This is a genomic window from Ewingella sp. C233, assembly GCF_055407225.1.
On sequence record NZ_JBUZRI010000002.1, the window covers coordinates 516,620 to 574,290 of the forward strand.

At 53.5% G+C, this 57,671-nt stretch carries 51 protein-coding genes and 1 pseudogene (2 of these 52 running past the window's edge); 29 read left to right on the forward strand and 23 right to left on the reverse strand.

All coding sequences use genetic code 11. The annotated features are described in order from the left end of the window. The 7 genes from yhdP to csrD all read right to left on the reverse strand — a co-directional run. Nucleotides 1–3,525, reverse strand: the 5' portion of a protein-coding gene (gene yhdP / locus ACZRKO_RS14810; RefSeq protein ID WP_463738002.1) for an AsmA2 domain-containing protein YhdP. It extends 324 nt beyond the left edge of the window; 3,525 of the gene's 3,849 nt are visible here — the first part of the coding sequence; the start codon lies at nucleotides 3,523–3,525; the stop codon falls past the left edge of the window. 107 nt (nucleotides 3,526–3,632) lie between these two features. Beyond that, nucleotides 3,633–5,102 (reverse strand): ribonuclease G, encoded by a 1,470-nt coding sequence (gene rng, locus ACZRKO_RS14815; RefSeq protein ID WP_463738003.1) that lies wholly within the window; start codon nucleotides 5,100–5,102, stop codon nucleotides 3,633–3,635. Next, entirely contained in the window at nucleotides 5,092–5,685 is a 594-nt protein-coding gene (locus ACZRKO_RS14820) for a Maf family protein (protein ID WP_463738112.1), read from the reverse strand. Before ACZRKO_RS14820 ends, rng begins: the two co-directional genes overlap by 11 nt. A 7-nt stretch (nucleotides 5,686–5,692) precedes the next feature. Next, nucleotides 5,693–6,181, reverse strand: coding sequence for a rod shape-determining protein MreD (gene mreD, locus ACZRKO_RS14825; RefSeq protein WP_463738004.1), 489 nt, complete (start codon nucleotides 6,179–6,181; stop codon nucleotides 5,693–5,695). Further along, nucleotides 6,178–7,185, reverse strand: a complete 1,008-nt coding sequence (gene mreC, locus ACZRKO_RS14830; protein WP_463738005.1) for a rod shape-determining protein MreC — start codon at nucleotides 7,183–7,185, stop codon at nucleotides 6,178–6,180. Before mreC ends, mreD begins: the two co-directional genes overlap by 4 nt. Before the next feature lie 274 nt (nucleotides 7,186–7,459). After that, the gene (gene mreB, locus ACZRKO_RS14835) at nucleotides 7,460–8,503 is read right to left on the reverse strand and encodes a rod shape-determining protein MreB (protein WP_463738006.1); all 1,044 of its coding nucleotides are present in this window, start codon (nucleotides 8,501–8,503) and stop codon (nucleotides 7,460–7,462) included. A gap of 369 nt (nucleotides 8,504–8,872) precedes the next feature. Then, complete coding sequence (gene csrD / locus ACZRKO_RS14840) at nucleotides 8,873–10,810, reverse strand: RNase E specificity factor CsrD (protein WP_463738007.1); 1,938 nt, start codon at nucleotides 10,808–10,810, stop codon at nucleotides 8,873–8,875. A 260-nt stretch (nucleotides 10,811–11,070) separates the two neighbouring features. Between csrD and acuI the strand changes: the two genes are divergently transcribed. The 19 genes from acuI to ACZRKO_RS14935 all read left to right on the forward strand — a co-directional run bounded on the left by acuI (nucleotide 11,071) and on the right by ACZRKO_RS14935 (nucleotide 29,137). Further along, nucleotides 11,071–12,051 (forward strand): acrylyl-CoA reductase (NADPH), encoded by a 981-nt coding sequence (gene acuI, locus ACZRKO_RS14845; protein ID WP_463738008.1) that lies wholly within the window; start codon nucleotides 11,071–11,073, stop codon nucleotides 12,049–12,051. Between the two features lie 170 nt (nucleotides 12,052–12,221). After that, complete coding sequence (gene msrP / locus ACZRKO_RS14850; protein WP_463738009.1) at nucleotides 12,222–13,223, forward strand: protein-methionine-sulfoxide reductase catalytic subunit MsrP; 1,002 nt, start codon at nucleotides 12,222–12,224, stop codon at nucleotides 13,221–13,223. 47 nt (nucleotides 13,224–13,270) lie between these two features. Continuing rightward, nucleotides 13,271–13,873, forward strand: a complete 603-nt coding sequence (gene msrQ, locus ACZRKO_RS14855; protein ID WP_463738010.1) for a protein-methionine-sulfoxide reductase heme-binding subunit MsrQ — start codon at nucleotides 13,271–13,273, stop codon at nucleotides 13,871–13,873. 241 nt (nucleotides 13,874–14,114) lie between these two features. After that, complete coding sequence (gene aroQ, locus ACZRKO_RS14860) at nucleotides 14,115–14,567, forward strand: type II 3-dehydroquinate dehydratase (RefSeq protein ID WP_463738011.1); 453 nt, start codon at nucleotides 14,115–14,117, stop codon at nucleotides 14,565–14,567. A gap of 32 nt (nucleotides 14,568–14,599) precedes the next feature. Next, complete coding sequence (gene accB, locus ACZRKO_RS14865) at nucleotides 14,600–15,064, forward strand: acetyl-CoA carboxylase biotin carboxyl carrier protein (RefSeq protein WP_463738012.1); 465 nt, start codon at nucleotides 14,600–14,602, stop codon at nucleotides 15,062–15,064. 11 nt (nucleotides 15,065–15,075) lie between these two features. Further along, complete coding sequence (gene accC / locus ACZRKO_RS14870) at nucleotides 15,076–16,425, forward strand: acetyl-CoA carboxylase biotin carboxylase subunit (protein WP_463738013.1); 1,350 nt, start codon at nucleotides 15,076–15,078, stop codon at nucleotides 16,423–16,425. An 86-nt stretch (nucleotides 16,426–16,511) separates the two neighbouring features. Then, nucleotides 16,512–16,754 (forward strand): YhdT family protein, encoded by a 243-nt coding sequence (locus ACZRKO_RS14875; protein ID WP_463738113.1) that lies wholly within the window; start codon nucleotides 16,512–16,514, stop codon nucleotides 16,752–16,754. Then, the gene (gene panF / locus ACZRKO_RS14880; RefSeq protein WP_463738014.1) at nucleotides 16,744–18,189 is read left to right on the forward strand and encodes a sodium/pantothenate symporter; all 1,446 of its coding nucleotides are present in this window, start codon (nucleotides 16,744–16,746) and stop codon (nucleotides 18,187–18,189) included. The genes ACZRKO_RS14875 and panF overlap by 11 nt, the downstream gene beginning before the upstream one ends. A 42-nt stretch (nucleotides 18,190–18,231) precedes the next feature. After that, nucleotides 18,232–19,116 (forward strand): 50S ribosomal protein L11 methyltransferase, encoded by an 885-nt coding sequence (gene prmA / locus ACZRKO_RS14885; protein WP_463738015.1) that lies wholly within the window; start codon nucleotides 18,232–18,234, stop codon nucleotides 19,114–19,116. A gap of 154 nt (nucleotides 19,117–19,270) precedes the next feature. Next, on the forward strand, nucleotides 19,271–20,008 hold the full coding sequence (locus ACZRKO_RS14890; protein WP_463738016.1) for a carbonic anhydrase: 738 nt from the start codon (nucleotides 19,271–19,273) through the stop codon (nucleotides 20,006–20,008). Nucleotides 20,009–20,422: 414 nt separating this feature from the next. Continuing rightward, a complete protein-coding gene (gene dusB / locus ACZRKO_RS14895) occupies nucleotides 20,423–21,388 on the forward strand; it encodes a tRNA dihydrouridine synthase DusB (protein ID WP_463738017.1) in 966 nt (321 codons plus the stop codon). Nucleotides 21,389–21,409: 21 nt separating this feature from the next. Beyond that, complete coding sequence (gene fis, locus ACZRKO_RS14900; protein ID WP_004097144.1) at nucleotides 21,410–21,706, forward strand: DNA-binding transcriptional regulator Fis; 297 nt, start codon at nucleotides 21,410–21,412, stop codon at nucleotides 21,704–21,706. A 216-nt stretch (nucleotides 21,707–21,922) separates the two neighbouring features. Then, nucleotides 21,923–22,354: a DoxX family protein gene (locus ACZRKO_RS14905; protein WP_463738018.1), complete on the forward strand. Its 432-nt coding sequence runs from the start codon at nucleotides 21,923–21,925 to the stop codon at nucleotides 22,352–22,354. A gap of 422 nt (nucleotides 22,355–22,776) precedes the next feature. After that, nucleotides 22,777–23,700 (forward strand): kdo(2)-lipid IV(A) palmitoleoyltransferase, encoded by a 924-nt coding sequence (gene lpxP, locus ACZRKO_RS14910; RefSeq protein WP_463738019.1) that lies wholly within the window; start codon nucleotides 22,777–22,779, stop codon nucleotides 23,698–23,700. Nucleotides 23,701–23,869: 169 nt separating this feature from the next. Continuing rightward, entirely contained in the window at nucleotides 23,870–24,568 is a 699-nt protein-coding gene (locus ACZRKO_RS14915) for a CTP synthase C-terminal region-related (seleno)protein (protein WP_463738020.1), read from the forward strand. Nucleotides 24,569–24,932: 364 nt separating this feature from the next. Beyond that, a complete protein-coding gene (locus tag ACZRKO_RS14920; protein ID WP_463738021.1) occupies nucleotides 24,933–25,958 on the forward strand; it encodes an amino acid ABC transporter substrate-binding protein in 1,026 nt (341 codons plus the stop codon). Nucleotides 25,959–26,069: 111 nt separating this feature from the next. Further along, the gene (locus tag ACZRKO_RS14925) at nucleotides 26,070–27,248 is read left to right on the forward strand and encodes an amino acid ABC transporter permease (RefSeq protein ID WP_463738022.1); all 1,179 of its coding nucleotides are present in this window, start codon (nucleotides 26,070–26,072) and stop codon (nucleotides 27,246–27,248) included. 9 nt (nucleotides 27,249–27,257) lie between these two features. Beyond that, entirely contained in the window at nucleotides 27,258–28,367 is a 1,110-nt protein-coding gene (locus ACZRKO_RS14930) for an amino acid ABC transporter permease (protein ID WP_463738023.1), read from the forward strand. 8 nt (nucleotides 28,368–28,375) lie between these two features. Further along, complete coding sequence (locus tag ACZRKO_RS14935; protein WP_463738024.1) at nucleotides 28,376–29,137, forward strand: amino acid ABC transporter ATP-binding protein; 762 nt, start codon at nucleotides 28,376–28,378, stop codon at nucleotides 29,135–29,137. 426 nt (nucleotides 29,138–29,563) lie between these two features. On the opposite strand, the gene ACZRKO_RS14940 is transcribed toward ACZRKO_RS14935, so the two are convergent. Then, complete coding sequence (locus ACZRKO_RS14940; protein ID WP_463738025.1) at nucleotides 29,564–30,253, reverse strand: LrgB family protein; 690 nt, start codon at nucleotides 30,251–30,253, stop codon at nucleotides 29,564–29,566. Beyond that, a complete protein-coding gene (locus ACZRKO_RS14945) occupies nucleotides 30,246–30,668 on the reverse strand; it encodes a CidA/LrgA family protein (protein ID WP_463738026.1) in 423 nt (140 codons plus the stop codon). The genes ACZRKO_RS14940 and ACZRKO_RS14945 overlap by 8 nt, the downstream gene beginning before the upstream one ends. 112 nt (nucleotides 30,669–30,780) lie before the next feature. Between ACZRKO_RS14945 and ACZRKO_RS14950 the strand changes: the two genes are divergently transcribed. Beyond that, on the forward strand, nucleotides 30,781–31,686 hold the full coding sequence (locus ACZRKO_RS14950) for a LysR substrate-binding domain-containing protein (protein ID WP_463738114.1): 906 nt from the start codon (nucleotides 30,781–30,783) through the stop codon (nucleotides 31,684–31,686). 42 nt (nucleotides 31,687–31,728) lie between these two features. Here the strand turns inward: ACZRKO_RS14950 and ACZRKO_RS14955 are convergent, their stop codons facing one another. The 3 genes from ACZRKO_RS14955 to ACZRKO_RS14965 all read right to left on the reverse strand — a co-directional run bounded on the left by ACZRKO_RS14955 (nucleotide 31,729) and on the right by ACZRKO_RS14965 (nucleotide 36,516). Continuing rightward, a complete protein-coding gene (locus tag ACZRKO_RS14955) occupies nucleotides 31,729–33,378 on the reverse strand; it encodes a Na+/H+ antiporter (protein ID WP_463738027.1) in 1,650 nt (549 codons plus the stop codon). 512 nt (nucleotides 33,379–33,890) lie between these two features. Beyond that, nucleotides 33,891–35,258: an NCS2 family permease gene (locus ACZRKO_RS14960; protein ID WP_463738028.1), complete on the reverse strand. Its 1,368-nt coding sequence runs from the start codon at nucleotides 35,256–35,258 to the stop codon at nucleotides 33,891–33,893. Between the two features lie 589 nt (nucleotides 35,259–35,847). Beyond that, complete coding sequence (locus ACZRKO_RS14965; RefSeq protein ID WP_463738029.1) at nucleotides 35,848–36,516, reverse strand: glutathione S-transferase family protein; 669 nt, start codon at nucleotides 36,514–36,516, stop codon at nucleotides 35,848–35,850. Nucleotides 36,517–36,768: 252 nt separating this feature from the next. Between ACZRKO_RS14965 and ACZRKO_RS14970 the strand changes: the two genes are divergently transcribed. Then, nucleotides 36,769–38,847 (forward strand): putative bifunctional diguanylate cyclase/phosphodiesterase, encoded by a 2,079-nt coding sequence (locus tag ACZRKO_RS14970; RefSeq protein WP_463738030.1) that lies wholly within the window; start codon nucleotides 36,769–36,771, stop codon nucleotides 38,845–38,847. A 63-nt stretch (nucleotides 38,848–38,910) separates the two neighbouring features. Here the strand turns inward: ACZRKO_RS14970 and ACZRKO_RS14975 are convergent, their stop codons facing one another. Both ACZRKO_RS14975 and ACZRKO_RS14980 read right to left on the reverse strand, forming a co-directional pair. Then, complete coding sequence (locus ACZRKO_RS14975) at nucleotides 38,911–39,249, reverse strand: nuclear transport factor 2 family protein (protein ID WP_463738031.1); 339 nt, start codon at nucleotides 39,247–39,249, stop codon at nucleotides 38,911–38,913. A 73-nt stretch (nucleotides 39,250–39,322) separates the two neighbouring features. Further along, nucleotides 39,323–40,111, reverse strand: coding sequence for an inositol monophosphatase family protein (locus ACZRKO_RS14980; protein ID WP_463738032.1), 789 nt, complete (start codon nucleotides 40,109–40,111; stop codon nucleotides 39,323–39,325). A 160-nt stretch (nucleotides 40,112–40,271) separates the two neighbouring features. Here ACZRKO_RS14980 and ACZRKO_RS14985 point away from each other — a divergent pair, with 160 nt between their 5' ends. The 3 genes from ACZRKO_RS14985 (at nucleotide 40,272) to modA (ending at nucleotide 42,863) form a co-directional block, all read left to right on the forward strand. Then, nucleotides 40,272–40,904, forward strand: coding sequence for a LysE family translocator (locus ACZRKO_RS14985; RefSeq protein ID WP_463738033.1), 633 nt, complete (start codon nucleotides 40,272–40,274; stop codon nucleotides 40,902–40,904). Between the two features lie 93 nt (nucleotides 40,905–40,997). After that, nucleotides 40,998–42,047, forward strand: a complete 1,050-nt coding sequence (locus ACZRKO_RS14990; RefSeq protein ID WP_463738034.1) for an ABC transporter substrate-binding protein — start codon at nucleotides 40,998–41,000, stop codon at nucleotides 42,045–42,047. Nucleotides 42,048–42,122: 75 nt separating this feature from the next. Then, on the forward strand, nucleotides 42,123–42,863 hold the full coding sequence (gene modA / locus ACZRKO_RS14995; RefSeq protein ID WP_463738035.1) for a molybdate ABC transporter substrate-binding protein: 741 nt from the start codon (nucleotides 42,123–42,125) through the stop codon (nucleotides 42,861–42,863). Nucleotides 42,864–42,882: 19 nt separating this feature from the next. On the opposite strand, the gene ACZRKO_RS15000 is transcribed toward modA, so the two are convergent. After that, nucleotides 42,883–43,740 carry a PA4780 family RIO1-like protein kinase gene (locus ACZRKO_RS15000; protein WP_463738036.1) on the reverse strand — a complete coding sequence of 286 codons (858 nt, stop codon included), beginning with the start codon at nucleotides 43,738–43,740 and terminating at the stop codon, nucleotides 42,883–42,885. Between the two features lie 583 nt (nucleotides 43,741–44,323). Between ACZRKO_RS15000 and ACZRKO_RS15005 the strand changes: the two genes are divergently transcribed. Next, nucleotides 44,324–45,439: an SDR family oxidoreductase gene (locus ACZRKO_RS15005; protein ID WP_463738037.1), complete on the forward strand. Its 1,116-nt coding sequence runs from the start codon at nucleotides 44,324–44,326 to the stop codon at nucleotides 45,437–45,439. A gap of 73 nt (nucleotides 45,440–45,512) precedes the next feature. On the opposite strand, the gene ACZRKO_RS15010 is transcribed toward ACZRKO_RS15005, so the two are convergent. The 3 genes from ACZRKO_RS15010 to ACZRKO_RS15020 form a co-directional block, all read right to left on the reverse strand. After that, nucleotides 45,513–46,136, reverse strand: coding sequence for a glutathione S-transferase family protein (locus ACZRKO_RS15010; protein WP_463738038.1), 624 nt, complete (start codon nucleotides 46,134–46,136; stop codon nucleotides 45,513–45,515). Nucleotides 46,137–46,181: 45 nt separating this feature from the next. Continuing rightward, nucleotides 46,182–46,712: a GNAT family N-acetyltransferase gene (locus ACZRKO_RS15015; RefSeq protein ID WP_463738039.1), complete on the reverse strand. Its 531-nt coding sequence runs from the start codon at nucleotides 46,710–46,712 to the stop codon at nucleotides 46,182–46,184. A gap of 78 nt (nucleotides 46,713–46,790) precedes the next feature. Next, complete coding sequence (locus ACZRKO_RS15020) at nucleotides 46,791–47,660, reverse strand: helix-turn-helix domain-containing protein (protein ID WP_463738040.1); 870 nt, start codon at nucleotides 47,658–47,660, stop codon at nucleotides 46,791–46,793. Nucleotides 47,661–47,852: 192 nt separating this feature from the next. Between ACZRKO_RS15020 and ACZRKO_RS15025 the strand changes: the two genes are divergently transcribed. Further along, nucleotides 47,853–48,761, forward strand: a complete 909-nt coding sequence (locus ACZRKO_RS15025; RefSeq protein WP_463738041.1) for a DMT family transporter — start codon at nucleotides 47,853–47,855, stop codon at nucleotides 48,759–48,761. A 130-nt stretch (nucleotides 48,762–48,891) separates the two neighbouring features. Further along, nucleotides 48,892–49,272, forward strand: a complete 381-nt coding sequence (locus tag ACZRKO_RS15030) for a tautomerase family protein (RefSeq protein WP_463738042.1) — start codon at nucleotides 48,892–48,894, stop codon at nucleotides 49,270–49,272. A 71-nt stretch (nucleotides 49,273–49,343) separates the two neighbouring features. On the opposite strand, the gene ACZRKO_RS15035 is transcribed toward ACZRKO_RS15030, so the two are convergent. Both ACZRKO_RS15035 and ACZRKO_RS15040 read right to left on the reverse strand, forming a co-directional pair. Beyond that, the gene (locus tag ACZRKO_RS15035; protein WP_463738043.1) at nucleotides 49,344–50,285 is read right to left on the reverse strand and encodes an AraC family transcriptional regulator; all 942 of its coding nucleotides are present in this window, start codon (nucleotides 50,283–50,285) and stop codon (nucleotides 49,344–49,346) included. Nucleotides 50,286–50,291: 6 nt separating this feature from the next. Further along, nucleotides 50,292–51,728, reverse strand: coding sequence for an aldehyde dehydrogenase family protein (locus tag ACZRKO_RS15040; protein WP_463738044.1), 1,437 nt, complete (start codon nucleotides 51,726–51,728; stop codon nucleotides 50,292–50,294). Nucleotides 51,729–51,893: 165 nt separating this feature from the next. Between ACZRKO_RS15040 and ACZRKO_RS15045 the strand changes: the two genes are divergently transcribed. Further along, nucleotides 51,894–52,379 carry a hypothetical protein gene (locus ACZRKO_RS15045; protein ID WP_463738045.1) on the forward strand — a complete coding sequence of 162 codons (486 nt, stop codon included), beginning with the start codon at nucleotides 51,894–51,896 and terminating at the stop codon, nucleotides 52,377–52,379. A gap of 83 nt (nucleotides 52,380–52,462) precedes the next feature. On the opposite strand, the gene ACZRKO_RS15050 is transcribed toward ACZRKO_RS15045, so the two are convergent. Then, entirely contained in the window at nucleotides 52,463–53,023 is a 561-nt protein-coding gene (locus ACZRKO_RS15050) for a single-stranded DNA-binding protein (protein WP_463738046.1), read from the reverse strand. A 325-nt stretch (nucleotides 53,024–53,348) separates the two neighbouring features. On the opposite strand from ACZRKO_RS15050, the gene uvrA reads away from it, so the two are divergent. Continuing rightward, complete coding sequence (uvrA, locus tag ACZRKO_RS15055) at nucleotides 53,349–56,204, forward strand: excinuclease ABC subunit UvrA (protein WP_463738047.1); 2,856 nt, start codon at nucleotides 53,349–53,351, stop codon at nucleotides 56,202–56,204. Between the two features lie 56 nt (nucleotides 56,205–56,260). On the opposite strand, the pseudogene ACZRKO_RS15060 reads toward uvrA, so the two are convergent. Next, nucleotides 56,261–57,316, reverse strand: a pseudogene (locus ACZRKO_RS15060) (alpha/beta hydrolase-fold protein); the annotation flags it as partial. Nucleotides 57,317–57,505: 189 nt separating this feature from the next. Further along, nucleotides 57,506–57,671, reverse strand: the 3' end of a protein-coding gene (locus ACZRKO_RS15065; RefSeq protein WP_463738048.1) for a LysR family transcriptional regulator. The gene runs 734 nt beyond the window's last position; only the last 166 of its 900 coding nucleotides appear in the window; the start codon falls outside the window, past its right edge; the stop codon is at nucleotides 57,506–57,508.

Consider the following 57,671-nt stretch of genomic DNA (forward strand, 5'->3'; position numbering starts at 1 on the left):
GACGCCATCTTTAATCCACGCCGTGGATTTGATCGAGTCAAAATAGAAGCCTTTGCCGAAGGTGTCGCTGAAGTCCAGTTGCAGTTTGCGCATCAGAGCGTCGAAGCTCACCAGACGCAACAGCTGCCCGGCACGTCCACCGCCGAGGTTAACAATTTCACCTTTGCCGAGATCGGTTTTCATCGTGCCATTAAATGTTTTCAGATCTGGCTTCCACGGCACGGATTTCCAGTGCAGATCAAAATCGATATTAAATGGCGCACCGCGCAGCGGCGTAGTCACACCGAAGAACGACGTAGCAGCTTCAATATCCTTGCCGGAGAGTTTGCCTTTCAGACCGGTACTTTCTCCGGGGCCGTTCTGCTTCCAGTCGCCCTGCACATCTAGACGCACAACACCGGTGTCGATAAGTCCGTTGCGCAGCGACAGCTGATCGCCGTCTGGCGTGATGTCCGCATTGACGCGGCGGAAGCTCTGCCCGAGGAACCAGCAGGCCTCGCAACGCAGCTGTAATGCAGGCCATCCGGAGAAGGAGATCTTGTTTTCAGTAAAAGGATTCTGCGAGGATTTACCGCCGCTGGCCGCGTCAGCGACGCTCCACTGCGGGTTGAAATAAAGGTAATGAATATCAGCTTTCCACGGGCCACGATCATTCATCATGAGTGTCCCGTCGATCTCTTTTCCCTTCGCCATCACGCTCATCCCGTTGTCGGTCTGAGTCGAGCGAATCAGGAGGTCGTTCCAGACCTGGCCGCCCAGCGTCAATTGCGGCGTAGTCAGAGAGATCTCATGCGGGAAGCTGAACGCTGGTGCGCTCTCTTTGCCTGACCCTTTACTGTTGCCGCTGGTTGCGCCATCGGGTGATATCAGGGCCAGCCAGCTTTCGCCATCGAGTGCAGGTAGATTTAGCGTCAGGCTGCTGGTCTGCGGCAGTGGCGGCGTCTTCGAGGTATTCATCTGCCACGCTGCGCGATCGAGTTTCAATTGCTTGCCCAACAGCCAGCGGCTGTTAAAGCGGTCCTTTCCGTCCAGAACGCCGGTAAGATCGAAACTTTTCAGCCCGCCCTTCACGTTGACATTCAGCGGCAAATTGCGACCAGCTTTTTTATCCAGCGGGCTAGGTAAGTGACTGCTCACATTCTTCAGATCGGTACTAACGGTTACGCTGTAATTCGGTTCGCCTTTGTGCGGCAGGGAGATATTTACCGTGCCTTTCCATGGTGCACTGCCGCTGATTTTGCTGGCGGCGACGGCAGGTATACCGGTGATTTTGGCCAGTTGCCAGTCGCCTGCTAAGCCGACGTTAATGGTGTAATCGTCGGGCAGTTCATGGGTGTTGAACTGCGTCGTCAGCGGCTGACCGAACCAGCTGCCAGTGAGCTGATTGCTTTGCAAATTGCCGTTGTCATAGCTGAACTGGCCGCTGAGGTGTTCGATAGTACTGTTCAGTGGTTTGATAAACAGGCTGTTATTGTTGAGGCTGACGCCGCCCGTGGCACGCACCATCTGGCCGTCAAGAGGAATGTCCAGATGTAAGCGACCACTCACATCGCCGCCAATCTGTAGCTCTTCAAGGGCCGCGCCCAGAGAGCCTTTTAACGGAGTATCCATAAAGTAGGCGCCAATGTCTTTGCCCGCCCCTTTGATCTCCGAATCAATGATCAGTTTTTCATTCAGATAGTCCGGAATATTAGCGACGACGTTATTGCCATCGACTTTACCCAATTTGGTATGGGCCGCTTTCATAAACAGGCCATCATTGAGAAAGTCGAGGTCAATATCCAGATTGGTCAGTGCCGGCCACTCCGGCTCGAACTGGAATGTCGAATGACGCAGCGGCACCCAGACTTGGAATTGCCCTTCGTTCTTTTTGAACGGGAAATCGTGCGGATTACCGTTAAACGTCAGCGTGGCGTTGTCCACCTGCCCGCCCTGAATCGCTCCGGAGAGGTAATCCACCAAATGTTTGCCCATCAGGGTTTCCGGGAAGTAGCGCCACGCCTGACCGGCGTCATACAGACGGATACCCGTCAGGATGTTCAGCCATGGCTGACCCTTAGCAGGCTGGTCATAGTGGAAATCGCCGTGCGCCCACAGCGCGTTGGCTTTGACATCTACGTCTTTGGCCCAAAGTCCCCACCCATCCTGGTTGTAGCTCCAGTTGAATGTCCCCTGCGCAGAACTCACTTCAAGCGGCGCACGGAACATTTCACCGTACGGCAGCTCGCTGTCTTGCAAATTCACCGTCAACTGCCCGCGCTGCACGCTGCCTTTTAATGCGCCGCTGAAATGGTTGATGCCCGGCAGCAATTTCCAGCGCTGCCAGGTGACATCGTGCCATGTGGCATCAAATCGGGTGTGATCGGGCTGTTTGAGCGGAATATCGAGCGCCAGCGTATCAACCATTCCTTTCGGTTGCAGATCCTGCCAGCGTTCAAGCAGTTCCGGCGTCAGAAAGGAGAAGGTCGGAATAATCGGCCCGAGGCGTTCAAGCTGCAGCTGTGTGCCGCGCAGACGGAGTTCATCTCCCTGCGATGCCCCGAGGAACCCGGTATTTTCGGGTAAATAAAGCGCACTCAGGGTGCCTTTAGGCCACGCCTGTCCGTCTGTTTTCAGGTTGATTTGTTGGGTGCTGACCTGCCAGCCGTTGCCCTGACGGTTACCGTGAAGCGTCATGTTATCAACATCCAGCCGGTGCTCCTGGCCTTCACTTCTCCAGGTCGCCGCCCCTTTTTTCACCCAGGCATCACCGGCATAAATATCGCCATCGCGTACCGTCAGCCAGGCCGCCAGGCTGAAGTCCGCACTTTCCAGACCGGTGTTGCTGCGTAACCAGCGGCTGAACCACGGCTTCATGTCGATATCGTCAGCCTGCAGGTATATTTTGCCGTTATTGAGCAGGCCGTTGTTGTCGTTAAGATCCATACGCAACTGCACGACGCCGTGCTGGCCGTTAAAACTCGACAGGCTGACGAAGCCCTCAGCGCGATGGCGGTTGTGAGTGTTCAGCCAGGTCAATTGGGGAATAGAGATGTCGGCTCGCGAACCGGAAGGCGTCAGGAAAGAAATATGGCTGTCACGCAGATCGAAATGGTCAACCTGCTTGAGGAAAATATCGCTAATGCGGTTGGCTTCGAAGCCTTTGCTGTCCTGAGAATTTCCGCCAAACGTGGCGTTGGTATCCAGATCAAGGTTGTAGAAGGTCAGGTCGCGGAACTGCCAACGGAAATGCAGCAGGGACTGCCAGACGTCGAGCGCCAGCGTCACGCGCTCCACTTTAACGGAGGAGTCAGACAGGCTCACGCTGAGTTTTTTCAGCTCCAGCGTCGGCCCGTAGGTTTGCCAGCTGCCGCTGATTTGATCCAAGGTGATAGGCACGCCGGTAACCGACTGCACCTTATCAACCAACTGCTCCTGAAAGCGATGGAGTTGAGGTAAAGCCAGACGCAAACCACTGATCGCCAGCGCAACGATCACGACAATCGTTGCGCACGTGGTTAACACTATTCCGGGCAGTCGCCTCACACACCTCTCCTTGTCTTCCATTCTGCGCGGTTTTTTACCTGCTCAGACTGCAATGGAAATCACTCCCGCTACTGTTTCACACCCTACCCGCGAAGCAGTAACCGGCATTACATCATCACCACGTCGAACTGTTCCTGGTTGTACAACGGCTCAACCTGAACTTTAACCTGTTTACCGACGAAGATTTCCACTTCGGCCAGCGCGTGTGACTCTTCACTTTTCAACGCTTCACCCACAGCGGCAGAGGCATATACCAGGAAACGGTCAGCGTCATAGGCGTGATGAACCCGCACGATTTCGCGGAGTATTTCGTAGCAGACGGTTTCGACCGTTTTCACCGTGCCACGACCGTGACAGGTCGGGCAATCACTGCACAGCACATGCTCAACGCTTTCGCGGGTGCGTTTACGCGTCATTTCCACCAAGCCCAGCGCAGAGAAACCGTGAATACCGGTTTTCACGCGGTCTTTGGACAGCGCCTGCTCGAGCGAGTGCAACACGCGGCGGCGGTGCTCTTCATTGGACATATCAATAAAGTCGATGATGATGATGCCGCCAAGGTTACGCAAACGCAGCTGGCGCGCGATGGCCTGAGTGGCTTCGGTATTGGTATTGAAGATAGTCTCTTCAAGATTACGATGACCGACGAACGCACCGGTGTTGATATCCACGGTGGTCATGGCTTCAGTCTGATCGATAATCAGATAACCGCCTGACTTGAGTTCGACTTTACGTTCCAGCGCACGCTGGATTTCGTTCTCAACATCAAACAGGTCAAAAATAGGCTGCTTGCCGCTGTAGTGTTCAAGCTTGGCGGTCATTTCCGGAATGTACTCACTGGTGAACTCCACCAGCAATTCATAGGTCAGACGCGAGTCAACACGAATACGGTCCAGTGCTTCGCCTGCAAAATCGCGCAGCACGCGGTGCGCCAGTGCCAGTTCGCCATACAGCTTGCACTTAGTTTTATTGCGACGTTTGCGTTCCATAACTTTGGTCCACAAACGTTTGAGGAATGCTGCGTCTTGTTTCAGCTCTTCTTCGCCAACGCCCTCAGCGGCGGTACGGATAATGTAGCCGCCGTGCTCATCACAATATTCCGAGACGATTTTTTTCAGGCGTTCGCGTTCCGCTTCGCTTTCGATACGTTGGGAAACGCCCACGTGCGACGCACCCGGCATGAAAACCAGATAACGCGAAGGCAGCGTGATGTCAGTGGTCAGGCGCGCGCCTTTGGTGCCGAGCGGATCTTTCACCACCTGCACCATCAGATCCTGGCCCTGATGCACCAGCTCGACGATGTCTCGCACGTTGAAGTTTTTCTGCTCATCACGGGCCACGCATTCGGTGTGTGGCATGATGTCTGAGGCGTGTAAAAAGGCCGCTTTCTCTAAGCCAATATCTACAAAGGCCGCCTGCATACCGGGAAGTACCCGGCTAACGCGCCCTTTGTAAATATTGCCTGCAATACCGCGCTTGGCTTCACGCTCGATGTGGATCTCTTGCAAAATGCCACCGTCAATGTAAGCCACCCGGGTTTCCGACGGGGTAACATTGACCAGTAATTCAGCTGTCATGCTTTCTCCTAAGCTCGCGTAATGCAACAAAGTCACCGTACAACTCCTGAGTTTCCACCAGAGGAAGCCCCATGACTGCATAGTAACTGCCGCGAATTTCACGGACGAAACAACCGCCCTTTCCCTGAATTCCGTATGCGCCCGCTTTATCCATGGGCTCTCCGCTCAGAATATAGTGCTGAATATCCTCCGCGGATAGTGAGCGGAAGGTGACATCAGTCACAACCAGCGTACTGCGATAAGTATTTCGGTCTGCCAGGGCTACCGCGGTCATCACTTGATGCTGACGACCGGAGAGCGAAGCAAGCATTTGAGCTGCTTCGGTTTCATCACGCGGCTTCTCAAGCACTTTGCCATCAAGGACCACAATGGTATCTGCACCCAGCACAGGGAGATCCTGCGGTGCCACTTTCACACCGGCCTGCGCTTTATCACAGGCGAGCCGCACGACGTAATCGGCAGGCGCTTCGCCTGGCTGCTGTTCTTCTGCAACATCCGTCACCAGACGCTCAAACGCATATTCAAGAACAGCCAATAACTCACGACGACGTGGAGAACCGGAAGCCAGATAAAGTGCGGTCATCATTTCCTCATTGAACAGCAAACTGACGGCGGATTTTACGCATCAGCAGGAAAAGCCATGGCCACAGAATCCCGTCTACCACGCTGCTCCAGAAAACTTCAGGGCGGAACGAAACGTTAACCACCAAAAACTCGGCCCAGAAAACCATCACATCCACAGCAAGCGAGATCAGCATGACAATTAATGCCTGCTGCCAGAGCGCCATATTGCGGAAAAGCTGGAATTTAAACGCCACCAGATACGCGGTCATCGCCAGCGCCAACGCGCGTACACCCAGTGTAGAACCCAGGATAAGATCCATCACGAATCCAACGATAAAACCTGACCCCACGTTAACCCGGTGCGGCAGCGCCATCACCCAGTAAATCAGGATCAGCATCAGCCACGAGGGGCGAAACATGTAGATCTCTTGGGGCCATGGCATCACCTGCAATAACATGGCTATCAGAAAGGATAGCCAAATTATCCAACGCCCGTGGCTCCGGTAGCGATTCATTGCGTGCTCCCGGCAGCAGGCCGTGGCGACACAGGCGTAGTGACGGTTCCCGTAGCAGGTTGCGGCACCGGTGCAGGTGGGCCCATGTCACCCGGAGGTGGCAGAACCTGCGGCATCATTTGCATCAGGCGTTCGTTGGCAACGCGATGAACTTCATCAGGTGGCAGCGGCTTATCCCCGTTGCGGTCCGAACCCCACAGCAGCAACAGATAACGTAAACGTTGCAGACCGGCCGTCGGACGCGCCTGAATCACCGTGTAGGCACGCTGGTTATCGACTTTCACCGAGGAGACCACCGCAACCGGATACCCTTCAGGGAAGCGACCACCCAGACCGGAGGTGACCAACACATCACCTACGCGAATATCAGTGTTGCTTGGCAAATGTTCTAGCTGGAGATCGTCGGTGCAGCCGCTACCGGCGGCAATGACGCGGATGTCGTTACGCAAGACCTGAATCGGCAAGGCATGTGAGGCATCGCAAATCAGCAAGACGCGGCTGGTCAGGGCACCCACGGCGACCACCTGACCCACAACGCCTTTATCACTGATCACCGGCTGGCCAACATAGACACCGTTCTGGTTCCCCTTGTCGATAACCACCTGATCACTGTAAGGGTCATTGCTGGTCGAGAGCACTTGCGCCACCATCTTGTGCTCATCCTGACGCAGCGGTGAACCAAGGAGTTCACGTAAACGGGCGTTTTCCTGCTTGAATTGACCCAGCAGCATCAGATCGCTGTTTTTAAGTAGCAGTTCCTGACGCAATGCACGGTTTTCGAGTTCAAGGGACTGGCGGGTCGCAAACGTCGTGGAGACCTGATCCAAGAATTCACGCGGGGCATTCGACAAAAAATAGAAAGGGCTGACGGCAGTGTCCATATAGGTACGGATCTTAACGAACGCACCTATTTTACTGTCGGCAAAAATCAGGACGATGGCCGTGAGAATAGCCAAAAAAAGTCGCAGCTGCAGGGAAGGCCCCCTGCTAAAAATCGGCTTCATAAAATATGCGAGTTCCTCGGCAACAAAAGGTATCAGCCAATCGAAGTGAAAGATAACCCTGACAGGAAAGCAGCAAGCGAATGAGGTCGTGCACACCCTGACTGAATAATTACTTATCCAGTCAGTTCAGTGCTCGACCCCAATTTGACACTGCATACTTTCACGCAGCAGGTTTCACCAGACTGACAGCTACCTTTGCGGGCAAGACCAATCTTCGCTAAATAGAGTCTTTGCTATAACGAGCTTCGCTGAAACTCTAACGTTTTCGCTCAGACTACTCTTCGCTGAATAAGTCGCCGCCGTGCATGTCGATCATTTCCAACGCTTTACCACCGCCGCGGGCAACGCAGGTCAGCGGATCTTCTGCAACGATCACCGGAATACCGGTCTCTTCCATCAACAGGCGATCGAGGTTACGCAGCAATGCGCCACCGCCGGTCAGAACCATACCGCGCTCAGAGATATCAGAAGCGAGTTCTGGTGGACACTGTTCCAGAGCAACCATCACCGCGCTAACGATGCCGGTAAGAGGCTCTTGCAGCGCTTCCAGAATTTCGTTGGAATTCAGGGTAAAGCCACGTGGGACGCCTTCAGCCAGGTTACGGCCACGCACTTCGATCTCGTGGACTTCATCACCTGGATAAGCAGAACCGATACCGTGCTTGATACGTTCAGCCGTAGCCTCACCAATCAGTGAACCATAGTTACGGCGCACATAATTAATGATGGCTTCGTCGAAGCGGTCACCACCAATACGTACAGAAGAAGAGTAGACCACGCCGTTGAGCGAGATAACCGCCACTTCTGTAGTACCACCGCCGATATCTACAACCATGGAACCTGTTGCTTCGGAAACAGGTAAACCTGCACCGATCGCCGCAGCCATTGGTTCTTCAATCAGGAACACTTCACGGGCACCCGCACCTTGTGCAGATTCACGGATGGCGCGACGTTCTACTTGCGTAGCGCCGACCGGCACGCAGACTAGCACGCGCGGACTTGGGCGCATGAAGCTGTTGCTGTGAACCTGTTTGATGAAGTGCTGCAGCATTTTTTCGGTCACGAAGAAGTCAGCGATAACGCCGTCTTTCATCGGGCGAATAGCCGCGATATTGCCGGGAGTACGACCCAACATCTGTTTAGCATCATGGCCGACAGCCGCAACGCTTTTAGGTGAACCAGCACGATCCTGACGAATAGCCACAACTGATGGCTCATTCAGCACGATGCCTTGTCCTTTTACATAGATGAGGGTATTGGCGGTACCCAGGTCGATGGACAAGTCGTTGGAAAACATGCCACGAAATTTCTTAAACATAACGAAAGGATAATCCTGCTAGCTGGGGGCGGAAAATAAAATCCGCCTACTTTACCAACCACGCGAAGCAGCGACAAGGCGTAAAAACGTCCTGCTTCGGTGAAATTGTCCACGATGTCGGCGACTTAACCTGCAGTTACTCTGACTGCAAAACATGCTGCATTCAATTTCCGAATCCCAGACTCAGATATTTTGATTGCAGATCTTTTGCAGGAATAAACAAAAGCACCAACACCGCACATGAATTCTTGCACTTACACCGGGATCCCCTGCAACAGCAAGCTGTTTGAGACATAACACAAGCTTTCCATAACAAGAACCGGTTAAAGGCTGGGCCATTCTACGTTAAATATTCCCATTACGGTCAGTTTAAACACCACCGTTGTGTGAATATTTTTTGCTAACGGGATCGACAGCCTGCGGGCCGGCAAAAAAATCCCCCTGACCGCCGTGAATGCCTTTTTCAACCAGCATCGCCCACTCTTCTTTAGTGCGAACACCGGAAGCGTATACCTTGGCCTGCGTTCCTTCGCACGCACCGATCAGGCTTTGCACAAACAGTTGATTTTCCACCCTCTTATCAATATCGCGTACCAGGCCGGGGTGAAGCTTAACCCGTTCGACCTGGAAGATTTTCAGATAAGAGGTACTGACAACTGTTAATCCGGCCTGTGAAACAGCCAGACGGCACCCCATTCCCTGCAGCAAACGAATAGCAGGGCGCAGGCGGTCAATATGTTGACAGAGATGTGCCTCCGCAAGTTCAATCAGAATCCGACTGCGCTCTCTTTTTGCACACTGCAGTAGCGTATCACGCAACCAGCGGATAAAAGAGCGCTGCAATAATGAATCAACCGTCAGGTGAAATGCCAACGTTTCGTCCGGCCAGCGGCTCAGTAACGGAATAATCTGAGAAAGCATCCGCCGGTCGTAGCTTTGCGACATTCCAAATTGCATCACCAGCGGAATAAACTCTGCCGCCAGCAACTCCTGTTCCCCATCAAAAATACGCCGCTGTACTTCACGGTGGTCCAGTTGCCCTTCCGTGGTAAAGGCCGGTTTCTGATAGAGGCGCGGACCGCCGCGCGCTAAGGTGTTTTCCAGCAGCGTGCGCCATTTAACACTCCCGCGCCCTTTCTCCGGCACTTTTCTGTCGTAAATCAGCCAGCTGTTGCTGCCCTGGAACGCCGCATTGCGGGTGGCCTGTTCGGCATAGTCCATCACCTCTTCAGGTAGCTGGCCGAAACGGTAGGTGCTGATACCTATATATAGCAGCGCGTCGCGGTCGATATTATTGGTCGTCGGCAACGCGCCGAGCGCATTGACTAACTGGGCCGCCATCACTTCCGCCTCTTTCAGTGTCCGGTGTGGCAGCAACACGGCGAAATCTGTATGGAAGTAGCGGGCCAGCAGCGCGTCGGAATAGCGCATCACAAAAGTAGAGAGAAGATTGACCATCGCCGAGCGCATTTCATCGACGGGGCGCTGTCCGTGCGTATCACGCAGGGTATCGAAATCAGGCAAACGCAGCAGCATAACTATACCGTGTGTGCCCTCCTCTTCTAACTGGGTTGCCAGTTGGTTGTCGAAAAACAGCCGGTTGCTCAGTCCGGTTTGTGAGTCCTGCTGAGCGAATGCGCGGATAAGAGTATCAACGCGGCTGCGCTGCTCACGGGCTTCACTGAGATCAGCCAGCAGTATATCAATTGCCCCGCTGGCGAAAGGAGGCCACTCGGTGATATCCCCACGGGTCAACTCATCGCGTTCGCCACGTAAAATACGTGATGCCCGCTCTTCCAGCTTCTCCAGCCCGGCGGTTTCTGCACGCAGCCAGCGGAAGCTGAGCAATACCGCGATGATCATCAACACGATTGCCACGCTGATAGTAAAGGTGGAACGCAACGACCGGGTATAAGTGCCGATAGGATCAACATAGACAATTTGCATCGACATTGACGGGTGCTGCAGCAGAGGCAAGGTCATCGTGACGTAATCGGGGTAACTGTCTCTCCACGCGCTGTGCAGATCCGGCGTTTCGCGGTAGGAATAAAGTGGGGTTTTGTGTTCAAAGATCGTCACTTCAGAGACGTCGAGCATCCGCATTGCCATCGGCATCCAGCGTTCCGCAGGCTGCGGGGAGTTCGAAAGAAGTGATTGATCGTAGATGGTCGCCAGCGCGCGTAAATGTTGTTCGGTATTTTGCTTATTCAAATAGACAAAGCTGAAGGTCACACCCAGCAACATCAACAACATTGCCAGTGCAACCAACATGGAAATGAGTGCCGCCAGTCTGTTAGTAAATCGCATCCCTGTGCCTTACCCGTTACTGTGGAAATGAATGTGGCCATCCCCGGCAAGAGCCTTTCACCGCAGGACGCCATTGAAAGGCCGCTACTATAAAACATAAGCGGCACAAGGCCGGTAACGTTTTATGCGGATCTGTGAATAAGATTCGGTTCATCAGCGGCATCGTTGTCTCATGTCAGCCCGGAAGGCGTAAGTTGCGTTATATTCATAGCATAGCAACTGAATAATCAATCAATTCAGAATTCTTATGGAGATGAGTAATGCGAGCAATTTTGTTAGAACAGAATGACGGTAAAACAGTCGCGGCCGTCGGCCAGATCAGCACAGAACAACTGCCGGCAGGCGATGTGGTAGTCGATGTTGACTGGTCCAGCCTGAATTATAAAGACGCTATGGCGATCACCGGCACGGGTAAAATTATCCGTCAGTTCCCGATGGTGCCGGGAATTGACTTCGCCGGGCGCGTCAGTAGCAGCCAGGATAAACGCTACGGCATCGGGCAACAGGTGGTCCTTACTGGCTGGGGTGTAGGCGAAACGCATTGGGGCGGTCTGGCGGAGCAGGCACGCGTTAAAGGTGACTGGTTGGTGGCCTTACCGGAAGGGCTTGATGCACGCCATGCCATGATCATTGGTACTGCCGGTTTTACGGCCATGCTCTGCGTGATGGCACTGGAAGAAGGCGGCGTACTGCCTGACAGCGGCGAGGTCATCGTCAGCGGCGCCAGCGGCGGTGTCGGCAGCACAGCGGTCACCCTGCTGGCGACGCTGGGTTACAACGTCGTCGCCATCAGCGGTCGCGCCAGCAATACCGATTATCTGACGCAGCTCGGCGCCAAACGGGTGCTGAGCCGTGAGGAGTTTAGTAAAGAAGGCCGTGCGCTGGATAAACAACTGTGGGCAGGGGCTATCGACACCGTCGGTGATCAGACCCTGGCGACGCTGCTGTCGCAAACGGTGTATGGCGGTACCGTCGCGGCCTGCGGCCTGGCGGGCGGCTATCAACTGCCTACCACCGTGATGCCTTTTATCTTGCGAAATGTGCGTCTGCAAGGCGTTGATTCGGTGATGTGTCCGCTGCACCGCCGCATGGACGCGTGGGAACGTTTGGCACAAACTTTACCGGCGTCATTCTATGAACAGGCCGCCACGGAAATCAGCCTCGAAAACGTACCTGAAACGGCGGCGGGCATCATGGCAAACACCGTCACTGGCCGAACACTGGTGAAAGTCCGCGAATAACACTGTCATAAAGTATCAGGGCATCCCTCGTGGTGCCCTTTATAAGACGCTTTTTACCTTCTCTGAAATTTCGTATTTTCCACGCCTCCCTCGCTAAATCGACGTTTACCCGCCATTCTTTAGTCATATCCATCAATAACGATAATGATTCAACACTACCGGAGCAGGTCATGAACAAACTTCGCAAACTGACCGAGGCGGATGTCACGCCGGAAAGCATTTTCCATGACCGCCGCAAAGTGTTGCAGGCTCTGGGGATCAGCGCCGCGGCGCTGGCGCTGCCACAGAACGCGAAAGCCGATGTGCTTTCTTGGTTCAAAGGTAATGATCGACCAAAAGCCCCGTCGGGTAAACCGCTCGACTTCACCAAACCGGCGGCTTATCAAAATGATTTACCGCTGACACCGGAAGACAAAGTTACCGGCTACAACAACTTTTATGAATTTGGGCTGGATAAAGCCGATCCGGCCGCCAATGCCGGTCAATTAGTTACCTCACCGTGGAAAATCGTCATTGATGGTGAGGTCGGTAAACCGATCACACTGGATATGGATGACATCATAAAACGCTTCCCGCTCGAACAACGCATCTACCGTATGCGCTGCGTCGAAGCCTGGTCGATGGTAGTGCCGTGGATTGGCTTCCAGTTAAGCAACATTATTAAGCTGGCTGAACCGAACAGTAATGCGCGGTTTGTAGCCTTTAAAACGCTGTATGACCCGGAACATATGCCGGGCCAAAAAGACCGTTTCATCGGCGGCGGACTGGATTATCCCTACGTCGAAGGTTTACGCCTTGATGAAGCGATGAACCCGCTGACCATGCTGACCGTCGGCGTCTATGGCAAAGCGCTGCCGCCGCAAAACGGCGCGCCAATCCGGCTGACCGTTCCCTGGAAATACGGTTTTAAAGGGATTAAATCCATCGTCAACATCAGCCTGACCCGCAACCAGCCGCCAACGACTTGGAATCAGATTGCCACCAATGAATACGGTTTTTATGCCAACGTGAACCCGCACGTAGACCACCCGCGCTGGTCACAGGCGACCGAACGCTTTATCGGATCTGGCGGTATTCTGGACGTAAAACGCCAGCCAACGTTGCTGTTTAATGGTTATGGCGAAGAGGTGGCATCGATGTACCGCGGGCTGGATCTGCGCACAAACTATTAATGAACACAGTAAGTTGATTCTCCGGGCAAACGGATAAGGGAACCCCTATGCGGCGTTTAAGCCTGACACAAATTAAGTGGTTGAAGGTGGCCATCCATCTGGCCGCTTTTTTGCCTTTCCTGTGGCTATTATTATCGATTAATCAGGGCTGGTTCAGTGCCGATCCCGCCAAAGACATTCAGCATTTTACCGGCAGGATGACGCTGAAATTACTGCTGGCCACCCTGCTTATCACACCGGTGGCGCGTTACGGCAAGCAGCCGCTGCTGATTCGTGTGCGCCGTCTGGTGGGTTTATGGTGTTTTGCCTGGGGAACCTTGCATCTGCTGAGTTACTCCTTCCTTGAACTCGGCATAAGCAATCTTACGCTGCTTGGCAGCGAGCTGATTTCGCGGCCTTATCTTACGCTCGGCATTATCAGTTGGATCATTCTGCTCGCGCTGGCCTGTACGTCAACAATGTGGTCTCAGCGTAAATTAGGTGGAAAGTGGCAAACGCTGCATAATTTCATTTATGTTGTCGCCATTCTGGCGCCGATTCACTATCTTTGGTCGGTGAAGATTCTGTCGCCACAACCCATCATCTATGCCGTAATTGCTGCGATATTGTTGACATTACGCTACAAAAAATTCCGTCAGTGGTTGCGATAAGCCGCGGAACTTTTCTGTGTTCTACCCCTCAAAAAACCATAGTAAAAACCCTCAGTTGAAGTCTGAGGGTTGATTATCTTCGCTGATAAGACCAGTATTTAGCTGCGAATTGCCACGATATCATTATAATGCCCGACCTCATGCTGAACAGCCGGGTTGATTTGCCGCGAAAAAGGTGACAAATCGGTGACATCAGGGTATTTTCTACAATCTTTGTCTAATTGCCGGAGATAGGCTCACAATGGCGGATAAGTTTGACATTTTGCTACTCAACGGTCCTAACCTGAATTTGTTAGGAACGCGTGAGCCTGAAACCTACGGAAGCACCACGCTCAACGATATTGTTAAAGGTTTAGAACAGCAGGCCGCAGCAGCAAATGTTGCGCTCAGCCATCTGCAATCCAACGCAGAGCATCTCCTGATCGATAGAATCCATCAGGCACGCGGAAACACCGATTTTATTTTGATCAATCCCGCAGCCTTTACCCATACCAGCGTGGCGCTGCGCGATGCGTTACTCGCAGTGCAGATCCCATTTATTGAGATCCACCTGTCAAATGTACACGCCCGCGAATCCTTCCGGCACCACTCCTATCTTTCCGATATCGCAGTGGGCGTTATCTGCGGACTTGGCGCAGATGGCTACCATTTTGCTTTACAGGCAGCGGTTAATCGCTTGTCTAAAACCCATTAATTTCTACGCAACAAGAGTACGGAATCACACCCATGGATATTCGTAAAATCAAAAAACTGATCGAACTGGTTGAAGAATCAGGCATTTCTGAACTGGAAATTTCTGAAGGCGAAGAATCAGTGCGCATCAGCCGTGCAGCTCCTGCACCGGCTTATCCTATGATGCAGCAGGCTTACGCCATGCCAATGCAACAGCAACCAGGTTTGGCTGCTGCAGTAGCACCGGCAGCGGCACCTGTTGAAGCGGCTCCGGCTGCGATCAGCGGGCATATCGTCCGTTCACCGATGGTGGGTACTTTCTACCGCACGCCAAGCCCGGACGCGAAAGCCTTCGTGGAAGTCGGCCAGAAAGTTAACGCAGGTGACACCCTGTGCATCGTTGAAGCAATGAAAATGATGAACCAAATTGAAGCAGACAAATCTGGCGTGGTTAAAGCCATTCTGGTGGAAAGCGGCCAGCCGGTTGAATTCGACGAGCCGCTGGTCGTCATCGAATAACGAGGCGTACCATGTTAGATAAAATTGTTATCGCGAACCGCGGTGAGATTGCGTTACGTATTTTGCGTGCCTGTAAAGAATTGGGCATCAAAACCGTCGCGGTCCACTCCACCGCTGACCGCGACCTGAAGCACGTACTGCTGGCAGACGAAACCGTCTGTATCGGCCCTGCCCCTTCAGTAAAAAGCTATCTGAACATCCCGGCTATCATCTCTGCGGCTGAAATCACTGGCGCGGTGGCTATCCACCCTGGCTACGGTTTCTTGTCCGAGAATGCCGATTTCGCAGAACAGGTTGAACGCTCAGGCTTCATCTTTATCGGTCCGAAAGCAGAAACGATTCGCCTGATGGGCGACAAAGTTTCTGCCATCAGTGCGATGAAAAAAGCAGGCGTCCCTTGCGTACCTGGTTCTGACGGCCCACTGGGCGACGACATGGACCTAAACCGTGCTCATGCGAAACGCATTGGCTATCCGGTGATCATCAAAGCCTCTGGTGGCGGCGGTGGTCGTGGTATGCGTGTTGTGCGTCAAGATAAAGATCTGGAACAGTCCATCACCATGACCCGTGCGGAAGCCAAAGCGGCTTTCAACAACGACATGGTTTACATGGAAAAGTACCTGGAAAACCCACGCCATATCGAAATTCAGATTTTGGCCGACGGTCAGGGCAACGCGATCTATCTGGCTGAACGTGACTGCTCAATGCAGCGTCGTCACCAGAAAGTCGTCGAAGAAGCACCAGCACCGGGCATCACGCCTGAACTGCGTCGCTACATCGGCGAGCGTTGTGCCAAAGCCTGCGTAGACATTAACTACCGCGGCGCGGGTACTTTCGAGTTCCTGTATGAAAACGGCGAGTTCTATTTCATCGAAATGAACACCCGTATTCAGGTTGAGCATCCGGTTACCGAGATGATCACCGGCGTTGACTTGATCAAAGAGCAGCTGCGTATTGCTGCCGGTCAGCCGCTGTCGATCAAACAGGATGAAGTACGCATTCAGGGCCATGCGGTCGAATGTCGTATCAATGCTGAAGACCCGAATACCTTCCTGCCAAGCCCAGGCAAGATCACCCGTTTCCATGCTCCTGGTGGTTTCGGTGTGCGCTGGGAATCGCATATTTACGCAGGCTATACCGTGCCTCCGTACTACGATTCCATGATTGGTAAACTCATCACTTACGGTGAAAGCCGTGATGTGGCGATTGCCCGCATGAAAAACGCACTGGCAGAATTGATCATCGATGGCATCAAAACCAACATTGATCTGCAAATGCGTATCATGACCGACGAAAACTTCCAGCACGGTGGCACCAACATCCACTATCTGGAAAAGAAACTCGGATTGCAGGAAACCTAAGAACGTACCCTTGCGTACTCTCTTACCAAGGCCGGATATTCCGGCCTTTTTTTCGTTTGGGACTTTAAACAATGAAGACTCAGAAAATGGATAAGCGCTTTTTACAGGCGAACAGGGAAGCCCGCTGGGCGTTTGGTTTGACGCTGGCATACTTGCTGGCGTGGTGTCTGGCGGCTTATATACCAGATGATAAACAAGGCATTACGGGTCTTCCGCACTGGTTTGAAATGGCCTGTTTGCTGGTTCCGCTGATTTTTGTATTCCTGAGCTGGTTGATGGTCCGGGTGATTTACCGCGATATTCCGCTGGAGGACAACCATGCAGACTGAAGTCTTATTGCCGCTGATCGCCTATCTGCTGCTGGTGTTCGGGCTGTCGGTCTATGCCTACACCCGCCGTCAGTCCGGGAGCTTCCTCACCGAGTACTTCCTCGGTAACCGCTCGATGGGCGGCTTCGTTTTAGCCATGACCCTGACTGCCACCTATATCAGCGCCAGTTCATTTATCGGCGGGCCGGGTGCAGCGTATAAATTTGGCCTTGGCTGGGTGCTGCTGGCGATGATCCAGTTGCCTGCCGTGTGGCTGTCACTGGGTATTCTCGGCAAGAAGTTCGCCATTCTGGCCAGACGCTACAACGCCGTGACGCTCAACGACATGCTCTATGCGCGCTATAAAAGCCGTCTGCTGGTGTGGCTGGCGAGTTTCAGCCTGCTGGTGGCGTTTCTTGGTGCCATGACCGTACAGTTCATCGGCGGTGCGCGCCTGTTGGAAACGGCGGCGGGGATTCCTTATGACACCGGCCTGTTGATTTTCGGGGTGAGTATCGCACTATACACCTCGTTTGGTGGCTTCCGTGCCAGCGTGCTCAACGACGCCATGCAGGGTCTGGTCATGTTACTCGGCACGATTTTGCTGCTGGTGGCCGTGATCCATGCGGCGGGCGGCCTGCACAGTGCGGTGGATAAACTGCAACAGATCGACCCCAAACTGCTCTCCGTGACCGGTGCCGGTGACGTGCTGTCACTGCCGTTTATGGCGTCGTTCTGGGTGCTGGTGTGCTTTGGCGTGATTGGTCTGCCGCATACCGCCGTGCGCTGTATCTCCTATAAAGACAGCAAAGCGGTTCACCGCGGCATCGTGCTTGGTACGCTGGTGGTGGCGATTTTGATGTTTGGTATGCATCTGTCAGGGGCTCTGGGCCGGGCTATTTTGCCGGATCTGAAAATCCCTGATCAGGTTATCCCGACACTGATGATCACTGTTTTGCCACCCTACGCCGCAGGGATCTTCCTGGCCGCACCGATGGCGGCAATTATGTCCACCATCAACGCCCAACTGTTGCAGTCATCGGCAACTATCGTTAAAGATCTCTACCTCGGCGTTCGCCCGGAAGAGATAACTAATGAGAAGCGCCTGAAGCGTTTCTCCAGCTGGGCGACTTTCGTGCTCGGTCTGCTGGTGTTGCTGGCCGCGTGGCGTCCACCTGAGATGATTATCTGGCTCAATTTGCTGGCCTTCGGCGGGCTGGAAGCGGTGTTCCTGTGGCCGCTGGTACTCGGGCTTTATTGGGAACGCGCCAACGCAGCAGGCGCGCTCAGCTCAATGATTGTTGGTGCGGTTTGTTATACCCTGCTTGCCAGTTTCGACCTGCATCTCGCGGGTCTGCACCCGATTGTACCGTCGCTGTTGCTCAGCCTGATGGCCTTTTACATCGGCAATAAGTTTGGCGACAGATGGGCTGAACCCGCGCTGAAGCCGTCCTGAGGGACGGCTCCATTTTTACCGCATGCTAAGAAGAGAATTGCTATGCCCTGGATCCAACTGAAAATTAACACCACCGGTAACGACGCGGAAACGCTCAGCGACGCACTTATCGAAAGTGGTGCCGTGTCTGTGACATTCCTGGACACCCATGACAACCCGGTATTTGAACCGCTACCGGGCGAAACTCTGTTATGGGGCGATACCGATGCCATAGGCCTGTATGACGCCGAAACCGATATGGTCGCTGTCGTCGCCATGCTGGAAAACGAACCGCTGCTGGGTAAAGGTTTCGCGCATAAAATTGAACAGTTAGAAGATAAAGACTGGGAGCGCGAGTGGATGGATAACTTCCACCCGATGCGTTTCGGTCAGCGCCTGTGGATTTGCCCGAGCTGGCGCGACGTGCCGGACCCGACGGCCGTCAACGTGATGCTCGACCCCGGTCTGGCATTTGGTACGGGAACGCACCCGACCACGGCGATGTGTCTGGAATGGCTCGACGGTTTAGATCTCGAAGGAAAAACCGTGATCGACTTCGGTTGCGGCTCCGGCATTCTGGCGATTGCCGCGCTGAAGCTGGGTGCGGCGCAGGCTATCGGGATCGATATCGATCCGCAGGCCATTCTGGCCAGCCGCGACAATGCGCAACGTAACGGCGTATCAGAGCGCCTGTCGCTTTATCTGCCAAAAGACCAGCCTGACAATCTTTTGGCCGACGTGGTGGTTGCCAACATCCTTGCTGGCCCGCTGCGTGAGCTGGCACCGCTTATCAGCGTATTACCGTTCACCGGTGGCCATCTTGGCCTGTCGGGTATCTTGGCCAGCCAGGCACAGGGCGTAGCAGATGCTTATGAAGCGCTGTTTGAGCTCGACCCGATTGCCGAAAAAGAAGAGTGGTGCCGTATTACCGGCATTAAAAAAGGCTAAGACTTTCCGCCCGTTTTGCCAGCTTGTAGCAGAACGGGCGGTTTCATTAATTCCTAATATCCCCCGCAATACCTTCCCGCTATACTTCTTCGCGGCTAAAAAGCCACATAAATACAATGGTTACTTTAACTACTGGCGTTGAAAGGGAAATTTCATGAAAGCTAAATTACTGGCGGTCATTCTGGCTGCATTCTGTTCTCAGGCGATGGCGCAAGAAGTGACCCATTGGTCCTATGAAGGGGAAGGAGCGCCGCAAAACTGGTCGAAACTTAACCCGGATTTTATGCTGTGTGAAAAAGGCAAAAACCAGTCACCCGTAGATATTCATGGCGCGCTTAAAACACACGCCCAGCCGCTGAATATCAGCTATAAACTGGCGCCAGACAGCATCATCAATAACGGCCACAGCATTCAGGTGAATGTGAAAGAAGGCGATGTATTGACGCTCGATGGTGAGAAATTCGTTCTGCAACAATTCCACTTCCACTCGCCAAGCGAAAATACTCTCAATGGGAAGTCCTACCCGCTGGAAGCCCATTTCGTGCATATGGATGCCGATGGCGAAATCGCCGTGGTGGCCGTGATGTTCGAAACCGGCAAGTCAAACCCGGAGCTGGAGAAGATCTGGCAACATATCCCTGCGCAGGCCGGCCAGACAGCCGCGTTAACCGAAAAGGTTGACCTGAATGGCCTGTTGCCTAAAGACCTCACCCACTACCGTTTCAGTGGCTCTCTGACCACGCCGCCCTGCACTGAAGGTGTACGCTGGTTAGTGGTAAAACAACCGATGACGGTGACTGTGCAACAACTGAACGCGTTTACGTCCGTTATGCACCATGCAAATAACCGTCCGGTGCAAAAACTCGATGGCCGGGTGATTGTCAGCGAATAATTCCTGCTTTAAACGGCGCTTTCGCTTTATTGAGAAGCGCCGCTTCCCTTCCCCCGTTTATCCCGCACACACTTTGTTATTGATTATTACTCCGGATGACTCACTTTTTAACCAAACCAAGACCTGTATCACAGAAAATTTGCGGTTATTGCTACTTAAAACAACAATTCTAACCTTAGATTCTACTGGCTTAGCGGGCATATACAGCGAGTTTTAAGGAATTTTCGCCAGCGCGCAATTTAATCAATTAACTCTAATTCACTGTTAAATATAAATAAAAGCAACTAATGGCGTTTAAATGCTTTTCTAAGAATGGATTTAGTCGGTTATTGGTTAAAGTTTGGCCTTTCATCTCACACCAAAAATGCGTAATATACGCGCCCTTGCGGACATCAGTATGGTCATTCTAAGTCTATGCGCATCGGACACCACCAGCTTACAAATTGCCTGATTGCGGCCCCAATGGCCGGTATAACAGACCGACCGTTTCGTGCCTTATGTCATGCGATGGGTGCTGGGATGGCTGTATCCGAAATGCTCTCTTCCAATCCGGAAGTGTGGCGGACGGACAAGTCAAGATTGCGCATGGTGCATAACGATGAACCGGGTATCCGAGCCGTGCAAATTGCCGGTTGTGATCCCGAAGATATGGCGGCTGCCGCCCGAATTAATGTGGCGAGCGGTGCGCAGATCATTGACATCAATATGGGTTGCCCGGCCAAGAAAGTGAACCGCAAACTGGCAGGATCTGCCTTGTTGCAGTATCCGGATTTGGTCAAACAGATCCTCTCTGCCGTTGTGAATGCGGTAGATGTGCCAGTCACGTTGAAAATTCGTACTGGTTGGGCACCGGAACACCGTAACTGTGTACAAATTGCCCAATTGGCTGAAGACTGTGGAATTCAGGCCCTGACAATTCATGGCCGAACCCGTGCCTGTCTCTTCAATGGAGAGGCGGAGTACGACAGTATTCGGACAGTTAAGCAGAGTGTTTCCATTCCGATTATCGCGAATGGCGACATAACTGACCCGCATAAAGCCAGGGCAGTACTCGACTACACCGGAGCTGATGCTCTGATGATTGGACGTGCTGCTCAGGGGAGACCCTGGATCTTCCGGGAAATCCAGCATTATCTGGACACAGGGGAACTGTTACCACCGCCACCAATTGGGGAGGTTCAGCACTTGTTGTTAGGGCATATACGGGAATTGCACGACTTTTATGGTCAAGGCAAAGGATTCCGTATCGCCCGTAAGCACGTTTCTTGGTATCTCCATGAACATGCCCCGAATGACCAGTTTCGGCGCTCCTTCAACGCCATAGAGGATGCCAGCGAACAGCTGGAGGCGTTGGAAGCATATTTCGAAAATCTTGCGTAACAAAAAAGAGCTGACAGAACTATGTTCGAACAACGCGTGAATTCTGATGTACTGACCGTTTCTACCGTTAATTCTCAGGATCAGGTTACCCAAAAGCCCCTGCGTGACTCGGTAAAACAAGCACTTAAGGGCTATTTTGCTCAATTAAACGGTCAGGACGTCAATGACCTGTATGAGTTGGTATTGGCTGAAGTTGAACAGCCACTGTTAGACATGGTGATGCAGTACACCCGTGGCAACCAGACTCGTGCGGCCCTGATGATGGGTATCAACCGCGGTACGCTGCGTAAGAAATTGAAAAAATACGGCATGAACTGATACTAGTCATTACTGTGTTGATAAAAGGCGCTTTTCCGCAAGGGGAGCGCCTTTTTTGTTGGTCAATTTCTAAGGCAAAAGCCCGAATCAAAAAGCAGGTGAGAATAAATTGCTCAAAACCTAACCCAGATCAACCGGAATGAGAATAATTCCACCTTCTATTCCGTGAATACGTCATAACCTAAGAGGACAAAAAAACACCTCTGGGGTACTCCTATGTTGCACAAAACTATCACCCGTTTTAACGCGGCTCTGCATAAACCGGATCTGGCTAGCCTGCTGTTACGCCTGACCTTCGGTCTGCTGATATTTCATGGCTGGCATAAACTGCATGGCGGCATCGGCGGCATTCAGGCCATGCTGGCGGCTCATGGCATTCCGGGATTTGTTGGGTACGGCGTACTGGTGGGTGAATGCATCGCGCCCATCATGATCATTCTCGGTATTTTCACCCGCCCCGCCGCGCTGGTTGCCGCCGTCACTATGTTGGTGGCCTGGTTGCTGGTTGGCATCGGGCATACGTTTGAACTGACGTCGACAGGCGCATGGGCCATTGAGGATATCGTCTATTACTTCATGGTGGCGGTTGTTATTGCGCTACTGGGTTGCGGACGTTATTCCGTCATGAAGAATCCGTTATACCGCTAATTCTGCCGGAAATACGCCTTCTTCGGCAGGCGTATTTCCTTTTGCAAAAAAGCATTTCGCATGCGAAAAGTTGTGTAAATTTCACTCAACAGCGTTAGCTAAGCCCCTCTTTATCAATGCTTTTAAAAGATGTTCAAAAATAGACATTAAATAGTGAGGTTATCGGACGATCCCCCACTCCGGATTGTCATTGGAGCGTGATATACTTCACATCAAGAGTCGTTCTCGCCCCGCTCATCGCCTACGGAAAGTCATTAGCAATGCGATCCCGCCTTTTAGAGTAAAGATTGCGTCAAGTCCGGTGTCGTTCAAAACATTTACCCGCAGACGTTGTCCAAATCTTTGACATACAATCCGTATCGCTGTTGAGCTTTCTCTTTATGCGGTACCTCAGAATCTTAAATACCGATGATTGAGCTTATATGACATCACCGTCCCGCTTTCGCGCATCATTCTTGCATCCCCGTTACTGGCTGACATGGTTCGGTCTGGGCGTTCTTTTCCTGCTTGTGCAACTGCCTTATCCCGTGCTTTATCGCCTCGGTAACTGGCTGGGCCGCACCTCAATGCGTTTTCTGAAACGTCGTGTGTCTATCACCCGCCGTAATCTTGAGCTGTGTTTCCCTAACCTCAATGAAGCGCAGATTGAACACCGCATCGTCAGCAATTTTGAATCTCTGGGTATGGGTTTACTGGAAACCGGTATGGCCTGGTTCTGGTCGGATACGCGGGTGAAACGCTGGTTTGATGTCAGCGGGCTGAATAACCTCAAAAGAGCTCAGCAGGACAACAAAGGCGTACTCGTCATTGGTATTCACTTTATGTCACTGGAACTGGGTGGCCGTGCAATGGGCCTGTGCCAGCCAATGATGGCGATGTACCGCCCTCACAACAATAAAGCGATGGAATTTGTCCAGACCTGGGGCCGGATGCGTTCCAACAAAGCCATGCTCGATCGCAAAGATCTGCGCGGTATGGTTCATGCGCTGAAAAAAGGGGAAGCCGTCTGGTTTGCCCCCGATCAGGACTACGGCCCGCGCGGCAGCGTGTTCGCACCGCTGTTTGCGGTTGATCAGGCCGCGACCACCAGCGGGACTTACATGCTGGCGCGTCTGGCAAAACCTGCGCTGGTCACCGTCGTGTTGATCCGTAAAGAGAAAGCCAAAGGCTATGATCTGGTGATCCAGCCCGCCCTGAAAGATTACCCAATCGACGATGAAATGGCGGCTGCGGCTTACATGAACCGCGTCGTCGAAAAAGAGATCATGCGTGCGCCCGACCAGTATCTCTGGCTGCATCGCCGCTTCAAAACACGCCCGGACGGTGCCCCGTCGCTCTATCTGTAATCAATTGATGATCAAATGAAAAAGCCTGACCAAAACGTCGGGCTTTTTTATGTCCGCGATGCAGCAGCACCGCATCATCGAAATCCTTCATGGTCCGATGAAAATTATTCTCACGACGCTGACTTAACTTTTCTATAACATCTGCTTTTACCTGCCCAGGAGAGAAGTGATGAGTAAGCAAATCCGTCTGGCGTTGGTCGGGGATCACAACCCCGCTATCCTTGCCCACCAGGCTATTCCGCTCGCAATAAACCTTGCTGCACAAGAGTTTGACCTTGATATCCATACCCTCTGGCTTGCCACCGAAACCCTTGATGACGCTCTGCCATTAAACGATTTCGATGCCTTCTGGTGTGTACCGGGTAGCCCTTATATCTCGACCGAAGGGGCGCTGAGCGCCATCCGTTTTGCCCGCGAAAATCACAAACCTTTCCTCGGTACCTGTGGCGGATTCCAGCACACAATCATCGAGTATGCCCGCAACGTTATGGACTGGCAGGACGCGGGCCACGGCGAAACGGATACCGAAGGGCGTCTGGTCATTGCGCCACTGGCCTGTGAAATGGTGGAGAAAAAAGCGGGGATCCGGCTGGTTGCCGACAGCATTCCCGCACGCTCCTACGGCACTTTAGAGGTAGAAGAGGGTTATCACTGCCGCTATGGCATCAACCCTGAGTTTCAGGCGGCACTGGAAGCGCAACCGCTGCGCATGGTCGGCCACGATCACGCCGGTGAGATCCGTGCCGTAGAACTCCCCGGTCATCCGTTCTTTGTTGCCACACTGTTCCAGCCAGAACGCGCGGCGCTGAAAGGTCAGCTTCCCCCGCTGGTAGCTGCATTGATTCAGGCCGCAATAAAAACACAATAAAACGATGTCCACTCTCAGACCGCCCGGCCTGAGAGTTTTTAGATCTCCCCACAGTTAACCATCACCTAACGATGCAATAACATTCACATTACATAACCCACATTGAGATCCAGTTCCAAATAGTGAAATAAGCCGCACCGCTTTATTGCAGCCATATTGACCACGCACCGGATTGGGGCAATAAATCCTGTAGCGCCTATCAATGTTACTGTGCAATACCCTTCCGGTACTTGATTGATGAGCGTTTTACATGTTGGCACTCCCCTTGCAATAACCCGTGCAGAGGGCAATGCCCCATAAACAGACAGGGTGCTCCATGCACTCATACAATAATAATTTTCGGTTTTGTCTCACAGGACGATTTATGAAAAAAATACTGCTCTCAACACTGATTGCCGCAGCGAGTTTTGCCACTTTGGCTGGTCAGGCACATGCAGGCACAACGCTGGATGCTGTGAAGAAGAAAGGATTTGTCCAATGTGGGATCAGCGATGGTTTACCTGGTTTCTCTTACGCTGACTCAAAAGGGAAATTTACCGGCATCGACGTTGATGTTTGCCGTGCTATCGCCGCGGCCGTTTTTGGTGATGCAGAAAAAGTAAAATACACCCCGCTTACCGCGAAAGAGCGCTTCACCGCGCTGCAATCGGGCGAAGTGGATATCCTGTCACGTAACACCACCTGGACCTCCTCTCGCGACGCAGGCATGGGCATGATCTTCGCTGGCGTGAACTACTACGACGGCATCGGCTTCCTGACGCACAAGAAAGCCGATCTCAAAAGCGCGAAAGAGCTCGATGGCGCCACCGTATGTATTCAGGCAGGGACGGATACCGAACTGAACGTCGCCGACTACTTCAAAGCCAACAAAATGACCTATACACCGGTCACCTTCGACCGCTCCGATGAAAGTGCCAAGGCGCTGGACTCCGGGCGTTGCGACACCCTCGCCTCTGACCAGTCTCAGCTCTATGCACTGCGCATTAAACTCGGTAAGCCGGATGACTTCATCGTGTTGCCGGAAGTGATCTCCAAAGAGCCTCTGGGACCGGTGGTTCGCCGTGGGGATGAAGACTGGCTGGAAGTCGTGCGCTGGTCGTTGTACGCCATGCTGAATGCCGAAGAGATGGGCGTGACCTCGCAAAACGTTGAGCAGTTGGCTGCTAACCCTACCACGCCGGACATGAGCAACCTGCTGGGTAAAACCGGTAAATATGGTGAAGATCTGAAGCTTCCTAACGACTGGGTAGTGAAAATCGTTAAACAAGTCGGTAACTACGGCGAAAGCTTCGACCGCAACGTGGGCGCGGGCAGCGAATTGAAAATTAAACGTGGTCAGAATGCTCTCTGGAATCAGGGCGGGATTCAATACGCACCACCTGTCCGCTAAATACCCCTTTTTACTGACGTAGATGAAATAAGTAAATGTTTAAGGTTTTGATGCACCGGCCGTTCCCCGGTGCATCACTTCCAGATGAAAGATTGCAAAAGGCCATTTCCTATGTCGCAACGCCCAACCGCAAAAAGGTCGTTCTCGCTTACCAATCCGGCGGTCCGTGCCTGGCTTTACCAAATTTTGGCGGTGGTGTTGCTGGTTGCCTGTCTGGGCTACCTCCTGCACAACACCATTACCAACCTGACCACACGGGGCATCACCTCGGGCTTTGATTTCCTCAGCAGAGGTGCCGGTTTCGGCATCATCCAGCATCTTATCGACTATCAGGAGGGTGACACCTACGCACGCGTTTTCGTTATCGGCCTGCTCAACACATTATTGGTTTCAGCGCTGTGTATCGTGTTTGCCTCGATACTCGGCTTTATCATCGGCCTCGGACGGTTGTCGGATAACTGGCTGATCCGTAAAGTCTCCACCGTTTACATCGAGATTTTCCGCAACATCCCACCGCTGTTGCAGATCTTCTTCTGGTATTTCGCCGTCCTGCGCAACCTGCCGGGCCCGCGTCAAAGCCTTGAAGCTTTCGGCGTGGCATTCGTCAGCAACCGCGGGCTCTATCTGCCGTCACCTGAACTGGCGTCCGGCAGCCTGGCCAGCGGTATTGCCCTGCTGCTGGCAGTACTTGGCATTTGGGCCCTGCGCCGTTACAACCACTTCAGGCAGATCCATACCGGCCGAGTCTGGCGTCTCTGGCCCTGGGCGATTGCTATGCTGGTGGTTTTTCCGGCTCTGGCACATCTGTTCTTCGGTCCTGCGCTACACTGGGATATCCCAGCGCTACACGGCTTTAACTTCCGTGGCGGCATGGTGCTGATTCCTGAACTGGCCTCGCTGACGCTGGCGCTGTCGGTCTACACCTCTACGTTTATTGCTGAAGTGATTCGCTCCGGTATTCAGTCCGTTTCCCACGGTCAGCATGAGGCGGCCCGCTCGCTCGGCCTGCCCAATCCGGTCACGCTGCGACAGGTGATTTTGCCGCAGGCGATGCGGGTGATCATTCCACCGCTGACCAGCCAATATCTCAACATCGTTAAAAACTCCTCGCTGGCGGCTGCTATCGGTTACCCGGACATGGTGTCGCTGTTTGCCGGTACGGTGCTCAACCAGACCGGGCAGGCGATTGAAACCATTGCGATCACCATGTCGGTCTATCTGATCATCAGTCTGGCGATTTCGTTCTTAATGAACATCTACAATCGGCGTATCGCGCTGGTCGAACGTTAAGGGAAACGAATGACGATGAGCACACTTCCCCATCCTTTACGGGTTGCGAAGCCCGGTACGCCAGCCGGCACCGCCGTGCTGTGGGCGCGTAAAAATCTCTTCTCCAGCTGGTTTAACAGCCTGCTGACGATCTTCTGTTTATGGCTGCTGTGGGTGGTCATTCCTCCCCTGCTCAACTGGGTATTCTTGCAGGCGAACTGGGTGGGCACGACCCGCGCTGACTGCACCAAACAGGGTGCGTGTTGGGTATTTGTCCATGCCCGTTTCGGCCAGTTTATGTATGGTTTATACCCGTTTGAAGAACGCTGGCGCATCAACCTGACGCTCATCGTCGGGCTGCTGACGCTGATACCGATGTTTGTGCGCTCCATGCCGCGCCGCGGGCGGTACATCACTGCTTGGATCATTCTGTTCCCCGTCTTCACCTGGTTCATGTTGTATGGAGGATTCTTTGGCCTGCCGGTAGTGGAAACCCGCCAGTGGGGCGGCCTGACGCTGACGCTGATTATCGCCGCCGTTGGGATAGCCGGTGCGTTGCCGCTGGGTATTTTACTGGCCCTGGCGCGGCGCTCTCGCTTACCCATCGTGCGTGTGCTGTCGGTGATTTTCATTGAGTTCTGGCGCGGCGTACCGCTCATCACCGTGCTGTTTATGTCCTCAGTGATGTTGCCGCTGTTTATGCACGAAGGGACCAATATCGACAAACTGGTGCGTGCGCTGGTTGGGGTGATTCTCTTCCAGTCAGCCTACGTGGCGGAAGTGGTACGTGGTGGCTTACAGGCGTTGCCGAAAGGCCAGACGGAGGCCGCAGAATCACTGGCGCTCGGCTACTGGAGAACCCAGGGGCTGGTCATTTTGCCGCAGGCATTGAAGATGGTGATACCCGGTCTGGTGAACACCATTATCGCGCTGTTTAAGGACACCAGTCTGGTGATCATCATCGGTCTGTTTGACCTTTTCAGCAGCGTACAGCAAGCCACCGTCGATCCCGCATGGCTCGGTATGTCGACCGAAGGCTACGTCTTCGCCGCTGCCGTTTATTGGATTTTCTGTTTCAGCATGTCGCGTTATAGCCAACATTTGGAAAGACGCTTTCACACCGGACGTTCCGCACACTGAGGTAAATCATGAGCGACCATCAAGTCACCGCATCTAAAAAAATGATGATCACGCTGGAAGACGTGAATAAGTGGTACGGACAATTCCACGTATTGAAAAACATTAACCTGAGCGTGAAATCCGGCGAACGCATTGTGCTGTGCGGCCCGTCCGGCTCAGGGAAATCCACCACCATCCGCTGCATCAACCATCTGGAAGAGCACCAGCAGGGGCGCATCGTGGTGGACGGCACCGAACTCAATGATGACCTGCGCAACATCGAACGCGTGCGCACCGAAGTCGGCATGGTATTTCAGCATTTCAATCTGTTCCCACATCTGACGGTATTGCAGAACTGCACACTGGCGCCAAGCTGGGTACGAAAAATGCCGAAAAAAGAGGCCGAAGAGTTGGCTATGCATTATCTGAAGCGGGTTCGTATTGCTGAACATGCACACAAGTTCCCTGGCCAGCTTTCCGGCGGCCAGCAGCAGCGCGTCGCCATCGCCCGCTCGTTATGTATGAAGCCGAAAATCATGCTGTTCGATGAACCAACCTCAGCGCTGGATCCGGAGATGGTTAAAGAGGTGCTTGATACCATGATCGGTTTGGCCGAAGAAGGCATGACCATGTTGTGCGTAACGCATGAGATGGGATTTGCGCGCACGGTAGCCGACCGGGTGATCTTTATGGATCGCGGGGAGATCGTTGAGGAGGCGCCTCCGCTGGAGTTCTTTGCCGCGCCGAAGTCAGCGAGGACAAGGGAGTTTCTTTCGCAGGTTATCCATTAAACATGGCGATGTGCGGGCGCTTTTAAATTCCAAACCTTGGGATGGGCGTGTTTCAGGTACCGCTGTGATAGCCGCAAAATGCCGCCTCGACATTTTAGAAGATAAACACAGTCTGGATTTTGAATTTAGCAAAGCTTCGGCCACGTTGAAAACGACGTCGAGGGAGAGGCGCAAAAACGCGCGGGGGTTTGTGCGGGTTGGAGCCCGAACTGAGAGTACCGCGCAGCGGCGGAGTTTGCGGCTATCACAGCGGTACCTGAAACACGGCCATTGTGACCAGCGTAGCTACGGAAGCCTCATAAAAAGGCGCGGGATGTCCAGAAGGGCCGCGCCTACGGTCCTTCTGGGCGGGTGTGGGCAGCAGGCCCACGACCTTGACTTTAAGGCCGGTTTGGGTGGCAACCCAAGGTTTTGCGCTGTGGTCGCCTACCACATCAACGCCCCGATGGCCGGAGCCATAACCACCGTCACGACGCCTGCCAGCATCATCACTAAACTCGACACGACGCCCTCTTCGGCGCCCAATTCATAGGCCTTAGCCGTGCCTGCACCGTGAGAGGCCGCACCTAAACCTGCGCCTTTCGCCAGCCCGCTTTTCACTGCCAGCCTCAGAAATAAAATATCGCCGACCGCCATGCCGAAAACCCCCGTGATCACCACAAATAGCGCGACCAAATCCGGTTGTCCACCCAGCTGTTTGGCCGCTGCCAGGGCGAAAGGCGTAGTGATGGAGCGCACCGCGAGACTGCGCTGGATCTCTTCCGGCAACGTCAGCATTCTGGCCAGCCAGACCGAACTGCTGACCGCCACAATAATGGCCGTCAGCACGCCAGCACTCAGCGACAACCAGTGGCGGCGGATGATCACCATGTTCTCGTAAACAGGGACGGCGAATGCGATGGTTGACGGACCCAGCAGCCACAGCAGCCAGTGGGTTTCACCGATGTAATCCTGATAGGAAACATGGGTCACTACCAGCAACCCCACCAGCACCACCGGCGTCAGAACCAGTGGCATAAACAGCAGTGTGCGCCGCTGGCGGTAGAGTTTTTTGTTGGCGAAATAGAGACCGAGCGTCACCAGAAAACAGACCATGCTGATAATAATATCAGTCACGGGATGCCTTCCTGGCGGCCAGCCTCTGTTCAAGCCGGTAGACACGATCAACCACCAGCGACGTCGCCCCAAGCGTCAGCAAAGTACTGATACCAATCACCAGAAAAATCTTCCAGCCTTCGACCATCAGTAACTGCGCATAATTCACCACAGCCACTACCGCGGGCACGAAGAACAACAGCATTTCGGCCAGCAGCCAGCGTGAACCGGCCTTCACCCATTTCAGTGGCAAGACGCGAAAAACAATCAGCAATAACAGCATCAGCATACCGACAATATTGGCCGGCAAAGGTAAATGCAGCAATGTAACCAGACGGTCAGCAATCAGGAACAGGAACGCATACAGCACCACCTGAACAGGCACCTGACAACGGTTCAACAGGGACGGCGCACGGGTGCGCAACGCCAACAACATGGGGATGACCTCGGAGGGTAAATAAAAAACAGGCTGAATTATACGTTGGCAGGAAACCTGTAAAGAAATGAATTAAAATCATCCAAATGATTCCAAAATGGAATACTCAATAATGGATGTCCGTACGTTACGTTATTTCGTCGAAGTGGTCCGGCAGCAGAGCTTTACACGGGCGGCGGAAAAACTGTTCGTCACCCAGCCGACCATCAGCAAAATGCTACGTCATCTGGAAGATGAGCTGGAGTGCACGCTGATTGTCCGTGAGGGACGACGCCTGCGCCTGACCGACAGCGGACAAGCGGTTTATCAGCGAGGCCTGAATATTCTCGAGGAGTTCCGCCAGCTCGAAGCCGAACTGGAAGACATTAATACAGTGAAACGCGGGCGGCTGCGTCTGGGCATCCCGCCGATGGTCGGTACGCAAATGGCGCCGCTGATCGGCGAATTCCGTCAGCAGTTTCCGGGCATTGAGTTAATCATCTCGGAGTTTGGCGGCCTGACGGTGCAGCAGGCCGTGATCTCCGGCGAGCTGGATCTGGCACTGACTGCCCTGCCTGCCGACGCCGTGCCCTCGATTGCATCGTTGCCGCTCTTCAGCCATCCGCTTTGCGTCGTGGTACCGCGTAATGAGAAGTGGCTCAACCGCACCCGGGTGTCGATAACCGAACTGGCTGAAGAAAGTATCCTGATTTATAACGAAGATTTTGCGCTTTACCGCATGCTGATGGAGGCGTTCATCACCCACGGATTTACGCCAAAAATCGCCGCCCGCAGCGGCCAGTGGGACTTCCTCGCTGCCATGGTCCAGACCGGTATGGGCATCGCGATTCTGCCCGAACCTATCTGCCAGCGGCTGGATAAAAACAGCCTGATGTGGATACCGCTCGATCCCGCCATGCCGTGGCAGTTAGGGCTTATCTGGCATCAGGGAAGTTATCTGTCGCACAGTGCGCAGGCGTGGATTTCACTTTGCCGGGCATACTGGCAGCAGGAAGGAGAGGAAGGCGCGCACACCTGATAGCATGCGCGCTGTCGTAGCAAAGAAATCAATGACAGAGGATCACACCTCTTTTTCGACCAGCAGGGCTTCGAGCAGGTCGAGGTCGTGCAGCAGTTTTTGCAGGGTTTCATTACTGATTTTCTGCGTCGCACGCAGATGATAAAGCTCACCACGCTCGGCCCGCAGAGCCGTCAGGCGGAAGCGGCGCTCAAGATTTTCCAACTTCAGTGCAGTTTCTATATCATCTTTATTGGCCGTTCGCCGCCGCAGCGTGCCGATCACCCTTGAGCTGATCTCCTTCAGCGTCTGCTCGTCGATATTCTCTTCGGCATCTGCCGCCAGACGCTCCTCCATTTTATGCAGGCTTTCGATCGCCACTTCGGCGGCAATCGACTTCGCCATTCGCTCCTCTTCACGATAGGTTGAACCGTCAGCGACGATGACCCCTTTGAGCAGGAACGGCAGGGCAATCACACCGGCGATCAATGAGAACAAGATCACGCCGGTTGCCAGAAATACCAGTTGGTAGCGCGACGGGAAGGCGGTGCCATCGGCCAGAAACAGCGGAATAGACAGTACACCGGCCAGCGTTATCGCCCCGCGCACACCGGCGAAAGAAGCTATCCATAATTCACGCGTACTGTAACTGCCAAACAGCAACGGTTTCTTTTTCAGGAAACGGTTACTGATATTTTTCATCACCCACAGCCAGACAAAGCGTAACAACAACAACGCAAAGTAGATGATGCCGACGTCAGCAAACAGGTGCCAGGTGACGATAGATGAGTCGTGAGTGGCCTGATCGAGCGAGTTCTTCAGGATCCCTGGCAGTTGCAGGCCAAGCATAATGAACACCATGCCGTTGAACACGAACTCAAGCATCGCCCAGACACTGTTGGCCCGCAGGCGCATCGCCAGCGGAGCGTTACGGATAATGCCGGACTGGCTGATGGTCATACCGGCCGCCACGGCGGCCAGAATGCCCGACACACCAATATGTTCGGCAATCAGATATGAAGCAAACGGCAGCAGCAGCAGAAAGACAATTTGCGTCGCCGGATCATCCCCGCTCCAGCGGCTCATAATGCGCAGCGATTTACTGTACAACCAGGTCACCGCCACACCGGCCATCAGGCCACCGATGGCGACTTTGAGGAATTCAACCGACGCACCGCCGACGGTAAAGATCATGGTGCCCATCGCCACGGCGATGGCAAATTTCAGCGACACCAGACCCGACGCATCATTCATCAGCGCCTCACCTTCCAGCACGCCCATGATCGATTTAGGAATACGCCCTTTACCGACAATCCCGCCGAGCGCCACGGCATCGGTCGGCGACAGCACCGCCGCCAGCGCGAAGGCCGCCACCAACGGAATACCCGGCACCATCATATAAATCAGGTAGCCGATACCCACAACGGTGAGAAGAACCAGCACCAGCGCCAGCCCAAGAATTTCGCGTCCGTGGTGTAAAAACTCACGGGTCGGGGTTTTCCAGCCATCGGCAAACAGCAACGGTGGAATAAACAGCACTAAAAACAGCTCAGGGTCGAAATCGACGTGCAGACCAAAACTCGGCCAGGCCAACAATGCCCCGACCGCGATCTGCATCAGAGGGAGTGGAATTTGAAACGGCAACATTCTGGTCACGACACCGGAGAGCGACACCACCAGAATCAGAATCAGAATGGTAAAGAAGATTTCCATGCTTTCCTTAGACTCTTATTTTTATGATTTCAATCAGACGGGGTCTGACACATACAGGGGAATAGTAGATCAAAAAAGAGGAATTTTTAAATCAGACAGTGCTCAAACGCTTTTAACGCCAACATCTCCACCGACTTGCCGGTGACATTTTGAACACGGCCGAAGCTTCTCTAAATTCAAAACCGAAAATTCAAAACCTGGTCTGTTTTGTCTTTTAAAAAAGTGTGGGTCGCATTCAAAAATGGCGCTGAACGAGAGGTGCAAACCCGCGTGTCTTTTTACGCGGGTTTGCACCCGAAGTGAAGGAACCGCAACGCGGCGGCATTTTGCGGCTATAACAACGGTGCCTGAAACACGGCCATTGTGACCCGCGCAGCTGCCGTTGTTCCATGAAAAAGCCCGGGAGTCCAGAGGGCGGCGGCGATTGGCCGCCCTCTGGTCGGCGCGGACCGACGCCCACGGTTTTGATTTTGATTTTAAAAAGGCGTGATATTTTTTCGCCCAAAAAAATCTTAAATGGCCCATCCACCTGCGTAAAACGCCACCAGCGCCACGGCAATAATCACCGTCCCGACATTCAGCTTGCGCCATTCGCCGGAGAAAATGCGGCCGATAACCAGCGAACTGAAGCCCAGCATAATACCCGTCACGATATTACAGGTGAGCACGATAAATACGGCGCACAGCAGGCCGGACATCGCATCCACGAAATCATCGAAATCCAGTTTAGTCACGTTGCTCAGCATCAGCAGGCCGACATACATCAGCGCCGGTGCCGTGGCGTAAGCCGGAACCAGATAAGAGAGCGGAGACAGGAACAGCATCAGCAGGAACAACACGCCGACGACGGTGGCCGTCAGACCGGTTTTACCGCCTGCCGCCGTACCCGCTGCGGATTCGATATAAACGGCCGCAGGCGCTGCGCCTACCAGACCGGCAAACATGCTGCTGATGGAATCAGAGGTCAGCGCTTTCCCACCGCTGATGATCTGACCGTTTTTATCCAGCAAATTAGCCTGACCGGCGACGGCACGGATGGTGCCTGTGGCATCAAATACCGCCGTCATGACCAGCGCCAGCACGCTTGGCAGCACCGCCATTTTCAGCGCGCCCATGATATCGAGATTAAACAGCACCGAGTGTCCGTTGGCATCAGACAGCGACGGCATGGCAAACAGCCCCTGATATTTCACCGCCGGATCAAAAATCAGACCGATAATAGAAATGGCGATAATCACCAGCAGAATACCGCCGGGAACGCGCAGTTTTTCCAGACCGAAAATCACGGCCAGACCCAGCAACGTCATGATCACCGGGAAGGAGGTAAATGCGCCCAGCGTAACCGGCAAACCATCAAGAGGGTTTTTGATCACCAGACCGACACCGTTAGCAGCAATGAGCAGCAGGAACAGGCCGATACCAATGCCGGTGCCATGCGCAACGCCCATCGGTAAATTGCGCAATATCCATGAGCGGATACCGGTCACCGAGATGATGGTAAACAGCACCCCCATCAGGAATACCGCACCCAGCGCCACAGGCACGCTGATATGTTGGCCCAGCACCAGACTGAAAGCGGTAAAGGCCGTCAGGGAAATCGCACAGCCAATGGCCAGCGGCAAATTCGCCCACAGCCCCATTAACAATGAACCGAAGCCCGCCACCAGACAGGTTGCAACAAACACAGCACTCGGAGAGAAACCGGCTTTACCCAACATGGCCGGGACAACAATAACGGAGTAAACCATCGCCAGAAAAGTCGTCAGACCGGCAATGATCTCCTGACGGACATTGCTGCCGCGTGCGGAAATTTTGAAATAAGCATCAAGCGAACCGGTGGGCGCGATATTGCCGCCCGCTTGGCTGTGTTGACTAGACATGTGTAACCCTCTGAAGTGTCTTGCTGAAAAGCCTGCGTGGTCATTACGAAACCGTTTCGTCACGTTCGCTTCCCTACCCGGTGAAATGTATGTCGAAAACAGGAAAGATCGACGCGCAAAACCAAGGCAAACGTTTAACTCTCATCGCGTAAGGCGGAAATAAAAACCACGGGTACTGCAAAGCAAACGATTATCCGGCCATTAACCCCCTCTTTTCAACTCCCGTTCACGACAAATTCGTCTTATTTGGTCATTTAAAAAGCATATCGACAGAGAATTTGCGCAAACCCTCTATTTTTAGCGATCTGCAAGTTAGAAACAGTCGCCTCAAATCCGCTACGGCGAAAAAACAGCCATTTCGGGCAGGTAAAATGCCATCAGCAATTGCGGTGGAGTTATAAAGAAAACGCGCAGGGGTTAAACGGTTAAAATAAATCAGACGGGGTGATCTCCGGCACAGCATTAATAATAGAGCAATGCCGGAGAAGGGGTAATAGGTTTCACTTATGCTTTGCGATTTTTGAATACCCTGGAATAAACCCCAGATCCAATAAAATATATTTCCCTGTATCACCCTTGCGGCGGTGAATTACGTCCCAATGTGGTACGGACCTCCCTGTTCGAGGGCTTTCTGGTAAGCCGGGCGCGCTTGCACCGTCGATAACCAGGTTTGTACATGAGGATATTTTTCCAGCCCGCCGCGCGCGACCATCGCTTCTATCGGAAAACTCATCTGAATATCTGCCGCACTGAAATCACTGCCCGCAAACCAGCGGTTATCGGTCAGGTGCTTTTCGAGATAAGCACCGTGAGTGGCGAGTTGTTTATCCAGATAGTTTTGCTGAACGCCTTTACCAATTGCCCCCGCAATCGGGCGGATCAGCCAGGGCATCGGCGGCTTGCCGAGACGGCCAAAAATCAGTTTCATCACCAGAATCGGCATCAATGACCCTTCAGCATAGTGCATCCAGTAGCGAAATTGCTGTCGGGCAAAGTGATCAGTTGGCTTAAGGCTGCCTTGAGCATCATAGGTTTCCTGCAGGTACTCGATAATCGCGCCCGACTCGGCGAGGGTCAGATCGTTATCCACCAGAACCGGGGATTTCCCCAGCGGATGCACTTTCTTTAACGAGGCAGGTGCCAGCATCGTTTTTTCATCCCGTTGATATCGCTGTATTTGATAGGGGACTTCCAGCTCTTCCAGCATCCAGAGAATTCTCTGCGAACGTGAATTATTCAAATGGTGGACGATGATCATACATTCTGCTCCCAACTGATTAGCCTGATTAATAGTTAACTATAGCCGATAGCGCCAAGCCCTGTATTTTAGGACAATAAAAACCCTGCAATAAATAAGCTTAATAAGCGTTATGCGCTCCGTTTCATTTATAACTCTGCGAAATTACTCTTAAGTAAATTTAATGCTAAACCGCTATTTCATTAGCGTTTAATATTTTTTAATGCCATCATCGCCGCGCTCAAATTAGCCGTTTTTGTGTGGAGTCTCTGCATGCTTTCCAGTAATTACAACGATGTCCTTATTCTGTTTTCCTTCATCGTTGCCATGCTCGCTTCTTATACCGCACTCGACATGGCTGGACGGGTGGCAACCACACAGGGAAAGGCATCACGTTTATGGCTGGCAGGCGGCGCGCTGTCGATGGGGATAGGCATCTGGTCGATGCACTTCATCGGTATGCTGGCCTTCAGTCTGCCTGTTTCAATGGGTTACGACCCGTTAATCACCCTGCTCTCCATGATCATTGCCATTATCTCTTCCGCCTTTGCCCTTTGGCTGGTTTGTCAGGAACACCTGCCAACCCAAAGCCTGGTGCTGGGTGCATTGTTGATGGGCGGCGGAATTGCGGCGATGCACTACACCGGCATGGCGGCGATGCGTATGATGCCCGCCATCAGTTATAGTGTTGGCTGGGTGGTGTTATCCGTGGTAGTGGCGATTGCTGCATCCGGCGCGGCACTGTGGATGGCATTTCATCTGCGCCAGCAGTCGCCTAACGTTAAAATGCTGCGGGTCGGCGCGGCGGTCCTGATGGGTACCGCGATTGTCGGCATGCACTACATCGGCATGGCAGCGGCCAATTTCCCTCACGACACCCACAGCATGGCGGCCTATTCCGGCGTGAATAATAACTGGCTGGCCCTGCTGGTGATTGTCGTCACGCTGGCGGTGCTGGCTATCACCCTGATTATTTCGGTGCTCGACGCCCGCCTGCAGGCGCGTACTTCAATTCTGGCCTCATCACTTGCGCAAGCTAACCGCGAGCTTACGCAGCTGGCGTTACACGATAACCTGACTAAATTGCCTAACCGCCTGTTGCTGGAAGATCGCCTGAGTCAGGCTTTTCAGAAATCCGGACGCGGTGACTCTTCATTTGCACTGCTGTTTCTCGACCTCGATGGTTTCAAGGCGGTCAACGACGCCTTCGGCCACCACGTTGGCGATCAACTGCTGGTCGCGGTTACTGAGAGAGTGCGTGAAGAAGTGCGAGCAGCAGATACCCTGGCGCGCCTTGGCGGTGACGAGTTTGTGCTGCTGATGGAAATCACAGAGCCCAATGACGCAGCGACGCTGGCCGACAAGCTGGTGCATCTGATCGCCAAACCTTTTCAGGTTTCGCGTTATGAGTTGCTGGTTTCCGTCAGTATCGGCATCGCGGTCTATCCGGGCGATGGCAACGATGAGCGCGAATTGATGCTCAATGCCGATGCCGCGATGTACCACACCAAAAATTCGGGCCGCAACGGCCACAGCTTCTTCCAGCCGTCGATGAATGCCAACGCGCAAGACCAGCTACAACTGCTCAACGATTTACGCCTGGCAGTCGAGCATGACGAACTGCGTTTGCAGTATCAGCCGAAATTTATCGCCCCGCATGGCCCGGTAACCGGTTTTGAAGCGCTGCTGCGCTGGGAGCGCCACGGCACCATGCTCAGCCCCGATGTTTTCCTGCCAATGGCGGAGAAAACCGGCCTGATTATTCCTATTGGCGAATGGGTGATTAACGAGGCCTGCCGCCAGTTGCGCATCTGGCATCTGGGCGGTCACAGCCACTGGACGGTGGCGGTGAATCTGTCCGCACTGCAGTTTGAGCAGGTTAATCTGGTCGACATGGTGATTGCCACCATACAACGCCATCAGATCCCGCCGCAAATGCTGACGCTGGAAGTGACCGAAACCACCGCGATGCGTGATCCCGACGCCAGCGTGGCGATCCTCGAACAGCTCACAAACTATGGCGTCAGGGCTTCTATTGATGATTTCGGCACCGGTTATTCCAGCCTGCTCTATCTCAAACGACTGCCTGCCAGTGAGTTGAAAATTGATGGCGCCTTCATCAATGACCTGATTGCCGGCAGCGAAGACGCCAGCATTGTGCAGGCCATTATTGCACTGGGCCAGACACTCAATTTGAAAGTAGTGGCCGAAGGGGTGGAAACCAGCCAACAGCAAGACTTTCTCACTGAGCTAGGGTGTGACACATTGCAGGGATATCTGCTGGGCCGCCCGATGACGCCGCAGCAAATTTCGGAACATCCGGAGTCGGATTGGGAAGCGAAGGTGGGGTGAGGGATAAGTCGCGTCTCATCGGGCGCTTTTTAAGGTCAAAACCGACTTATGTAATTTTTTTCTTTATGCGAAATAGAACCAGGCGGTTTCGATCAGCCCTTCTTTTATTTCAAATATGGCAACGCTTTCGATGGGGTGTTCGTTTAAGCCATGAATTTTTTCGTGGTCAAAGACTTTATTTCCCAATACGGAGCGTGAGATGAGCTCGGCGCGCAATGCCGGGTTATTGAAGCGATGATTGGCATAGAAGTCACGCAGTTGCTCTTTCCCGACCGTAGAAGGCTCGGTAGCAGGCATACGGTAACCTTTGAAAGTGTCGCTGAAACAGGCTACAAATTTGTCAAGATTGTGTTCGTTGTAAGCATAAAACTGTTGTTCTACTGGCGTTAATGGACTTGACATCCCGATCTCCAAATTGAATATAAATGTTGTTTTTATGAATTAAAATTCAATATGTAGTGATACCGTATTGTTGTCAACTGCGCGGTTTTAAATCCCATAACTTTCTCACCGTCGCCATCAATCCCGGTGTTCCTGTCGCAACGGACAGATCGCGGATACTTTCTGAGCCGAAGCTGACCACGGTTTCCAGCCCGGCTTCCTGACATAACACCGCACCGCCCGCGATATCCCACAACGTAGTACGCCGCTGCAAGTGGCCATCAGTAATGCCTTTCGCGGCGAACACCATGCCAATGGTGGTACAGCGGTAACATTGTACCGACCAGTCGGCGGCACGCAGTCCCTGATAAAACGCCGCAGCTTCATCGAGTTTATCGTCCGAGCTGTCACCCAGCGACACAATCTGCACATCGCCAAACCGGCTGTCACGCACGAAAGTCTGTCCGTTACGGAAAATCCCTTTGCCGCTTTCGGCAGAAAATTGTTCGTTGAGTACCGGCAACGCCACCACGCCAATCACCGGTTTGTTCTCTTCCACCAACCCGAGAGAAACACCCCACAGCGGCGAGCCGCGCAGGAAATTAGAGGTGCCGTCGATAGGGTCGATCACCCAGCACACCGCGTCGGTTAACGCACCGCCCAGCTCCTCACCTATGATGGCGTCCTGTGGAAAATGCTCCGCCAGCTGCGTGCGGATAAACTGTTCGACCGCCACATCAGCCTGCGAGACAAAATCCTGCACCTTTTTGCTGCTAACCTGAATCTCGTCGCGACGGTTAAAATACCCCAGCGCCAGTTCGGCAGCCTGCGCCGCAATCTGGCTGGCTTTCGCCAGACGCACGGACATGTCGTGGTTCATCATCCCTTTCCTCTATTTTAAAATCGGCGTAATGCAGTCTGTCACTGAAAGATATCATTGAAATGACAACGCATCAGAGACTTGCCAAAACAGGCTAAAAAGCTCTATATCTGTTAGTTAATTATTTGTTAAATACCCGTCCTTTTCAGCCCCGGAGATTGCCATGCCTGATGCCGCTCATCTTTTGCCATTTATGCTGATTGCTTTTGGGCTGGTGCTGACACCTGGGCCTAACATGATTTACCTGATCTCCCGCTCGCTGTGTCAGGGGCCGAAAGCTGGGCTAATCTCTCTTGGCGGCGTCGTGCTGGGCTTCCTGTTTTATATGGTTTTTGCAGCACTGGGTATTACGGCGTTACTCATGGCTGTGCCTTTTGCCTATGACACGCTGCGGGTGTGCGGTGCGGCTTACTTGCTGTACATGGCGTGGCAGGCCATCAAGCCCGGCGGGCACTCACCTTTTCAGGTCAAAGACTTACCCCATGACAGCCCGAAAAAATTATTCACTATGGGCCTGATCACTAACCTGCTAAACCCGAAAACTGCCGTACTTTATCTGTCACTGTTACCGCAATTTATCGTGCCTGAACAAGGGCATGTGCTGGTGCAATCATTGGTTCTGGGCACCACGCAAATCCTGATCAGTATGAGTATTAATGCCCTGATCGCGATTTGCGCCGGGTACATTGCTGTCTTCTTTGCGGGCCGCCCGCTGTGGATGCTGGTTCAGCGCTGGCTGATGGCGACGGTTCTCAGTGGTCTGGCTGTGCGTATGCTGGTTGAAGCGCGTAAGTAAGTTGCCGTTTCTGAAAACGGTTGGGTTTTGGTCATATTCTGACGAAGCGTATCGCTATATAATCCTCTGTACAACGAATCAGAGGATATTACCGTGCGCGCTTTTACTTCCGTATGTTTGCTCGGCCTTGCGCTGAGTTTGGCTCCCCTTTCATCATGGGCTTCCCGCCAGGTTACCGACCAGCTTGGCCGGCAGGTGACTATTCCCGATCACGTCGACCGCGTCGTTGTGTTACAGCATCAGACGCTGAACCTGCTGGTGCAGCTCGACGCGACCGACGAGATAGTCGGCGTGCTGAACAACTGGAAGAAACAGCTTGGCGACAGTTATGGCCGCCTTGCTCCCTCGCTGGAAACCAAAGCGCAGGTCGGTGACCTGACCAGCGTTAATCTGGAAAGTCTGGTGGCGCTGCATCCGCAGGTGGTGTTCGTCACCAACTATGCGCCGCAGGAGATGATTGACCAGATAAGCCAGACCGGTATTGCCGTCGTGGCGATTTCGCTGCGTGAAGATGCCAAAGATCAGGCCGGTAAACTCAACCCGACGCTGGAAAATGAAGACAAAGCCTACGACGAAGGGCTGAAAAATGGCATCAGGTTGATTGGCGACGTCGTGAACCGTCCAAAACAGGCGCAGGCATTGATCGACTATACTTTTGCTCAGCGTCAGTTAGTGAGCCAGCGTTTGAAAGACATTCCGGCTGACCAGCGTATCCGCACGTACATGGCCAATCCCGAGCTGACTACCTACGGCTCCGGCAAATATACCGGGCTGATGATGGCGCACGCAGGCGCGATGAACGTCGCCGCGGCGACGGTGAAAGGCTTCAAACAGGTCGCGATGGAACAGGTGATCGCCTGGGATCCGCAGGTGATCTTCGTGCAGGATCGTTATCCGGAAGTGGTGGACCAAATTAATCAGGATCCGCAATGGCAGGCGATCGACGCCGTGAAGAACCACCGCGTCTACCTGATGCCGGAATATGCCAAAGCCTGGGGCTATCCGATGCCGGAAGCACTGGCTATCGGTGAATTGTGGATGGCAAAGAAGCTTTATCCGCAAAAATTTACTGACATCGACATGCAAAAACAGGCCGACGAATATTATCAGCGTTTCTATCGTACCCATTATGTGGGTAAGTAAGAAATGATGCGTGCAGGGATGTAGCCTCAGCCCTGGCGCTACCAAATTGAGGCGAGGTTACGACAGGAGAGAGTTATGCCGAATCCAATAAAAGTGCTGGCCGCGGGGAGTTTACGTCGCGCGTGGGCACCTATCTGTGAGGCTTTTCAGGAAGAGACCGGCAACAAAGTCGTCACGGAGTTCGGTCCTGCCGGGCTGCTACGTGAACGTATCGAGCAGGGTGAAAAAGTGGATCTGTTCGCGTCAGCGAATACGGCACATCCGCTGACGCTGCAACAACACGGCAAGGCGCTGAGCGTCGAAACGTTCTGCGGCAACAGCCTGTGTGTGACAGCACGTAAAGGGCCGGAGCTGGAAACCCTCAACTGGCTGAGCGTACTGCTCGATCCGCGCTTTCGCCTCGCGACCTCGACGCCGCAAAGTGACCCTTCGGGTGACTACACCTGGCAGATGTTTGAGCTGATTGAGCGACGCCATCCGGATGCAGGGGCGGTTTTACGCAATAAAGCGTTGCGCCTGGTGGGCAGTGATAAGTCGGCAAAAGTACCGGAAGGGAAACTGGCTGCCGAGTGGCTGATTTGCAGCGGGCAAGCCGACGTGTTTATCGGCTATACCAGCTATGCCACCCTGCTGCGGGAAAATGATGCGCTGGAGGTGTTTAACATTCCGGCGGATTACAACGTGCGCGCCAACTATGCGCTGGCAACCTGCACGGAGAAAGCCAAACCGCTGGCTGAATTCATTCTTTCAGAAACCGGCCAGCATATTTTGCAGAACGCCGGTTTTTGCGGCCGTGATTCAGTGATGCGCGAGTAGGCCGGTTACGACCGTCAAATCAGTCGTTGAAATCACGTTCCTTCAGCGCACGCTGACGGTCGTAATATTCATCTTCGGCGGCGATGATCTCATCAAGCAGTGAATCCACGTCAGCTTTCGAGGTATCTTCAGCAAACTCGCCGGTTAGTACGCTTTCCGGCGTCAGTTTGCCATCTTCGTACAGTGCCCAGATCTCTTTGGCAAAACGCGTTTCCAACAGTTCTGGCGCAAACTGACCGTAGTAGTTGCGCATATTGTTCACGTCGCGCTCAAACATCGACTCGGCGTGGTTGTTGGCGGAAGCATCCACCGCCTGCGGCAAGTCGATGATCACCGGCCCGTTGGCATCCATCAGCACGTTAAATTCTGACAAATCCCCGTGCACGATACCGGCACACAGCATACGCACAATATTGCGCACCATCGTCTCGTGGTCGGCGACGGCCTCTTCAGGCGTCAGCATGACGTCACTCAGACGCGGCGCAACCAAACCTTCAGCATCGGTGATCAGTTCCATCAGTAACACGCCATCAAGGCAAATGTAGGGCTGTGGAACGCGCACACCGGCGTTGGCGAGACGGAACAGGGCATCGACCTCGGCGGTTTGCCAGGTCTCTTCCTGCTGCTTCTTGCCGAATTTCGAGCCTTTCTGCATCGCGCGGGCGCTGCGACTGTTACGGACCTTACGTCCTTCCTGATACTGCACCGCTTGCTTAAAACTACGCTGGGTGGCTTCTTTGTAAACCTTGGCGCAACGGATCTCTCCACCGCATAACACGGTGTAAACGTCGGCTTCTTTGCCGCTTTTTAGTCGACGGACCACATCGTCTATCAGGCCGTCATCCACCAGAGGTTGGATTCTATTTGGGATTTTCATGCAGCCTTGTACCTTATTTACGCGCGCGTGGGAATCACCAGCTTAATATTCCCTTCAGGGCCTTCGATGAAGCCATCTGATTTCATGCCGTTATCGGCATCCGTTACGCTTACTGTAACACTTCGCGCGCTCTCATTTTTCGTGCGCACCTGTTTATCCAACAGTTTATCTTAATGCACAAGCAGTGCCTACTTCCTGCGCAACGTGGCGCGATTTCTGGCATCCGAAACGGGTCTTACCAGGCCAGACTAACAAAAACTCTGGCAGGCAGACAAAACCGATTTGCACATCGCGCATTCCCATCCGCAGAAAACGGCACATTAAAGCCCTTAAATTATTCCTGAGCCTGCTAATTTAATGGGCATCAGGTCTGGCGCCATTTCTCTATAATTAAGGAATTCTCTTTATTACCAGATGTAAGTAAGTGGCTTATTTTATATTTATCCTCTCCTCCTGTAATAACCTGCGTTATTTATCACTGGATTTCGTTTAGCTCACGTTTATTTATCACCCGACTTGGTATACAAACGGTTTACGATGGCAGTGATACTGTGCCGGAACTTTCTCGTTACAGGTAATCGTTATGCCAAACATTTTAATTACTGGCGCATCAGGCTTTGTCGGCGGCGCCGTGGTTGAACATATTCTTCGCCAATCTGCCATGGATAATGTTCAATTACTTTTATTAGTCAGGGCAGACGATAAAGCGGCAGGACTCGGCCGAATCATTAATAACCTGAAGAAATTTGAGTTAAGTGAAAAACAACTTTCTTTGATCACCGAAGACTCTATTTTAGTCGGCGATCTTGCTGAACCAGAAAACTTTATTGAAGACCCGCGCCTTGAAAACGTTACACACGTGATCAACTGCGCCGCCATCGCTTCATTTGGCAACAACCCGGTCCTGTGGAAGGTCAACGTGGATGGCTCACTGGTCTTTGCCAAACGTATGGCGCAGGTAAAAAGTCTGCAACGCTTCGTACACGTCGGCACCGCCATGGCGTCAATGCCAGACAAAGACAGCGTTTTCTACGAAGATATGCCTGATAACTCGCACAATGAGGATCTGGTTCAGTACACCGCCTCCAAACGTGCCATTGAAAACCTGATCCGTCAGGAATGTCCGGACATGCCTTTTGTCGTTGCGCGCCCTTCAATCATTGTGGGTCATACTCAGTTCGGCTGTCGTCCATCCAGCAGTATTTTCTGGGTGTTCCTGATGGCAATAAAACTGAAAAAATTCACCTGTACTTTTGATGCCAACATCGATGTTATTCCGGTCGATTATTGCGCCATGGTGCTGGTTAATCTCTGTCTGAACGATGATATTCAGCACGATTTCTACCATATTTCATCCGGCGAAGAAATGTGTACCCCTTTCCATGAAATAGATACGTTTGTCGCCAAAGCGGGTAACACTAAAAAGATTATCGACGAATATAAACAGATAACATATCAGGATTTCACCGGCATCAGAAAACAGTTCAAAGATATTCTCGGTCCCTGCAATGATAAGATTATCTTACGTGCCATTAAATTATACGGCGGATTTGCTGAATTAAATGTCAAATTTGATAATCAGCGTTTAATGGATATGGGGATGCCAAAACCTGCGCCTTTCAGAAGTTATATTGATAAATGCGTGACCTCTACGCGCGGTCAGTCAATTTCGGAACTGATGATGGTAGATTTTAAATAATCTTCCTCAGAGAAAGAAAAATACGCAGAAATGACACGGCGCGGAAATTCACCTTTCCGCGCCGTTTTTTATGTTACGGAGTCCCGTTGCGGCCAAACAGACGAAAACCTTCGCGCTGGTTCAGTCTTTCATAATAAGCAGTGACCGCAGGCAACGCCGGGCGTGACATCGGCGTCATCGACCAGCGGTTGACCGATAGCCCAACCGGAATGTCAGCCAGCGTAAAATCATTTCCAAGTATGTAGTCGCCGCTGCGCTGTAACTGCGCTTCAATCATCTGCATATGCCGGTTCCAGTCGCTGACACCGGCCTTGATCAGAGTTTCGTCAGTATGCTGCGGGCTGTTCCGCGCCAGTGCAGGAAAGGCATAGCGCCACGAGTTATTCAGTTCGCCCGCCTGCCAGTCCATCCATTGTTCCGTCAGCGCGCGGGTTTGCGGAGTTGCCGACAGCAGATCGGTACGCCCTTCCCTGACGGCCAGATAACGGCAAATCACGTTGGATTCCCACAGTACAAAATCCCCGTCAATCAGCACAGGAACCATGGCATTCGGGTTAAGCGCCTTAAATTGCGGCGTATCCGTTGGCTGAAAACCCGCGCCAAAATCTTCACGCAGATAATCCAGCCCCAGTTCGTGGCAGGTCCACAGCACTTTGCGCACGTTTATCGACGACGCTTTTCCCAATATTTTCAGCATAAGCCCTCCTCACTAAAAGAAAAACTTCAGTTATGACTTCCGATATTAAAAGCGCGGTCCGCTGCGTTTGAAAATACGCGTCACGGCACCGTGATATAACGCGTCACTTTGTGCAACAAAGCCACATTTTTCGGCCAGCCGGACAGAGGCCTGATGCTGCGGATCAATAATGCAGCACAGCTGGCGGCCCAGATGAGCATCCGCCCATTCCAGCACCCGACGCGCGGCTTCAAACGCATACCCTTTGCCGTGAAAAGCAGGGGAAATCACCCAGCCCATTTCGGCCAGCCCGGCAAGCGAGGGGGAAATCTCCCGCTGATAATCTGCCAGGCCAATTTCGCCAACAAAGGTGCCCTCTTTTAGAGAAACAGCCCAATAACCAAATCCCATCAGCTGCCAATGGCCTGGATAGCGCAGCAGACGGCTCCAGCTGGCTTCGCGTGAGGATGGCGTGCCGCCGATATATTTCACCACGTCAGGATCGGCCCATTGCGTGGCAATGGCTTCGAAATCGTCCACGCGGTGGGCACGTAATATAAGGCGTTCGGTTTCTAAAACGGGGGCAGAGGTATGCATGGTTCATGCTCATTAACGATCAATGAATCATAAGCTAGCACTGAATAAAGACAGGGGGAATGAGGTTTTGATAGTGGGTTATTTTTGGCGCAGCGCCGTCGGGGTCATACCGCGCATGGCTTTAAAACGGTTGCTGAAATGGCTGGTTGAGCTGAAGCCGCACTCTAGGCCAATCGAGGTGATGTCCATCGCGCTATTCAATAATAGATTTTCGGCGTGAATCAGACGCGCATTCATCACATATTGGTGCGGTGCCAACCCCATACTTTGTTTGAACATGCGGGCAAAATGGAATTCACTCAGGGCGGCGATAGCAGCCAGTTCGGCCAGTAAAAGCGGCTGGGACAGATTTGTATGAATATACTCTTTAACCCGGTTAAGCACCGACGGAGACAACCCGCCGCGCACCGTCGGCAACGCCCATTGCAGCTGCGTGTAGTTCTTCGCCAGATGCGCCATCAGCAATGTAGCAGCACTGCTGAGCATCAGCTGATTGCTGTTCTCCTGCCACTGGCTACTGAGCAAAAACTGGCGATAGAGCAGCGTAATTTGCGGATCATCGGCAAATGTGCGCTCTTCCAGCTGAATACTGGCCGGGCTGCGCTCCCAGGTTTGTTCCACCAAATGCCGCAAATGTTGGTCACTGCAATACAGGTGTACAAACGAGAGGTCATCACGCACATCCCAGCTCGACATGCTGTTTTTCGGCATGATACAGAAACGGTCCGGGCCACCGCCGTTGCGCCAGCCCGCGCGCGTCTTGTGGTAGGTTTCATAGCCGTCGGCGACATACAAACTGAGCGTATGGTGATCAGGATTTTCCTGCGTCACGCAGTCATTTTTATTCGACCAGGCCGCGAGCTGAATGCCAGAGCCCAGCTCCACGCTGTCATGCAGCACAGCGTTGTGCTTCCTGAGCGTTTCGAAAGCCTGATATCCCTTGGTCATATCGCGCACCGTCTGAGTGAATAAAGAGCGCCAGTGTACCGTTTGAGTATGCCTTACAGCCAGATGTTGCTGCCCGGCAGGGCAAAAAAATGCGCAAGAATATGCAACCCGCAGCAAGGGGCTGAAAGCAGCGCTCGGGGATTTTAGGGATACTTCCCCCCAACCCGTTGTTTTCTATTACTGAGTAATGCCATGAACGCGCTGTTATATATTTCTGTGATCCTGATTTGGGGCACCACCTGGTTTGCCATTTACCTGCAACAGGGCGACGTGCCTGTCACAGTGTCTATTTTCTACCGCTTTCTGCTGGCAGCTATTATTATGCTGGTTGCGCTGCTGGCAACACGCCGCCTGCGACGCCTGCCGTTACGCGATCACCTGTTTTGCATTCTGCAGGGATGCTGCGTCTTCAGCTTCAACTTCTACTGCTTCTATCATGCTGCGGCCTATATCAATACCGGGCTGGAGTCGGTGATATTCTCGATGTCAGTGCTGTTTAACGCCGTCAACGGCATGCTGTTCTTTCGCCAGAAACTCAGCCCGACGTTTATTCCTGCCGCACTGCTTGGGCTGGTGGGGATCGTCACGCTGTTCTGGCACGACTTAACCGCGTCACAAATTGCGCCGGAGCTGCTCAAAGGCATCGGCCTGAGCCTACTCGGCACCTTCGGCTTCTCATTGGGCAATATGATCAGCACCCGCCACAAGCAACGCGGGCTGGACGTTTTCTCCACCAATACCTACGCCATGTTTTACGGTACGGCTATTATTGGCGCCCTGGCCCTCTCGCAGGGTGAATCCTTCGCCATCGACCTGACACCGCAATATCTCGGCTCACTGGTCTATCTGTCGGTCTTCGGATCCGTGCTGGCATTCGGGATTTACTTCAGTCTGGTCGGTCGTATCGGTGCCAGTCAGGCAGCGTACAGCACATTGTTGTTCCCGCTGGTGGCCCTGACCGTCTCAACCTTTGGCGAAGGCTATCAGTGGCACATTAATGCGGTATTGGGTCTGGGGATGATCCTGCTGGGTAATCTGGTGATGTTCGCCAGACCGCGCTGGCTGGAGATGTTTCGCAAATCCGAAAAGGCCCTGAACTGAGTCAGAATGCGGAGACAGGTAAAATTCAGCTAGACTTTACTGTCTGAACTGTTCATACCTGAGGGGCCGTGCATAACCGATAAGACACGCCCTCCTTCGCATTGATTAAGCACTCTTTTAAGGAAATTCCATGCCATTCGTTCGCGTTGATATGATTGAAGGTAAACCCGAAACTTTCCGCAAAGCTATCGGTGACGTGATTTATAACGCCATGAGAAGCCACCTGAATGTGCCGGAAAACGATCGTTTTATTGTCATCACCGAGCATACACCCGAGGAGATGATGATCTCCCCTGACTACCTCGGAATAGAGCGCACCCAGAACTGCATCGTGGTGCAGGTGACACTTAACACGGGCCGCACGCTGGAGATGAAGAAAGCCTTTTATCACGCCATTGCGTATGGCCTGCACGAACAAACCGGTATGCGGCTGGAAGACGTGTTTATCAGTCTGGTCGAAGTACCGAAAGAGAACTGGTCCTTCGGCAACGGTGAAGCGCAGTACGCCTGATGTGTTGTCTATGCGCAATAAAACCCGTCGTGAGCACGCAGGGTCTGGCCGTTCATCACTGCGCTTTCGGGTTAAAGTGATACGCCCTGCCGTTTCAACTGGTCGATATCTTGTAATGGCGGCGCACCAAACGAGCGGCGGTATTCACGGTTAAACTGCGACGGGCTTTCGTAACCCACCTGAAATGCCGCAGTAGCGGCGTCCATGTTTCCCGCCAGCAGCAAGCGCCGCGCTTCCAGCAGGCGGATCTGTTTCTGGTATTGCAGCGGGCTCATCACCGTCAGCGCTTTGAAACGGTGATGAAGATTGGATACGCTCATGCCGACCAGACTCGCCAGCTCATCCATCCGCAGTGGCCGGGAGAAATTCGCTTTAATCCACTGCACAGCTTCGCTCACCCCTTTGCCCTGATAATACGAAAGCAGATGGTGATAAAAAACGTCGCCTTTCGGGTCCGTGATCAGTCGGTAAAAGATCTCCTTTTTGACCAGCGCGCCCAGCGCCTGCAATTCCTGCGGGTTGTCCAGCATGGTAATAAGACGCAAAAAGGCATCCTGCAAATTCGCACCGGCCAGCGTGACGTAAGCCGCCGCGCCGGATCCGCCGGTGGCGGGTTGCGTCAGTTTCATGTCGATGATCAAATCCGCCATCTCCTGAATATTCAGATCGATGCGGATCCCCAGATAAGGTACTTCTGGCGAAGCCTGTGTGACTTGGCCAGAGATCGGCATATCGATGGCTGATAATACATAGCTGCCCGCGCCGTATTCAGTCACATCACGCCCGATCAGGATTTTTTTCAGCCCCTGCAACACCATACACATCGAAGGCTCGAGCATGCCTTTGTTCAGCTCAGTGGGCTGAGTGAAACGGATAAATGACAGCCACGGCAGCGGAGTTGAGACATAGTGATCGTCTTCATCGCGCGCGGCATAAAGCCCCAACACCCGCTGGCGTAAACGCGTGAGGACGGATGGATGTGCTGCGCCTGCGCTGTCTGGCTGTCGATTCATCGTCAGTTATTCATTTTCAATAGTGGCTTTTGGCTCAAGATACGCCTCCAGTCCGTAAGTACCAAATTCACGCCCAATACCTGACTGCTTAAAGCCGCCGAAAGGGACGCCCGGTTCATCGTACATCCCGTTGATAAACACGCGTCCGGCGACAATCTGTGACGCCACGGCGCGGGCTTTCTCCCGATCAGCAGAGCTGACATAGGCGTGCAGGCCATACACCGTATCGTTAGCCATCGTGATAGCTTCCTCCACCGTTTTATAGGTCAGTACAGAAATCACCGGCCCGAAGATCTCCTCGCGGGCAATGGTCATGTCCGGCGTTACGTTAACAAACACCGTCGGCCTGACGAAATAGCCGCTGCTCAGTCCCTCCGGCCGCCCTTCGCCGCCGCATAACAATTCCGCGCCTTCGGCGATGCCCTGGCGGATATAGTCCTGCACCCGCGCATACTGTCTGGCCGTGACCAGTGGGCCGATTTGCGTATCCCTTTGCGCCGGGTCACCCACTTTCACCTGTAATACGGCTTTTTTAAGCTGCTGTTTCACCTCTTCAAGACGGTTTTCTGGCACCAGCAGACGCGTACCGGCCAGACAGGCCTGCCCGCTGTTGAGCGTGCCAATGGTCAGCGCCAGCGGCATCGCTTTTCTGAGGTCAGCGTCGTCGAGGATCACATTAGGAGACTTGCCGCCCAATTCCAGCGTGACACGTTTCATCGTATCGACTGCACCCCGAGCGATAATTTTCCCCACCAGCGTTGAGCCGGTAAAAGAGATTTTGGCGATGTCAGGATGACGGGTGATTTCCGCCCCAACCACGTCGCCACGACCGGTAACAATGTTGAATACACCCGGCGGCAGGCCAGCGTCGTGCAGGCATTCGGTGAGAAGCTGCGTCTGCGCGGCGCTCAGTTCGCTCGGCTTAATCACCACCGTGCTTCCCGCGGCCAGTGCCGTCGCCATTTTGTTGCAGATAAAACCATAGTTGGCATTCCAGGGCGTGATAAGCCCGACCACGCCCAGCGGCTCCATCACCACTGTTGCCCGGCCAATCTGACGGACAAAATCGTACTCTTCCAGAATTTTGATGGTTTGCAGGAAGGCGTTTGATGCACGTGCCACGGTACCGTGTGACATCCATACCGGCCCGCCGTATTCGGCGATCATCACGGCTTCCAGCTCGTCAGCTCGCGCCAGTACGGCGTCGTGCAGTTGTTGCAAATACCGGATCCGCTGCACTTTGCTGGTTTTTGAGAAAGTGACGTAGGCCGCTTTCGCTGCCTCAATGGCACGCCGGGTGTCGATTTCATCCGCCAGCCTGACCTGCGAAACGATCAGCTCCGTCACCGGATTAATGAGATCCATCACTTCGCTGCCATGCGGCGTGACAAATTCGCCGTTAATGTAAATCTGGTCGATCTGTTTCATTGGGATAGATGACATGAATGACTCCGCTGCGGTCGCGCCGCTCAGTGAATGTCCATTCATAGTGGGGACTGGAGTGAAATCTGCGATAGACCAATACTGTACGAGGATTGCCTAATCCTGCTAAACGGGAGTAAGTTGAATGATTCCTGACTCAAAACCACACCAAGGGCAAAGGTGTCTATGACCTCTTCAACGGTTGCATTACATATTGGCAGTGAACAGACCGACGTTACCGTCCGCCAAGAGAACGGCGATGTGATAAAAGTGGTGCTGACGTTGGGTTCACAGCTGACATCACTGGGCTATTTTCGTCATACGCCACCGACGCCGGATGAGATGGAAAACGCGATCATGGCCGTCGAAGATGAGATCATGCGTGTCAGGCATGATATTCCCGCCAATGGCAAACTCAGCAGTGCCGACAATGATATCCGCGCTCTTGCCCGTCTGGCCGGTGTGGCAGAAAACGAAGATATGCTGCTGTCCGTCGACGCCGTCGAGCGCACATTCGACCGTTTGGCTCTGGTGATCAACGGACGTCCTGCCAGCTTCGAAGGTATCCCCGACGGCAACGACTTCGCCGCCACCCTGCTTATCCTGCGCGAATTTATGCACCATTTGCAGTTCGGGGAAATCGTGGTGAAAGGGGCTAAGTTCAAGATGTGAGCAATAGAATGCTGTCTCCATACGTTAAAAAGCCCCTTTCGGGGCTTTTTGTATTTGTGACATGGATGCCCGAAGGCGAACCATCAGAACGGGATATCGTCGTCGAAATCCATTGGTGGTTCATTGCTTTGCGCTGGCGCGTTGTTCTGCTGTGGAGCAGGACGTGATTGCTGGCCGCCGCTGAACTGGTTGCCGCCGCCTTGTGGCTGCTGAGGTTGACCCCAACCGCTCTGGCCGCCTTGTGAGTCCTGGCCGCCTGAAGCCTGACCACCGCCTGCTGGTGCGCCGCCGCCAGCACGGCCGCCGAGCATCTGCATGGTACCGCCAACGTTAACAACCACTTCAGTGGTGTATTTTTCAACGCCAGCCTGATCGGTCCATTTACGGGTCTGCAATGCGCCTTCGATATAAACCTGAGAGCCTTTACGCAAGTATTCGCCAGCCACTTCTGCCAGCTTACCGAACAGCACTACACGGTGCCATTCCGTTTTCTCTTTCTGCTCGCCGGTGGCTTTGTCACGCCAGCTTTCAGACGTCGCCAGAGTAATGTTGGCAACGGCGCCGCCGTTAGGCATGTAGCGGACTTCCGGGTCTTGACCCAGGTTACCGACGAGAATGACTTTGTTTACGCCTCTGCTGGCCATGTGGATTCTCCTGATGATGTATGTCGTGGTTGAAACCACAGTTTGGGGTGTGAGGGACTCACTTCGCGTCATTATAACCACAAAACGTCGCCTTCGTACCACGGATGTAAAACGTTGTGGCTTTCTTTCCAGATTGTTCAGCAAAGCATCCACTGTTACAACGAGTACTGGATATACATTCAGGTTTTGAGGTGGCATAGGCTGTGATTTGTGTCATAATTGCGCGTTACGTTCTTCTCTGTGCCCGATTCATTGACCGCAGCAATGTCAGTTTTACCGACGGTCACCGGCACGGTGAGCTATCAAGTTAATCCGGGAATGATGAATGGATAAGATCGAAGTTCGGGGCGCACGCACCCATAATCTCAAGAATATCAACCTGATTATCCCGCGCGACAAACTGATTGTTGTCACCGGCTTATCGGGTTCAGGCAAATCCTCACTGGCGTTTGATACCCTGTATGCAGAAGGCCAGCGCCGCTACGTTGAATCGCTGTCTGCCTATGCCCGTCAGTTTTTATCCTTAATGGAAAAACCAGACGTCGACCATATCGAAGGTCTCTCTCCGGCGATCTCTATTGAGCAGAAATCGACGTCGCACAACCCGCGTTCCACTGTCGGTACCATTACTGAGATCCACGACTACCTGCGCCTGCTGTTTGCCCGCGTGGGTGAGCCACGCTGCCCGGATCACAATGTGCCGCTGTCGGCGCAGACCGTTAGCCAGATGGTGGACAACGTACTCGCACAGCCTGAAGGCCAGCGCCTGATGCTGCTGGCGACCATCATCAAAGATCGTAAAGGTGAGCATACCAAGACGCTGGAAAATCTGGCGGCGCAGGGGTACATCCGTGCGCGTATTGATGGCGAAGTCTGCGATTTGTCCGATCCACCGAAGCTGGAGTTGCAGAAAAAACACACCATCGAAGTGGTCGTTGACCGTTTCAAAGTGCGCGAAGACATCGCACAGCGTCTGGCCGAGTCCTTTGAAACAGCACTCGAGCTTTCCGGCGGCACCGCCGTGGTCGCCGACATGGATGACCCGAAAGCCCCTGAAATGCTGTTCTCCGCCAACTTCGCCTGTCCGATTTGCGGCTACAGCATGAGCGAACTTGAACCACGTATGTTCTCGTTCAACAACCCCGCCGGTGCCTGCCCGACCTGTGACGGTCTGGGCGTGCAGCAGTTTTTCGACCCAGAACGCGTGGTGCAAAACCCAGAGCTGTCGCTGGCCGGTGGTGCAATCCGTGGCTGGGATCGCCGGAATTTCTACTATTTCCAAATGCTGCGCTCCCTCGGCGAGCACTATAAATTCGACGTGGAAGCGCCTTACAACGAACTGAACAGCGACGTGAAACACGCTATCCTGCAAGGTTCCGGCAAGGACACCATCGAGTTCAAATACATCAACGATCGCGGTGACACTTCGATTCGCCGTCACCCGTTTGAAGGCGTGCTGCACAACATGGAGCGCCGTTATAAAGAGACGGAATCGAGCGCCGTGCGTGAAGAGCTGTCGAAGTACATCAGCAACCGCTCCTGCTCTTCCTGTAAAGGCACGCGTCTGCGCGAAGAAGCGCGCAACGTGTTTGTTGAAGAGACCACGCTGCCGGAGATTTCGGATTACAGCATCGGTCACGCGCTGGACTTCTTCCGCAATATGAAGCTGACCGGCCAGCGTGCGCAGATCGCTGAAAAAGTAATGAAAGAGATCGGCGACCGCCTGAAGTTTCTGGTTAACGTCGGCCTGAATTACCTGTCGCTCTCCCGTTCGGCGGAAACCCTTTCCGGCGGTGAAGCACAGCGTATCCGTCTGGCAAGCCAGATTGGTGCCGGTCTGGTGGGCGTCATGTACGTGCTCGATGAACCGTCCATCGGTCTGCATCAGCGCGACAACGAACGCCTGCTGGAAACCCTGATTCACCTGAGGGATCTGGGTAACACGGTGATTGTGGTTGAGCATGACGAAGACGCCATCCGCGCCGCTGACCACGTGATTGATATCGGCCCCGGTGCCGGTGTGCACGGAGGAGAAGTGGTCGCAGAAGGCTCCGTTGAAGATATCATGGCGGTGCCTGAGTCGCTCACCGGTCAGTTCCTCAGTGGCAAACGCGAGATTGCCCTGCCGGAACAGCGCGTTCCGGCGGATCCGACCAAAGTATTGAAGCTTTCCGGTGCCAAGGGCAACAACCTGAAAGATGTCACGCTGACCCTGCCGGTTGGCCTGTTTACCTGTATCACCGGCGTGTCCGGCTCGGGTAAATCGACGCTGATTAACGACACCTTGTTCCCGCTGGCACAGCGCGAACTGAACGGCGCAACGCTGGCCGAAGCTGCCCCTTATCGTGAAATTGACGGTCTGGCGCATTTCGATAAAGTCATCGATATCGACCAGAGCCCGATTGGCCGTACGCCACGCTCCAACCCGGCGACCTACACCGGTATTTTCACACCGGTGCGCGAGCTGTTCGCCGGTGTGCCGGAATCGCGTGCGCGTGGCTACAACCCAGGGCGTTTCAGTTTTAACGTCAAGGGCGGGCGCTGCGAAGCCTGTCAGGGCGACGGCGTGATCAAAGTCGAGATGCACTTCCTGCCGGACATTTACGTGCCGTGCGATCAGTGCCGAGGCAAACGCTACAACCGCGAAACGCTGGAGATTAAATACAAGGGCAAGAGCATTCACGAAGTGCTGGAAATGACCATTGAAGAGGCCCGTGATTTCTTCGATGCCGTTCCTGCACTGGCGCGCAAGCTGCAAACCCTGATGGACGTCGGCCTGACTTATATCTGTCTTGGTCAGTCGGCGACCACGCTCTCTGGCGGTGAAGCGCAGCGTGTTAAACTGGCGCGTGAGCTGTCCAAGCGCGGCACCGGTCAGACGCTGTATATCCTTGACGAACCGACGACGGGCCTGCATTTTGCCGATATTCAGCAACTGCTGGCGGTCCTGCATCAGTTACGCGATCAGGGCAACACCATCGTGGTGATTGAGCATAATCTTGACGTGATTAAAACCGCAGACTGGATTGTCGATCTGGGGCCGGAAGGCGGCAGCGGCGGCGGTGAGATCCTGGTGTCCGGCACGCCGGAAACCGTGGCCGAGTGCAAAGAGTCGCACACCGCACGCTTCCTGAAACCTTTGCTTGAGCACCATAAGCAGAAGGCGAAGAAGTCAGCGTAATGTTTTGGTTTCTGCCATAAAAAACGCCACCTTCGGGTGGCGTTTTTGTTTGCCACTTACTTAAATAATTTCTGCACAAACTGGATATAAGCCGGACGCCACACATCCATCTCATGGCCCAGTCCAGGATAAGCCTGATAGTCGAATTTAACCTTTTTCTGCTCCAGCAGGATTTTCAGCCCCGCGACGTCTTTGCCGGTAACCTGATCGTTGTCCCCCACCGCGATGGTGAAGTTCTTCAGTTGTGCATTGATTTTGGCCGGATCTTCCAGACGTTTTGCCACCTGCTCATTGGGCACACTGGTGGTGCTGACACCGCTGAATGCGCCGAGCCAGCCGAACTTATCCAGATGCGTCATGCCGGAGACCAGCGTCTGATACCCCCCCTGTGACAGGCCAGCCAGCGCACGGCTGTCAGCATCGTCACGCACGCGAAACGTTTTCGACACCAGCGGAATAATGTCCTGCGTCAGCTCGCGGTCAGCCGCTTCCGCATTGGCTGGATAAAACGCTTTACGGCGGTTTTTCGGTACGAAATCTTCCGGTACTGCGCCTTGGGCGTCAGTTTCGGTATCGGGGATCACCACCAGCATCGGAGTGATTTTTTGCTCCGCCAGCAGGTTGTCCATGATTTGGGGAATACGGCCCTGATCCAGCGCCGAGCGGCCGGTATCGCCAAAACCATGATAAAAATAGAGCACCGGCAGCGGCTGAGACACATCGCTGTAGCCCGGCGGTGTCCAGACGTAGATCTGCCGTTCTGCATTCAGCGCATTGCTGTGGTACGTGATAGCACGCACTTCGCCGTGCGGTACCGCTTTAACATCCAGCACGCTGCCCGGTACCAGAATTTGGCTCGTATTCACCTGCCGTTGTGGTTTCGCCATGGCGCTGCCGGTATCAATCGAACGGAAACCATCAACGTTAAAGAAATATTCGTACAGATCGGGCTGCATCGCAGAAGAGGTAAAACTCCAGACGCCCTTGTCGTCTTTGGTCATCGCATGAGGAATATAGCTTTCCAGCGTGGCACCGGTGACCACATCCACCTGCTTTGCGCCAGGGGCAAACAACCGGAAAGTGATGGTTTTATCCGGGTTAACAGCAGTCAGAAACTGGTTAGCAATCTGCGCCGGGTCCTGTTGCACCGGCAGGCTTTGCACCGTGGCGGCCAGCAGCGGCAGAGGGGCAGATAACGACAGAATCAATAACGTGGCGCGGTTGAGCACAGAACGGTTCATTCCTTTCTCCTCAGTCAGACGGGTTGCGCATCAACCCTGCTCTTTTCTGATAATGGCGAATTATGCAGGATGAATCTGCGACAGCTGCCCCAATCTTTCGGCTGCAAAGTCCCAGAAGGTTCTGACTTTTCTCGGGATGCGTTGGATATTTTGCACCACCAGTTGCACGGGCATTGGCAGCGGCTCGGCGTCCGGCAGCAGCCTGAGCAGCGTTCCGGCGGCCAGG

Coding starts and splice junctions, on each gene's coding strand:
- rng (WP_463738003.1), bottom strand. CDS start 5,102: ATGACAGCTGAATTACTGGTCAATGTTACCCCGTCGGAAACCCGGGTG.
- ACZRKO_RS14820 (WP_463738112.1), bottom strand. CDS start 5,685: ATGACCGCACTTTATCTGGCTTCCGGTTCTCCACGTCGTCGTGAGTTA.
- mreD (WP_463738004.1), bottom strand. CDS start 6,181: ATGAATCGCTACCGGAGCCACGGGCGTTGGATAATTTGGCTATCCTTT.
- mreC (WP_463738005.1), bottom strand. CDS start 7,185: ATGAAGCCGATTTTTAGCAGGGGGCCTTCCCTGCAGCTGCGACTTTTT.
- mreB (WP_463738006.1), bottom strand. CDS start 8,503: ATGTTTAAGAAATTTCGTGGCATGTTTTCCAACGACTTGTCCATCGAC.
- csrD (WP_463738007.1), bottom strand. CDS start 10,810: ATGCGATTTACTAACAGACTGGCGGCACTCATTTCCATGTTGGTTGCA.
- acuI (WP_463738008.1), top strand. CDS start 11,071: ATGCGAGCAATTTTGTTAGAACAGAATGACGGTAAAACAGTCGCGGCC.
- msrP (WP_463738009.1), top strand. CDS start 12,222: ATGAACAAACTTCGCAAACTGACCGAGGCGGATGTCACGCCGGAAAGC.
- msrQ (WP_463738010.1), top strand. CDS start 13,271: ATGCGGCGTTTAAGCCTGACACAAATTAAGTGGTTGAAGGTGGCCATC.
- aroQ (WP_463738011.1), top strand. CDS start 14,115: ATGGCGGATAAGTTTGACATTTTGCTACTCAACGGTCCTAACCTGAAT.
- accB (WP_463738012.1), top strand. CDS start 14,600: ATGGATATTCGTAAAATCAAAAAACTGATCGAACTGGTTGAAGAATCA.
- accC (WP_463738013.1), top strand. CDS start 15,076: ATGTTAGATAAAATTGTTATCGCGAACCGCGGTGAGATTGCGTTACGT.
- ACZRKO_RS14875 (WP_463738113.1), top strand. CDS start 16,512: ATGGATAAGCGCTTTTTACAGGCGAACAGGGAAGCCCGCTGGGCGTTT.
- panF (WP_463738014.1), top strand. CDS start 16,744: ATGCAGACTGAAGTCTTATTGCCGCTGATCGCCTATCTGCTGCTGGTG.
- prmA (WP_463738015.1), top strand. CDS start 18,232: ATGCCCTGGATCCAACTGAAAATTAACACCACCGGTAACGACGCGGAA.
- ACZRKO_RS14890 (WP_463738016.1), top strand. CDS start 19,271: ATGAAAGCTAAATTACTGGCGGTCATTCTGGCTGCATTCTGTTCTCAG.
- dusB (WP_463738017.1), top strand. CDS start 20,423: ATGCGCATCGGACACCACCAGCTTACAAATTGCCTGATTGCGGCCCCA.
- fis (WP_004097144.1), top strand. CDS start 21,410: ATGTTCGAACAACGCGTGAATTCTGATGTACTGACCGTTTCTACCGTT.
- ACZRKO_RS14905 (WP_463738018.1), top strand. CDS start 21,923: ATGTTGCACAAAACTATCACCCGTTTTAACGCGGCTCTGCATAAACCG.
- lpxP (WP_463738019.1), top strand. CDS start 22,777: ATGACATCACCGTCCCGCTTTCGCGCATCATTCTTGCATCCCCGTTAC.
- ACZRKO_RS14915 (WP_463738020.1), top strand. CDS start 23,870: ATGAGTAAGCAAATCCGTCTGGCGTTGGTCGGGGATCACAACCCCGCT.
- ACZRKO_RS14920 (WP_463738021.1), top strand. CDS start 24,933: ATGAAAAAAATACTGCTCTCAACACTGATTGCCGCAGCGAGTTTTGCC.
- ACZRKO_RS14925 (WP_463738022.1), top strand. CDS start 26,070: ATGTCGCAACGCCCAACCGCAAAAAGGTCGTTCTCGCTTACCAATCCG.
- ACZRKO_RS14930 (WP_463738023.1), top strand. CDS start 27,258: ATGACGATGAGCACACTTCCCCATCCTTTACGGGTTGCGAAGCCCGGT.
- ACZRKO_RS14935 (WP_463738024.1), top strand. CDS start 28,376: ATGAGCGACCATCAAGTCACCGCATCTAAAAAAATGATGATCACGCTG.
- ACZRKO_RS14945 (WP_463738026.1), bottom strand. CDS start 30,668: ATGTTGTTGGCGTTGCGCACCCGTGCGCCGTCCCTGTTGAACCGTTGT.
- ACZRKO_RS14950 (WP_463738114.1), top strand. CDS start 30,781: ATGGATGTCCGTACGTTACGTTATTTCGTCGAAGTGGTCCGGCAGCAG.
- ACZRKO_RS14955 (WP_463738027.1), bottom strand. CDS start 33,378: ATGGAAATCTTCTTTACCATTCTGATTCTGATTCTGGTGGTGTCGCTC.
- ACZRKO_RS14960 (WP_463738028.1), bottom strand. CDS start 35,258: ATGTCTAGTCAACACAGCCAAGCGGGCGGCAATATCGCGCCCACCGGT.
- ACZRKO_RS14965 (WP_463738029.1), bottom strand. CDS start 36,516: ATGATCATCGTCCACCATTTGAATAATTCACGTTCGCAGAGAATTCTC.
- ACZRKO_RS14970 (WP_463738030.1), top strand. CDS start 36,769: ATGCTTTCCAGTAATTACAACGATGTCCTTATTCTGTTTTCCTTCATC.
- ACZRKO_RS14975 (WP_463738031.1), bottom strand. CDS start 39,249: ATGTCAAGTCCATTAACGCCAGTAGAACAACAGTTTTATGCTTACAAC.
- ACZRKO_RS14980 (WP_463738032.1), bottom strand. CDS start 40,111: ATGATGAACCACGACATGTCCGTGCGTCTGGCGAAAGCCAGCCAGATT.
- ACZRKO_RS14985 (WP_463738033.1), top strand. CDS start 40,272: ATGCCTGATGCCGCTCATCTTTTGCCATTTATGCTGATTGCTTTTGGG.
- modA (WP_463738035.1), top strand. CDS start 42,123: ATGCCGAATCCAATAAAAGTGCTGGCCGCGGGGAGTTTACGTCGCGCG.
- ACZRKO_RS15000 (WP_463738036.1), bottom strand. CDS start 43,740: ATGAAAATCCCAAATAGAATCCAACCTCTGGTGGATGACGGCCTGATA.
- ACZRKO_RS15005 (WP_463738037.1), top strand. CDS start 44,324: ATGCCAAACATTTTAATTACTGGCGCATCAGGCTTTGTCGGCGGCGCC.
- ACZRKO_RS15010 (WP_463738038.1), bottom strand. CDS start 46,136: ATGCTGAAAATATTGGGAAAAGCGTCGTCGATAAACGTGCGCAAAGTG.
- ACZRKO_RS15015 (WP_463738039.1), bottom strand. CDS start 46,712: ATGCATACCTCTGCCCCCGTTTTAGAAACCGAACGCCTTATATTACGT.
- ACZRKO_RS15020 (WP_463738040.1), bottom strand. CDS start 47,660: ATGACCAAGGGATATCAGGCTTTCGAAACGCTCAGGAAGCACAACGCT.
- ACZRKO_RS15025 (WP_463738041.1), top strand. CDS start 47,853: ATGAACGCGCTGTTATATATTTCTGTGATCCTGATTTGGGGCACCACC.
- ACZRKO_RS15030 (WP_463738042.1), top strand. CDS start 48,892: ATGCCATTCGTTCGCGTTGATATGATTGAAGGTAAACCCGAAACTTTC.
- ACZRKO_RS15035 (WP_463738043.1), bottom strand. CDS start 50,285: ATGAATCGACAGCCAGACAGCGCAGGCGCAGCACATCCATCCGTCCTC.
- ACZRKO_RS15040 (WP_463738044.1), bottom strand. CDS start 51,728: ATGTCATCTATCCCAATGAAACAGATCGACCAGATTTACATTAACGGC.
- ACZRKO_RS15045 (WP_463738045.1), top strand. CDS start 51,894: ATGACCTCTTCAACGGTTGCATTACATATTGGCAGTGAACAGACCGAC.
- ACZRKO_RS15050 (WP_463738046.1), bottom strand. CDS start 53,023: ATGGCCAGCAGAGGCGTAAACAAAGTCATTCTCGTCGGTAACCTGGGT.
- uvrA (WP_463738047.1), top strand. CDS start 53,349: ATGGATAAGATCGAAGTTCGGGGCGCACGCACCCATAATCTCAAGAAT.